Genomic DNA, 57,671 nt, shown 5'->3' on the forward strand with positions numbered 1-57,671 from the left:
TTAGCTTCACAAGCTTCTTTTCCAAGTGCAAGTATAGCTACTTTAGCTCCACATTTAGCTAAAGCTTCAACCATAGCCCCACAAAGTATTCCTGTTCCACCTGTTACTACAGCTACTTTATTATTTAAATCAATATTAAATGGTAATTTCATTTATTGTACCTCCACCTTCCTTATATACTTGTATACTAGCATATTATTTTTCCTAATTCAATACTTTTTCCTAAATTTTTACAATAAATTACAAATGAAAAGCACCTGTAAATTACAGATGTATATTTTATATACTTTTATTTGAAAAATACCTTTAGTTTTTCATTTATTAATATAGAATGAAATTTGAGAATAGAGCTATTTTATTCTTATGCTTAACTGAATTAAAGAAGTTTTTAATTAATTGTAAACATGCCCAAATGCTTAGAGACAATAATTTTTATAATTTTATATATTAAAAATAAAACCGTATCACTTACTTGTGATACGGTTCATCTCTATTTATTCTAATTATCTAAAACAAAAAACTACTTCCAAAAATGAATAAGGTAAAGGTGTGAAAATATTAAAATTGTTATTAAATAACTCTAATGCTATATTGATTAGTATACTAAGAACTTTTCATTAATTACCTTAAGACATTTACTTAATTTCTATTTATTACTTATTTTAATGATTCTTCTTATACTATGTTCGATTAGATATTTTCTTTATAAAAAGCTTCTAATTTTTCAACAGCTTTTCTAACTAGCTCTTCTTTGTCGTATAAATCATAGTGACTTACACCTTCAATAATGAATAAGTCCTTTTTCTTTGAAGCTGCTTTATTATAAAGTTCATGACCATCTCTATATGAGCCAAATGCTCCTTGTACATCACCAACAATTATTTGTAAAGGTTGAGTTAGTAAACTTTCTGCTAAATTAAAAGCATCAAAAGCTATCACTGATGCTACACTAGTAAAGTTTAACTTATTTGGAGAGTTAGGACTTTGACCTCTTGAAGTTGTGTAATAATCAACAGCTTCTATAATATCTATATCATTAATACCTGCTTGTTCTCTTTCCTCTTGATTTTTAGGAATCCAATTTGTAATCATTGTTTCAGTCCCACGAGCTTCAGCAGTACGTTGCTTAGAAATTGCTTCTAATGTTTTTATAGGATCACTACTTTCACGATATACACGGCCAATATTAGCACCCACTACTGTACCAACAGCTTTGATTCTTTTCTCTGTCATAGCAGCATTTACTGCATAACCGCCTCCTGCACAAACTCCTAATACACCAATACGATTTTCATCTACAAAATCAAGTGTTGTTAGATAATCTATTGCTGAGCGGATATCTTCAACTCTTGCAGCTGGTTCTTCGATATATCTAGGTTCTCCTTCACTTTCTCCTTGATATGATGCATCAAATACAATAGTTACATATCCTAGTTCAGCAAGTTTTTGGGCGTAGATACCTGCAGTTTGTTCTTTACAGCTACTTCCTGGATGAACACAAACAATTGCAGGATTTTGTTTCTTTTCTTCAGCATTTTCAGGTATATTTAAAATACCTGCTACTTGTAAACCACGTGCATTAAATTTTACATTTTTCTTATTTATTTTCATATTTATTACCACCTTTTATTAATTTATAAAATATACACTTGTGAGTTTTAATACTCTCGTGTATATTTATACTATATTATAAATAGAATCACTTCAATTACCAGATTTATATTTTTGTGTATTAATACACATTTTTTAAATTGTGTATACTAAATAAAAGGAGTCTTTTATATGAATAGTAAAATAGATAGAAGGATTATAAAATCACAAAAACTAATTCAGTCTACATTTTTAACAATGTTGATTAAAGATGGATTTGATGAAATCACGGTTAAAAAAATTACTGAACAAGCTGATATAAGTAGAAAGACATTTTATTTACATTATTTAGATAAATATGACTTACTAGATACAATCGTCAATCAGCAATTAAAGGAATTAGAAGAAATTTGTGCACAAAAAAAAGAAAAAGGATTTATAGAAGGAACGGTTATTTGGTTTAATTATTTTGAGCAAAATAAAGATTTCTTTTCGGCTTTGTTTTCGAGTAAAAGCACTGTTTCATTTAGAAAGCAGCTTCTAGATTTCATGATGAACCAACTAAGTAAAAAAATAAATAAGATAACTCATAAAAAAGATACAGAAATACTTGTAAGATTTTTAAGTATGGCTGTACTAGGAATTATAGAATCATTTATATTAGATGAATTAAATTTTAGTACAGATGAAATAGCAAAACAAGTTGGAGAATTGCTTGCTCAAAATATCTCCCTATATTCACATTAAAATACTTCATCATGTATTTTAACAATGTATAGTATAATTGTGAGTAATAACATAAAAATAAACAATATATTCTTTTATTAAATTACTATAATATATAAAACTAAATAAGTAATTTAATCTTTATTAATAAAACTAAAAAAGAGTTAGATAAAAATATGATAAATAAATATTTTTATCTAACTCTTTTGTTTTTACCAACCCCCGAATCGGATTTTTTCCCCCAATAAAATATAAATTAGTTATATTTAATAATTTTGAATTGTTTCACTTATATTATAGTTCGTTTCTTTATTTAACTGATTCTTAAAAGCACATCTAAAAATAAATCTTACAAGTGGTTGTATGAAGAATAGTTGCGCAAAGAATGCAAATGGGAAATTAATTACTATGTTTTGCATCCATTGTGTAATAAATTCTACAGTTATACCATGAAATAAAAATGCTGCTACAAATGACATCATCGGACACATTAATACTATTGTTGAACATATCATTACTGTAGTAATTATATATGGCTTTTCTTCTCTTGGATTTACAATACTAAAAGCTATTTTTTCTGAAAGTGGACCTGCTATAAGTATTTCTAATATGATTGCAAATACAAATTCAACTGGAATTATCTTAAGTGATTTTATAAATACTTGATTAGACATACCTCCTATTTCAATTGCAAGGTTGTAAAACACAAATAAAGGTACTGTTATCATTACAGTAAAAAAAGCGAAAAATATTTTTTGTAATTTTGTCGTTGGCATATAATATGCTCCTTCCTTTTAATAAAATATTTTTTAATACTTAAACAATAAAAAGACACATATAAGCATTTATATCGTAATCTAAATTACGTAGAAAGCTTCATATGTGTCAGTTATTTCAGTATTTTATTTTTTGTAATAAAAAAGACACATATGAGAATTTTGTACCGTAATCAGATTTACGTGCAATGCACTACATGTGTCGTTTCTTTTAGTTTAATATTTAATTACTTTTTTAGTTTATTATATTTTTTATAAAAAGTCAATTTAAACATTTCTATGAGTTTTATTCAGATTTTCTCAATATTTCTGATACTACTATATTCTTACTTGTACTTATTTGTAAAAAGTTTTACTTAAGAAGTATTTACCATGTAAAAATTTTATTTAATTTGGAATATTAATAATGTAGAAAATTTTATTTACTTAGGAGGAAATGTATTATGCAATTAACACCAGCAGAATTACATAATTTACACGAACTAATTTTAAGTTGTGTAAATAGTATAACAAATATGGCACTATATAAAAACCAAATTACAGATCCAGAACTAAAAGCTATGGTTGAAGCTCAATTCCCAGTTCATATACAGGATTATAACCTTAAGGTAAGATTTGTTAAAGAAGCTAGTGCACCTAATGAAAAATTAAATGTACCTCAGTTAAAAATAAACTTGCAGGACTTTACTACATCTCCTGTACAACCAATACCAGTTACACCTAGAACAGATATCCAGCAATTAAATGATAGAGAAATAGCTACAGGGTATCTTTTAACTTTAAAAAGAGCTGGTAGAGAATATGCTTGGAGTTCAATGGAAGCAACTAATCCAGTATTAAGAGAGTTCTTAAAAGATGCCTTTACAATGGCTTGTAATCATGCTTATGAAGTATCTGGGTGGTTAATTAAAAAAGGATTCTATCCTTTATGCTCTGCACCACAGACAGAAATAGATAAAGTCGGATCTCTTTATAATGAAGTACAGCAATTAAATTCATAATATATAAAAAACACTCATATTTATTAAATATGAGTGTTTTTTATATATTATTTATAAGTTAAGATCCAACTATAGCTCCACCATTAGGATGTAAAATCTGACCAGACATATAACTAGAATCATCACTAGCTAAAAATACAAAACTAGTAGCGACTTCAAATGGTTGGCCTGCTCTATTCATAGGAACTTTACTAGTATCACTGCCAAAAGTTTCTACTTGTTCAGCTGAAAAAGAAGATGGTATTAAAGGAGTCCAAATAGGTCCTGGTGCTACTCCATTTACTCTTATGCCTTTACTTATTAATGACTGAGAAAGAGATCTAGTAAATGTTAGTACTGCCCCTTTAGTTGCACTATAATCTATAAGGAGTGGCTCTCCTTTATAAGCTGTAATAGAAGTTGTATTAATTATAGATGCACCTTTTTTTAAATATGGAAGTGCAGCTTTTGTCATATAGAAAAAAGCATATACATTAGTTTTAAATGTATCATCTAGTTGTTTAGCTGTAATGTCTAGTATACTATTTTGAATAAACTGTACTCCATGATTATTGACTAATATATCAATTTTCCCAAAGCACTCTAGAGTCTTTTCAACAACAACATTAGACATTTCTTCATCTCTTAAATCCCCAGGTATTAATATACATTTTCTACCTAATCCTTCTATATAAGCTTTAGTTTCATTTGCATCCTTATGTTCACAAAGATATGAAATAGCAATATCTGCTCCTTCTTTAGCAAATGCATAAGCTACTGCTCTTCCGATTCCACTATCTCCACCAGTAATAATTGCTACTTTCCCTTGTAATTTACAACTTCCTCTGTAATATGGATTATCTGATATAGGTCTTGGTTCCATAAGATATTCTAATCCAGGCTGACACTCTTGATGCTGTGGTGGAAATAATACTTTTACTTTTTCGCATTTTTCCTTTTTCCCAATACTTTTATAAACTGGATACATATAGCACCACCTCTATTTATTAATTTATAAATAAAATTTAATTCAATATAAATTATATTAATAATTATGCTTACTTATGATAAAATATCCTATAAATAAATGTACTAATTCAATAAAAATAAATAAGCTATATTTTTAACACTGTATTAAAATATAGCTTATTTATTAAAAACACCATTTTTACAAAATATTATTTAAGTCCAAGTTTTTGTCTTTTGCTTATTATATGAGCTTCTATAGCCTTTGCAGCTTCAACTGGATCATCTCCTAAAGCTACTTTACCACCTGTTAGGTTCTCAACATCTTCTGTAAGAAGTTTTACTAGATTAGGAGCACCAGTAACAAATGGAGTAGGAGATAAATGTGTATATGCTCCATATGCTACTGCAAATATACCATCTATAGTAGCCTTTTGTTCCATCCACTCTGGAGCAGTAACTGCTATTGGAAGGTCTGGAATATCAACATCAAGGTGATCTGCTAAAGCAGTAACAAGCATTGATATTCTACCTGTATCAGTGCAAGTACCAAAACTTAGTACAGGAGGTATCTTAAGCATATTACATATTTCCTTTAATCCTTCCCCTGCATATTTTTCTACAGAATCTAAATTGCATAATCCTGCTACTTCAAGAGCATGATTACCACAACCTCCAGCAACTACTAATATATCTCTTTTTATTAATTCTTTTGTTATATTAACTGTATTCCAGTCTTGAGGACCATTTCTCAATGTAGAACAGTTTGCAAGCGCAACAACACCTTTTATTTTACCTTCTGTAATTACATCAACTAATGGATCAAGTTTGTTCCCAAGGGCACCTAAAACAGCTTCTGTTGAAAATCCTGCGATAGCTTTTGTAACATGTTTAGGTACCATAGGTTCAATTTTACCATGTCTTTTCTTAAAGTTTTCTATTGCTATTTTAATTAAATTATCTGACATCTCATTAGCCTTTTCTGGATAATATGGCATTTTATGTTCTGTACCAGGCACACCTATTATTGTACTTATGCTAACTAATGCTACTTGATATTTTTCAGCATATTGATCTATAGCTGGTGGTGAACAGTTTTCGTCCATAGCAATAGCATCTACAGTACCTGTTGCAAGTAGTGGTTCTATAGCCAACCAGTTGCCCATAAGGCCAACAAATACATCGTCTACTTCATATCTTTGTAGCAACTCTTGTCCGGTTTCAATAGAGCCAACTACTCTAATACCTTTAGCACCAGCAGCTATAGCTTCATCTTTATATTCACCTTTTCTAAGTTTTTCTATTGTAAGTGCTCCTACCCAAGGTTGATGTCCATTAAATACTATATTTACATAGTCAGGATCCATTATACCTAAGTCAACATTAACTTCATGAGGCATAGGTGTTCCAAATAATATATCTTGTACCATTTCAAGTCCTATTTGTGCTGTATATATAGTAGATAATCCTAATCTAAGACCTTTTGTAGCAAGTGATACATAATCTCCATCCACATTTGTTAAACAGCTTGCAATTGAGTTTTCAACTTCATGTTGAACACCAGAAGGATAAATATGAAGTTCTTTCCATACTGGTTTTCTTTTTTGTGGAGCAAAAGCTTCTGTCATTATACTAGGTTGATCAGGACCTACTTTCATTTCTTTATCAAGAAAATCAGCTAACTCAATAGCAAGTTTATTAATATCTTGATTAGCATCTATTCCTACTTTTTCACACATCCATTTTAACTTAGCTTCATCTTTTATTTTAAATGGAGATTTACCTTCCCCAGTAGCTCTAAGTGTTCTAAAAGCTTCAAATGCATGATGACCATATGTAGCTGCACCCATTATATTTCTCATAAGGAAGTTTCTCATAGCCATGGCATCTGCCCCGATACCACAAACGCCTTTATCAACTCCTGTTTTTTCATTAATTCTACAAGGACCATGTGTACATAATTGACAACTTAAACCTTGAAGACAAAACTTACATCTAATTTTTTCTTGCGGCTCCCATCTTGAAAACACACTTGAAAGGCCGTCAGTTTGTATTCTCTTTAACATTTCCTCAACTGAATCGTGATAACTTACACGACCTTCTAATCTTTCTCTAATTGTTTCACTCATATTTTTGTATTAATCTCCTTTCTATATGTATATATTATTTAGTATTATTTACATATTATTTACATATTATTTACATACTTGTATTTTGTTATTGAATATAAACCCTACCACTTTTTTACAAATATGCATACAGTGATTATAATTGCTATGGCAAATACTTTTAAAAAGTAGGGGGTAAATGCAACTTAATGATTGTATAGGAGTAAAAAAAGAAATCACTATATTAAAACATAGTGATTTCAAGTATTTTTATAAAATATCATATTCCTTGAGGGTAATAAAATAAGTTATATGGATCATATTTTTCTTTTACAATTTTTAACCAAGGCACATTATTTCCAAAGTAACTATATAAGTAATTAGAGATATTAATGTCACAATAGTTGAGATATCCAAATCCTGCATATGGAAGTAAAGATTTTCTTAAATTGTCTACCCATCTAATTGTATCATTAGCATGCATACTATAATTAAGAGTCCACTGAGCATCAATTTGTACTAATATCTTAGCACCTCTATGAGGATATGCGCTAGGTAAATCTTTATTTTCTGCAATCTTTCCTCCCAATAGAAGAAATCCAATGTTTATAGGTGGCTGTATGGGCGGTGAATTGTCTAAATAGTTAAACATTATTTGGCAAGGTTCTTTTCCCAATGACTTATATGCTAATAATCCTGTAATTTTAAATCCTGTTGGTGTAGGCACAAAACCTGGGCGTTTCTGTACAGATTCATTAAAAGTAATATATTTTGTTGTATAATTTATTTTATTTGGAACTTTTAATAAAAGGCTTAAAGCTTTTTCCATTTCTTTTTCTGTACTTCGTACTCCTACTCCATATAGTAAAATAGTGTCTTTAGTCATAGTAACCTTAATTGTATACCTATTATCTAAATCTTCTCCTACTTTTTGAAATGCTTGAATTACTTCATATCTACTATTTTTAGGCCACATAGCATTCATTACTGTTACTTTATCATTTGGGTGTACTTTAAGGGTAAGCGACACTACCACTCCAAAATTATTGCTTCCTGCCCCCCTTAATGCAGCAAATAAATCTTTATTTTCATGTGAATTGGCAGTTATTATCCTACCAAAAGCATCTACTATTTGTGCTTCTACTAAATTATCACATGCTAGCCCATATTCTCTTTGTAAATATCCAACTCCTCCTCCTAGTGTAACTCCCGAAACACCAATAGATGAACAACTTCCTCCAACAAATGCAAATCCATATTCTTCAAGCTTAGAATAAAGTTGTTCTTGGGTGTACCCTGATCCTATTCTTATATAACCTTTATTAGTATCTATTTCAAAATCAAGTAAATTAGAAACATCTATAACAACAGCATCATCTGCCACAGAAAAAGATTCATAGTTATGACCACCACTTCTACAGCGAATATTTATACCTTTTTTTCTTGCCCAATTTACTGCATTAACTACATCTGTTATGTTATTAGGATATACAATTACCTTTGGGTAGTAGTTAAAATATAAATTTGCATTTCTACGAACAATATTATAAATTTTATCTGCTTTAGTTATAACAAGTCCTGTTAATCCTTCAATCATATTAATTCCACCTCTTTTTGACTATATATTATAAAACCAAACGTAATGTTATAATATGTTAATAACTTTAAGACTGTTATAGTATATAATTAAAGCCATAAATATAAAAATATATTATGAGTAACTTAACATATTCTTAAATATTAAAGGGAGTCGAAATTTCCGACTCCCTTTAATATAAATTTTACTCTACAGATTTTAGTGCATCAATCATATTTACATTTTTTAATTTTATATACATCATCACCATAACTAATATGGCAAAAAACATGGTAATTAAACCAGAGATTACATAACTACTAATATCTACAGTTGGTATCATCATCATATTATCCATCTCTGCTGTACTTACTAAAAATACATATAAAATTTTACCCAAAAATGAGCCTGCAAGTATTCCTAATATTGTTAGTATTATATTTTCTCTAAATATATACATTGCAACTTCATTATCATAAAAACCTAGTACCTTTATTGTAGAGATCTCTCTTATACGTTCAGATACGTTTATATTTATTAAGTTGTATAGTACAACAAATGCTAAACTTCCTGAAGCAACTATTATTACTATCATAACTAATCCTAAATCAGCAGACTCACTTAAGCTTCTTATCTTTGAAGTAAGAGTAACATTTACTACCTTGTCATTTTTCATAAGAGTAGTAGCTATTTTGCTTTCATCCTCTATATCTGAATTAAACTTTAGTAATTGTGAATTATATCTTGGTTCACTTTTAAATATCTTTTTATAATATGATGGTGATAAATATATATAATGACCAGCATAATTTTCTACTATATTATCAACCCTAACTTTATGAGTATTATTATCCAAATCAGTTACATTCATATAATCACCAACAGATACTCCTAAAAGTTTCGCCAATTTTTCATTTATAATTACTCCATCATCTGATAGTTTATACTTAGCTTTACTTACTCTATCATTTAATAATATATATTTATTTAACTCATCTATATTTTGTGGTACATACATAGTAGCAGCTTGCTTACTTATACCTGGTTTACTAAAAGTGACTGACTCTTGATAAATATTTAAACTACTTTCATATCCTTTTAAGTTATTTAAACTTTTATCATATTGTGAATCTTCTTTTTTAGTACTTTTATCCTTAAATACTACTATAGCATCATACTTTAATAATTTACCAAATTGAATGTCCATAAATGAAGAATTAGATTTTTCAAGAGATATTCCTGCAACAAGCATAGCCATACATCCTGATATACCAAGTATTGTCATTAACATTCTTTGCTTATATCTAAAAAGATTTCTAAATGTAACCTTTTGATTGAAGTTAAGTCTACTCCATAAAGGCGTAATTCTTTCTAACAATATCTTTTTACCAAGTTTAGGTGCCTTTGTTCTCATTAAATTAGAAGGATTTTCTCTTAATTCTTCTTTTAGTACAATTAATGATGCTCCTACTGTACAAAGTATTGAAGCTACTAAAGACTGAATTATATACGATGGATAATAGTTTATTTTAACCTTTGGTAAAGTAAATGTAGATGAATATGCTTCATTAATTATGTATGGAAGAATACTACTTCCAACTACTATACCAATTACACATCCAAAAGTACTAGCTAATGCTGCATAAACTACAAATTTTCTAGATATTTCTAAATCTTTATATCCTAAGGCTTTTAGTGTTCCTATTTCTACTCTGTTTTCTTCTACCATTCTCGTCATTGTAGTTAAGCATATAAGTGCTGCAACTAAGAAGAAAAATACAGGAAATACTGAAGCTATTTTATCTAAACTGTCAATTGAACCTTTGTAAGTTGAGTAACCAGGATTATCATTTCTATAAAAGAAATAATATTTACTATCATCTAAACCATTTAATTTTTCTTTTTCTTTATCTATCTCTTTTCGTCCATCTATTAGTTTTTCTCTATTTTCCTTGATTTCTTTTTCTCCATCAAAAAGTTTTCTTTCTGAATTGTCAAGCTCTTTTTTAGCCTTATCAAGTTCTATCTGACCTTGTTTTTTACCTTTTACAAGATCTTCTTTCCCCTTTTTAAGCTCTTCTTTTCTATTATCTAATTGCTTTTGAGCTTTTTCAAGTTGAACCTTTCCTTCATTAAATTCAATAACTTTTCCTTCATAGGCACTTACCCCTTGTTGATACTGAGTTATTCTAGCTACTAAGGTTTCTAGATTAGCTTTATTTTCACTTAAACTTTTACTAGCATTTTCTATTTCTTTTGAAATATTTAGAGCTAAAGAAGTGTTTGTTGGATTTTTTTCTAAACTATTTATTAAATTGCTTAATTCATTTAATCCCAAGCTAGGATTAAATATAATACTCTTCCAATACTGAATTTTTTCATTTGAAATTTTTTCACCTTCATTAAGGTTATTTGCACTTTCTTTCATATCATTTGAAAGTGTATTATATGTTGTAATTAACATATTTAAACCATCTATTTGATCTTTATACTTTATTGTACTTTGTGTAGGATCAATTCCTTGGTTTAAAAATTCTTGTTTTGCCTTATCAAGTTCAATTTTAGCTGTATTAAGCTGTTTTTCACCCTCTAAAAATTGCTCTTTTTGCTTATCAAGTTTCCTTTGACCATTATCTAATTGTTTTTGACCTTCAATTAATTTTCTTTCACCATATTTAATTTCTTGCTGGTACTTTTTCACAAATTGTTCATATTGCTTTTTACCATCAAGAAACTTTATTTTCCCATTTTCTATTTCCCTTTGAGCATCTTCAAGCTTTCTTTCACCATCTTCTATCTCTTTATAAGCTTTATCAAATTCTTTTTGTGCCTCTAATTTTATTTCTTCAATTCTTTCTATAACTCTATTTGAGTATAAATCTTCAAGATATTTATTATTTTCTTCCATCTTTTCTTTGTACTCATCACTATATGCACCAAGTTTTTCTACATTTTTAAATCGTACATATATTTCAGTATACATATCCATTGATATATCAGAGCTATTTAATATTGCAAAGTAATCTACACTTCCTTTTCCAACATTAGTTGTTCCTCTAGACATGTTATCTATATACATAGGACTTTGTACAAATCCAACAATCTTAAAAGTTTTCTTATTAAAATACTTATTTGAGTCTTCATCCGATTCTATTGTATACTTATCACCAATTTTTAGATTTTTATTTTCCTTTAAAGCATTTTCATCTAAAGATATCTCACCACTATTTTTAGGTAATCTACCTTCTGTAACAATAAGTTTATTTATATTGTTAGCATCATTTGGATTATACTCCATAAACTTAACAACATTATTTGTATTAGTTAAGTTTACATCTATACTATGTGTTGCATAGTAATCTAGAATTTTATCATTATTTTCAAGTAACTTTAAATCATTTTCATTAAGACCTATACTAGATACTATCTTGCTATCCATTAAGTTTTGTTGGCTAAAAAATTCATTTATGGATTCTTTTAAGTCTGGTCCACTTGATTTAATTCCAGAGTAAAAGGCAACTCCTAAAAAGATTATGGCTAATATAGAAATAAATCTTGCTTTTGAAGATAATATTTCTCTTGTTATTGATTTTTTATATGCTCTATTTTTCATTTTCTATCCTCTACCACTCTATATTTTCAACTGAAACAGGATTTTCATTTACTTTAACACTTCTAACCTTTGCATCTTTAATACTTATAACTCTATCTGCAATTGGTGAAAGAGCTGAATTATGAGTTATAACAATTACTGTTGTTCCTGTATTTTTACATGTATCTTGTAATGTTTTTAAAATCTGTTTTCCTGTTTTATAGTCAAGAGCACCAGTTGGCTCATCACATAGAAGTAACTTAGGATTTTTAGCTATAGCTCTTGCTATAGATACTCTTTGCTGTTCTCCCCCTGATAATTGAGATGGAAAATTATCTTTTCTGTGACCAAGCCCAACTAACTCAAGAGTTTTATCAACATCTAAAGCATTCTTTGAAATTTGTGTAGCAAGTTCCACATTTTCTTTTGCAGTTAAATTTTGAACTAAATTATAAAACTGGAATACAAATCCTACATCATATCTTCTATAATTTGTAAGCTGTTTTTTATTAAACTTGGATATATCAACGTTATCAATAATTATCTTACCTTCATCACAAGTATCCATTCCCCCAAGTATATTTAGTACAGTTGTTTTACCAGCACCACTAGGACCTAGAATAATAACAAATTCTCCTTTTTCTATAGAAAAGTTAATACCATTATTTGCTACAATAGTATTTTCCCCAACCTTATATATTTTGTATTCATCTATTATTTTTATATATGACATCTATACCTCCCCTATCTATATGGACTATTAAATACTAAATGTTATTAAATAGACACCTTGTTTGCTTAATGCTATAATACTAAGTATAAATAATATATAAACTAGTTACAATAATCATATATTTTCATATTGTTATTAAATAGACATTTTAGTTATTTTTGTTCATTTAATAACATATAATTTAAAATTGTTTTAATAAATAAAAAGGATGGATTACATGGCAGGAGTTAAAGGAAATAGAAGAATTTTATATACAAAAAAAGTAATTAAGGAAAGTTTACTTGATCTACTTCAAGATAAAAAAATTCATCAAGTTACTGTTACTGATATATGTAAAACTGCAAATATTAATAGAGGAACTTTTTATACTCATTATAAAGATGCTTATGACCTACTTAAATCAATGGAAGATGAATTATTTAATCAAATACTAGAATATATTGAAGAGACTCCAGTTGAAGATTATAAAGATATTTTATTACTTAAAGCTCTTGAATTGATTAAGGAAAATAAAAAGTTGTGCAAAATATTATTCTGTAAACATATAGAAACTAATATTATGGATCGTATTATTTATATAGCAAATAAGGCTGAAATAGATAAGCTCATTAGTAGTTCAAAAGTTGATGATGTATTTTTAGATTACTTTATAAAATACAATGTAGGAGGAGTTTTTGCAGTTGTTCAATCATGGATAGAAAATGATTTAAATGAATCTCCTCAAGAAATAGTTAATCTTATAAATAATATTAGTGCTTTTCAGCCTTAATATTTTAGTATGAATTATTATATTGTTTTTATATAAATTTTTTAAAATATAAAAAATACTCATATCCTTTTAATATGAGTATTTTTAAATTTCAATAGTTAAGATGAAAGACACCTCAGTTACTTCTTACAATCTATTTATTTTTTATCTCACTAATAATTTCATAAAGCTTCTTACCTAATATTTCATGAGCTTTATTTGAAAGATGCATATAATCATAATCACTACAAATTGCAAAAGGTGATGGATCAAAGAAATGACATCCATTTTCCTTAGCCACCTTCTCATAAAGAGGAATTATTTTATAAGACTTTTCAGAACAGCTTTTTCCCATAGTATAATAGCACTCAGCATTTTTTATCTCTTCTCTAATTGGAAGAGGAGCTACTACTAATATATTAGGCTTACTATTTCTAAAAGCTACCTCGCAAAACTTAGCCTTTTTTATAAGTCTATCAAGCCCTAATGATATAACTTCAGCACTTGCTCCAAATCTATCCTTAGTATCATTAGTACCAAGCATAATAATAAGTAAATCAATAGGCTCATGAGTCATAAGGGTAGGAATTATAAAGTCAAGTCCACTTAATCCTTCATATAATGGGTCGTCAAATACAGTAGTTCTTCCACTTAACCCTTCTTCTATAACATAATCACTATCTCCAAGAAGGTTTTGTAAAATTCCTGTCCAACGTTCATTTCTTTCATACCTTTTCCCATTTTCAGGATTATATCCATGTGTATTAGAGTCACCGAAGCATAAAATATTCAAAATATCACCTACCAATTTTTAGTTTCTTCTATAGTTCTTTTAATATCATTGTATAAGTTTGCTAACTTTTCATCTTCACAGCTTACAGGTAAAAATGGAAGTCTAGGTACTCCGATATCCAGTCCATCTAGCTTAATTAGGGCTTTTATACAACCATATAATGAACCAAAACTACACATTCTATACACATATTGAACCATTGTTGCTTGAAGTTTTTTAGCTTTTTCAAATTCATTTTTTCTTATTAAATCTTCAAGCTTTAAATATAATTCTGGCATACCTGCATAAGTACCACCAATTCCAGCATCTGCACCCATCATTCTTCCTGCTAGATATTGTTCATCAGGACCATTAAATACTAAGAAATCTTCTCCTCCAATAGCTTTGAATCTTGCTATATCATGAGCTGGCTCTGAAGAACATTTAACACCCATTACTCTTTCATTTTCACACATTTTTTTAAGTAATCCATCTGATAAGTTAAATCCTGTTAGTTGTGGTATGTTGTATATAAAAAATGGTAAGTTGCTTGCTTTAGTTATCTCATTCCAATGGGTATATACACTTTCCTCACCTAATCTATAATATACACATGGAACTGCTGATGTTGCATGAGCTCCACATTTTTCAGCATGACCTGCAAGTTCACATGAATGTTTTGTACTAGCACACCCTACATGAACAATTATAGTCATTTTATCTTTTACTTCTTCACAAACTGCTTCAACTACTGCCTTTCTTTCTTCATTGTCAAGTAAGAAACCTTCTCCAGTACTTCCACATACATATAGATTTTTTATTCCTTTGTTATATAAATAATTAACTAATTCTCTAGTTTTTTCTAAATCAACATCTCCATTTTCTTTAAATGGTGTATTAAGTGCTACTGTAATATTTTTAAATCTCTCCATATTGTAATTCATCTTTATTCTCCCCTTTTAATAAGTAGTAAAGTGCACCAATTATACCTGCATCATTTTTTAATTTAGCAGGTTCTACTTTTAAATCTTTTGCAAAATTTTTCATAGCTCTTTCTTTAACTAATTTTCTTAGCTTATCTATAAATAGTTCTTTTTGCTCACTTACTGCCCCGCCAATTAAAACTATATCAGGATTAAAAATATGCACCAAAGATACAACTCCACAAGCTACATCTTCTATCCATCTATCTACTATTTCTTTCATTTTTTCATTATGATTTATTTGTTCAAATATTTCTTTTCCATTTATATCATTAATATCTAATTCTTCTTTTACTCTCTTTATTAAAGCACTCATAGATGCATACTGTTCATAGCAACCAGTGTTTCCACAAGTGCATTTTTTTCCTTTATTATTTATAGAGAAGTGACCTAGTTCTCCACCTATTCCTAACCTTCCATTTAAAATTTCACCATTTACTACTATTCCACCTCCAACACCAGTTCCAATAGTAATCATAACTATATTTTTAGAATTTTTACCATTTCCTAAGAATAATTCTCCTAGTGCTGCTGCATTTGCATCATTTATTACAGTGGCTTTTACTTTATACTTTTCTTCTATTTTTTCTTTAAATTTTGAACCTTCGTAGTTTTTTATATTTCCACCTGTTCCTATTACTTCACCTTTATTTACATCTATTTGACCTGTAGCAGATACTGCTACTCCTTTAAAGCTTTCTATCTTATTATCAGCTAAAAATTTATCAGTTTCTTTTAAAACTGTATCTATTATTGGTGTTTTATAATTATCAAAATTAACTGGATACTTATCACTAATTAAGATTTTCCCATTTTCATTTACAATTGCTATTTTTAAAGCTGTTCCTCCTATATCAAGTGCTAAATAGTTCATTTTAAATTTCTCCTTTAGCTGCATTTATAAATCTTTGTGCAATTTCTAAAGGTCTAGTTATAGCCCCACCTACGACAACAGCATAAGCACCAGCGTCTAACATTTCTTTTGCTTGATATGGATAGTGTATCTTTCCTTCTGCTATTACTGGTATGTCTATTTCTTTAGTTAATTTTTTTACTAATTCTAAGTTGTTTATATTTTCTTTTATACTTTGAGGAGTATATCCATTCATAGTAGTTCCAACCATATCTACTCCACATTTATATGCATTAATTCCTTCTTCATATGTTGATATATCAGCCATTAGTATTACATCAGGATACTTTTCTTTTATACTTTTTATAAAATCATTTATAGATTCATCATTTAATCTCTTACTAAATGTACAATCTAATGCAATTACATCACTTTTAGCATCTACTAATTCATCTACTTCTTTCATAGTAGGTGTTATGTATACTTCACTACCTTCATATTCTATTTTTATAAGCCCTATTACAGGAAGTCCTGTTTCTTTTTTTATTGCTATGACATCTCTTACACTATTTGTTCTTATAGCTGGACTTCCAGCCATTTTTGCTGCTCTTGCCATTAAATACATTATAGATTTTTCTTCTACATATAGTGGTTCATTAGGAAGTGCTTGGCAAGATATAACTACACTTCCTTTTATACTTTTAAATATTTCTTCTTTATTCATTTAGCACACCTTCTTCCATTTCCATTGATGCTACATGACAAGCTACAAAATGTTCTTTTCCATCAATAATATAAGATTTCATTTCTGGCTCTTCTAATTTACAAACATCCATACAATGTTTACATCTTGGATGGAAGAAACATCCGCTTGGTGGATTCATAGGACTTGGAACATCCCCTTCAAGGACTATCCTATCTTTTTTATGATTGATATCTGCTACTGGTATTGCTGACAATAATGCCTTTGTGTATGGATGTAGTGTATTTTTATATAAAGATTTTGCATCTGCAAGTTCTACTATTTTTCCTAAATACATTACTGCTATTCTATCACTTATGTATTCTACAACACTTAAGTCATGTGTTATAAATATGTATGTTAAATTGTGTTTTTCTTTAAGGTCTTTAAGTAAATTTAATACTTGTGCTTGAATTGATACATCTAGTGCTGATACAGCTTCATCACATATTACTAATTCAGGATTTATTGATAAAGCTCTTGCTATACCTATTCTTTGACGTTGCCCCCCAGAGAATTCATGTGGATATCTATCCATATATTCTCTTCTCATATTTACGGCTTCAAGTAAATCACCTATTATTTTTCTTCTTTCTTCTTTTGATTTAATCCCAAACTTTTTAAGTGGGTCTGATAAAGATTGATATATTGTAAATGAAGGATTTAATGAAGAATGTGGATCTTGAAATACTATTTGTATTTTCTTACGAGCTAAATCCATTTCATTTTTATTAAGCTTAATTAAATCTCTTGGTCCATCTTCAAAATTATATATTATTTCTCCATCTGTGGCTTTGTATAACTGAAGAATTGTTTTTCCTAAAGTAGTTTTCCCGCATCCAGATTCTCCAACTAATCCTAATGTTTCTCCTTTATATATTTCTAAATTTATATCATTTACTGCTTTTACATAAGTTTTTGCTTTAGAAAATGTTCCATTCTTTACAGGGAAATAATTTTTAACACCTTTTAATGTAAGTAATACTTCTTTAGACATTTAAAGCCACCTCCTTGCATTTTATACATCTAACCATATGAGTACTTCCATTTACAAATTCCTCTTCTGGCATTTTTTCATCACATTCTTTAGAATAATAATCACATCTAGGAGCAAACTGACATCCTGGTGGTCTATCAAATGGATCTGGTGTAGCTCCCTTTATAGGATTAATATCTTGGTCAGCACCTTTTCCTAGTACTGGAATAGATTTAAGTAATGCTTTAGTGTATGGATGACTTGGATTTTCTAAAACTTCCTTTGCGCTACCACTTTCAATTATATTTCCCATATACATAACAGCCACATCATCTGCTAATTCACATACAACTCCCATATCATGGGTAATTAGCATTATAGCTGTATTATATTCTCTTTTTAATTTCTCCATTAATTCAAATATTTGTGCTTGTATTGTAACATCAAGAGCTGTTGTTGGTTCATCTGCTATTAGTACTTTTGGATTACAACTCATAGCCATAGCTATCATTGCCCTTTGTCTCATACCACCTGAAAATTCATGTGGATATTGGTCTATTCTTTTTTCTGCAAGAGGTATTCCCATATCTTTAAGTAGCTTTAAAGCTCTTTCTTTTGCCTCTTTTTTAGATATATTTTCATGACTTCTAATCATCTCAACTATTTGCCACCCAATTGTATAAACAGGATTTAGTGCTGTCATTGGATCCTGAAAAATCATTGCTATATCTTTTCCTCTAAGTCTTCTCATTTCTTTTGAATTTTTTTCTAACTTATGTATTTCAATATCTTTTCCATCTTCACTATGATAAATTATTTCTCCCTCTTCTATTCTTGAAAACTTAGGAAGAAGTTGCATTATTGATGATGCTGTAACACTTTTACCACATCCACTTTCTCCAACTATACAAAGTGTTTTACCTCTTTTTATTTCCATTGATACACCATTTAAGGCTTTATTGCATCTATTATTTGCATAAAAATATGTTTTAAGATTTTTGACTGTGATAATATTTTCCATGATCTTTCCCCCTATTCAACACTTGTTGGATCTGTAGAATCTCTTAAGCCATCTCCTACAAAGTTTATACTCATAACAAATAGTGATATAACTATTCCGACAGGTAACCACATCCACCAATTATTTTGAAGTGTAAATAAATCTTGTGATGCATTTAATATGTTACCCCATGTTGGTATTTCAAGAGGTACACCAAGTCCTAAGAAACTAAGTGCTGCTTCTTCTAGTATAAACATTGCAGTACTTAAAGTTATATTTACTGATATTGGCCCTATGATATTTGGTAGCATATGCTTATAGCATATAACAAAATCATTAAGTCCAAATACTTTTAATGATTGTACATACTCTTCTTCTCTGATAGATAATATTTGTGATCTTGCCATTCTAAATACGCTTCCCCAACCACAAATAATAAATATTATTATTATATTAAAAGCACTTTGGCCTATTATTGAAACTAACATTAACACTAATATTAATTGTGGGAATGACATAAATATTTCAGATATTCTAACTAATATTTTGTCTATTAGTCCACCCTTATATCCACTATAGCATCCTAGCAATACTCCTATTACTGCACAACCTAATGCACTACCAAATCCTATTAATATAGATAATCTTCCACCATATAATATTCTTGAAAATATATCTCTACCTATTTTATCTGTTCCTAGTATATGTTCACTAGATGGTGGCTTAAGTATATTTGACATATCAACAGCTAACGGGTCATGTGGTGTTAATAATGGTGCAAATATACAAGCAAGTAATATAAGTAAAAATACTGCAATCCCTATCGTTGTAAGTTTATTTGAAATTAACTTACTTACTACTCTACTTTTTTGTTTTTTAAAAGTTTTATTTTCTTCTCTTTCTTTAATTTTATCAAATTTATTATTTAATCTTTTTTTAGGTGATAAAGTAATCATAATATCCTCCCTATTTCTCAAGTTTTACTCTAGGGTCTAAAACAGCAGTAAGTATATCAACTAATGTACTTGCTATTAAAACCATAGTTACAAACATAAGTGCTACAACCATGACTAAGTTATAATTTGCTGCTCTTATTGCAGTGTTAAATACATTTCCAACTCCTGGCCACTGAAATATTGACTCTATAACTACAGAACCTGCTATTAGTGTAGGCAATCTAAAACCTATTAAAACTATAACTGGTGTTAGTGAAACTCTAAATCCATGAATTAAGTTAACTCTCCATTCTGGAATTCCTTTACTTCTAGCTGTTTTTATATATTCTTTATTCATAGTATTTAACATACTAGTTCTTGCATAACGCATAACTCCTGCAGTAAGCGATAAACCTAGTACTGTAGCAGGCAATATTAAATACTCTATTCTATCTATAAAGCTTTCAAGGCCTGGTGCTGTTCTACCTCCTACTGGGAGCCATTCTAGATTTAATGCAAATATTAATATAGTTACCATACCAAAGAAAAATTGTGGTATAGATACTCCTATCATACCTGCAACTGTCATAACATTATCTCCTATAGAACCACGCTTTATAGCGCCTATTACTCCTAATATACTACCTAAAACTGTAGAAATTAAAAGTGCTGCAACTGATAATTCTAAAGTTGCTGGTAATGTATCTTTTATAATATCTATAACTGCTACACCACTACTTGAGCTATATCCAAAATTACCTTGTAGTAATTGTATTAACCATTTAAAATATCTAATTACAAAACCATCATTTAAACCATAAGCTTCTCTAAGTGCATTTAATTGTTCTGGCGATAATCTTGCTAAAGATTCTGGATCCATTAAATGAGATACGGGATCTCCTGGAGTTAAATCTAGTAAAAAATAAATAATAAATGTTATTATTAATAACATTGGAATCATTCCAAGCACTTTTTTTAATATGTATTTTAGCATTTACTACCTCCTTATAATAAAAGGGATGTATAATTAAAATTATACACCCCCTCTGTTTATTACTCAGCTAATGTCCATTTGTGAATATCCCACTTATAATTAAATTGTGGGTTACCAAATGTTTCAGGCATACCTTTTATCTTATCGCTTGTCATAACAAATATTGGTTGGTAATATAAAGGCATTACGAATAATTCTTCATTTTCATATTTTTGTAATTCAAAGAATGCTTTTCTCTTTTCTTCTGGATCTATTGTTTTTGTATTTTCTATTAATTTATCTAATTCAGGTGTTCCTGGTGTATGTGAGTTTAGTTCAGCACCTGTTTGATATCTATCATAGTACTCATGCATTGAAAGTGCAGCAGTTGCAGCATAACATAAATCAAAATCAACTGCTGAAGGTCCATTTACAGGATCTTCTGGTAATGCCCATAATAATGAAGCTAAATCACCTTCAACTAATCTAAATTCCATTTTTATTCCAACTTGAGATAAGTAGTTTTGTATTATTGCCATTAAATCAACTGTTTGTTGATCTGTATAATAATAAACTACATCTAAAACTGTGTTTGGATCCCAGTTAGCTTCTTTTAATAATTCTTTAGCTTTTTCTGGATTATACTCATAATTATTTAATCCATCAACTTTATCAGGTCCATTTGGAGTTAAACTATTTGCAGGTAGTGCTGCACCCTCAAATATACCATCAAGTATTTTATCCATATCTAAAGCATACATTATAGCTTGACGAACTCTCTTATCTGCTAATGGTGCAGCTGATCCATCTTTTTTCTTAAACTTATTTGCAAAGAATAATCTTGTATATCTAACATCTACAGTATCCATATTGATACCTTTAGTACCTTCAAGTGCTTTAACATCTGCTATATTTTTAGTGTATGAGTAGTCAAGAAGTCCAGCTTTAGCATTTGTTACTAAGTTTGGATCACTGTCTCCAGGACTTGGATTTAAGTGCATATTAAATGCTGGTTTACCATCCCAATACTTATCAAATCCAGCTAAAGTTGTGTAATTACCCATTTTTACTTCATCTACTTTAAATGGCCCAGAACCTATTGGATTTCTAAAGAATTCTGATTGTTGGAACTTAACAGGATCAACATTTTCAAGATGCTTTTTAGGAAGTGGTGCAAATTGTGTAAATGTAAGTAGAGCATCTGGTGCTAATTTTTCAAATTTTATTTCTATATTATTTCCATCTATTACAATACCAGATATTTCATCTGCCTTTCCATCTATGTAATCAGTTGCTCCTTCTATAGATTTAAAAGTATTTCCAAATACATTGTTTAAAACTGTCGTCTTTAAACTGTATTCTATACTCCATTTTATATCTTCTGCTGTTATAGGCTCTCCATCATGCCAGAATATATTATCTCTTAATACAAACTTAAGGTTTTTTCCATCTTCTGACATTTCATAAGATTTAGCTAATTGACCTTCCCCTGGTATTGGGTCTAATTTTTCATCTGCAAATATTAACCTATCATATAAAACTTTGTTGTAAACGAAAGTACCTGGATTTAACCACGGCGCTTCGAAAAATTCTTCAGGTCCTCCATTTGCATAAAGAGTGTTTGCTGCTGCTTCTTGCTTTGTTGAATTTTCCCCCTGTGATTTTTCTTCTTTTCCGCCTGTACTAGCACATCCAACTAGGTTTAGCGTTAGCATTGAAGTTACAAGCAAGCTTAATAGCTTTTTTTTCTTCATAATATCATCCCCTCTTTTTTAATTATAAGAAAATATAAATTTCCTATCTTATGAATAACTTAAAATGTTTCGCTTAGATTCATCTAAATTAAAGCGAATTTTTTATTTTATCAAGGTATTTTCTACCTAGTAAAACCAAATTAGATTAAAATATTTTCTTCATCATACTTAAATAATGCATTTAAAGTATTTACCTTTTTTTGATAATAACTCTCTATTTTTATAAAATAGGTATATAGTATATCTATCATTACTAAAATAGGAAATTGAGGTGATATGCAATCTCCAGCTTCTAGTGCATTTATAGTTGGAATTAATATAACTTCATCGCAAAAACTCGATAAATGGAAAGAATTATTTGAAGTGATCATAATAATTTTAGCTCCATTAGCCTTTGCTATCCCTATTCCTTGAAGAATTTCTTTTGTTGTACCACTTAACGATATAGCTATAATAACGCTTTCCTCATTAGCAAGTGAAGATAACATTTTTATTCTATGTGAATCATATACAGCTTCAATATTTAACCCTAACCTCATAAACCTTAGATGAACTTCTTCAGCTGCAATCCCAGAACTTCCCATTCCGAAAACGCAAACCCTCTTAGATGTTGTTAATAGGTGAGCAACTTCTTTCATTTGATTTTGATTTATCATCATATGACAACTATCTAATAAATCTTGATATGTATTAATAACTAAATTAGAAATTTCTTCTCTATTGTATTTACTAATATTTTTCTCATATTCAAATATGAATTCTCTAAAACCTTTATATCCACATTTTTTCGCAAACCTAGATAAAGAAGCTTCTGACACAAATAGCTTTTCTGATACTGCTTTAGATGAAAGCTTTTGTATTTCTCTATTATTTATAAAAAAATTGGCTATAGTTCTTTCTACATTAGTAAATTTATCATATCTTGACTTTAGATTTTTCAAAACAGTATTATCAGAATATTCCATACCATCCGTCTCCTTTTCATTAGGTAGTCAAGCTATTATATTCTTAAATCATTTTATTTATTTAATTCTATACTATAAGTGTATATAGATATTAATTCAATCGCAACATTTTTGAAAGATTTTGAAAGAAATTTTAAATATTTTTCAGATTTTCTATAAAATAAAGATTTATTAGATGTATTTTTTCTAAATTTTAGAAATTACTTTCATTCATTTGGCTTGTCCATAAAGATTTTTGTGTTATTTAGTAAAGAAAAAGTGCATTTAGTAAAATTAGTAAATTTTGCTAAACGCACTTTTTTGTTTAAAAATTTAAATTTATATCTTTTTTTAATTTTCCTTTTTCTCATAATTTAATATAGCTTTATAACGGTCAATATACTTTTCTTTTTCACCTTTTGAAACTTTAAAATAATCATTTTCTCCAGGTATTATAGTTAAACAATTATCCTTAAAATCGGCATTATCAAATTTTAATGTAGTTGGAACATCACTTCCTATAGCATTTGAATAGCAAATCACTTTTTCTTTATCCATAATTATAAACTGATACATATCATCACTTTCAGCAATATTTAAAAACTTATATCCTGCCTTTTTGTATATTTCATCTCTAGGAGTACCTGGTTTAAATATATACATTTTATCCCATTTAAAAGGTATCTCATCCTTAAGACTTATAACTTTACCTTCTTTACCTTTATCTAGTAGAAAACTAGTTTCACCATAAAACATTCCATGATTGTTACATAGCATATCTAAGTTCTTTTTAACATTTTCAAACTGAACTATATTACTAGACTTATTTATTACATCCCATCCATTTTTATCTTTTTTTAATTTTATATCAATTTTTGAAATACACTCACCGTGTTTTCCTGGTTCTGTTACTATAACAGTTTGTCCATCTTTGTTTTTATAGTCATGTTGTTTTATTTGAACATGGTTATGTCCAGCAACTATCGCATCTATTCCAGATACATTTTGAGCTAAGTCTTGTATTCTATTTCCTGGGTGTTTTGGTTTTTTAGGTCTTTCTCCACTATGTACTACTGCTACTATAACATCTGCATGGTCTTTTTCCTTCATAACTTTTACCCATTTATTAGCATCTTCTACTAAATCATTCATATAAAGTTCTCCATTGTATCCCTTTTGATCTTTTAACTCTAAAGATTTAGCTTTTACTAGCTTTTCTCCATCCCATTCTTTAGATTCTCCTACTTCTTTTAGAGTAAGTCCTAATATTCCAAGTTTTATATTACCTTCTGGTGTTTTAATTTCTTTTATAACGTATGGTTTTGTGTAGCTTTCTCCATTTTTCTTATATGTATTTGCTGATAGTACACTTATTCCTTGCTTTTCAAAGTCTGATATCATATTATCTAGACTAGTCTTGTTATTTGATACAAACTCATGATTTCCAAGAGTTACTGTGTCAAACCCAGCTTCTTTCATTTCTTTCGCTAAAGGAATTTCTATATAATCTGCATTGTTATTTTTATAGTTTTTACTCATTTGGTCATAATATTTTAACATATCTCCAGATGTTCCAAATCCAGAATCTAGAAAATCCCCTGCGTCTACTACTACAGTATCTGGATTTTCCTTCTTTTGTTTTTCTATATAAGAAACCATTTCATTAGGTATTATTCCATGTAAGTCAGTTGTTGCAAGTATATTTAAATCTACTGACTTAGTAGAACTGCATCCTATTATTAATAAAGATGAAATGCTTATTACTGACCATAATATTTTTCTCTTTGAAAATAATTTACTCATCCTCATCCCCCTATATACTTTCTTGTCTTATATTTTCAACTATATTTTCTTTGTTTATTTTTTTCATAGGAATATAAGCCGATACAAAAGTAATGACAAATACACCTACAATAGATATTAAAACTGCCTTTATAGGAAGTACCATACCTATTTCTATAACATCTCCAAGAACTTCATTCATATATACATCTATTAAAAGTCCTATAGGAATTCCGTATAATAAGGCTAATACTCCATATAATAAGCTTTCAAGATATATCATTCTGTTAAATCCACTAGGTGTTACACCTATTGATTTGATTATTGCAAATTCTTTTTTTCTTAAATTTATATTTGTACTCATTGTGTTTATTATATTAGTAGCACTTATTAGAGATATTACTACTGTAAATCCATATACAAATATTTTCATAACATTGATAGCCTCTTCCATCTCTAATACATCTTCTACATCATCTGATACATCATAACCATATTTTTTTGCTATATTTTTTACATCATCTCTAGTTTTTTTTGTTTTATTTGTGTCTATGTATATATCTCCATCACTTATTTTATATCCTAGCTTTTCTCCTACTTCGTTATAAGTTATAAAATCTATACCCATATAAGTAGACCATCTATATCCTGGAAGAAAATCTTCAGTAGTAGCTAGTACTTTTAACTTAATAGGCTCTCTTACTTCCTTATCATTTTTGTCTATATATCTCTTACAAATATTTATTGTATCTCCTACTTTATAATTTGTTAATGAAATCTCACTTTGTTTTCTGCTAGAGCTATTGTCACTTTTATTTCGAAGTATTATTCCATTTTCTTTTATAGCACTTTCTTTGTCAAAACTACCAGTTTTTAATTCTAATTCTTCTATTGCTTTATCTCCTACAAAATTAATTCCATTATTGTTAAATATATATACAATTTCACCATTTTTATTTTCCTTTGAAAAACGTCTTTCTATTAAATCCTTATATTCTTTATTTATGTTATTTTCATTAATGTATGTTTCTGCACCATAAGGATTAATTGCACTAATTTTATTTACTCCATCTATATTATTTAAATCTTTAACTATATCATTTTTCTCTCTTATTCCGCTATACCATACTCTCATATCATAGTTTATTTCTCCTATATTTACCCGATTAGCTTTTTCAAATAAATCAATAAATCCACTAAATGATATAAATATAACTACACTAGTTACTAAAGAGAATAAGGTTATTCTGAATTTCTTTTTATTTCTTCTAAGATTTTTGTATGCAAGAACTCCTTCAGTTTTAAATATTAACTTAACTAGTTTAGAATTTTTTACTTTTCCTATTTTTAAATCATCACTATTTCTTATAGATTCAAGTGGAGAAGTTTTTGCACAATTGATTGCTGGAAGTATTGCCGATACTAATATAGCCAATAAAACTATTAATGCACTTCCTACTATCATATAAGGATTATATATTACTCTTAGATTTATATCTGAAATAAATTGGCTATTAAATACTGTTTGTATTGATTTAAAGATTAAATCCATTCCAAAAGTTCCAACTATTAACCCTATAGGTATTCCTATTAAACTTATTACAATAGCCTCTATAAATACTAGCTTCATAACTTGAGTTTTAGTTGCCCCTATAGAATTTAACACTCCAAATTGTTTTTTTCTTTCATTTACAGATATACTAAAAGAATTATATACTGTTACTACTGTGCATACTATTACTAATAATGTTACTATAAGTAATATTTTATTAAATGTTTTATTTATATTTTCGTAAAGACTTGCCCCTTGTAGTCTTAATAGATACTCATTAAAGTATAGGTTTTCATAGTGAGTTTTATTATCATTATTATAAATCATTGACTCGTCATTATCAGTTGATTTATCAACTTCTAATCCTAGTGTTTTTGCTATATTTGTGGCTATAGTATAGGCTTCTTTAGGATTATTAAATAATATATATGCATCTAATGTATCTTTTTCAAATGGTTTATTTGGCTCTAAATAAGTTATTCCATTTGAAATTTCACTTAGTTCAGCGTATGGTTTTTTCATAATTCCAACAACCTTATATTCTTTTTCTTTTGTATCAACTAATCTTTCATTTTCTTTTAGTATTGGAATTTCTATTCCTTTTCCATTTTCATCTATTCTTTTTCCAACATTTAAAGTTATAGTATCTCCTAATTTTTTGTTTATTAAAGGTATGACCCTTTCACTTAATACTATCTCATTTTCATTAGTAGGTAGTTTTCCTTCTTTTAATTTTACTTGATTCATTTCAAAACCATTTTTGTTATAGGCTTTAAGGTTAATCAAGTTTAATTTGTCTTTATTTAATTTTGAATATCCTAAATCTTCACTAATTGAAGTTTTTGCTATTCCTGCACTTTTAGTTATAGTGTCTAAATCTTCCTTTTTTACATTGTAAAAAGCTGAATGAAAATATCCTTCTTGTTCTATAGTCTGCCTAAACTGATAATCCATATAACTTTCATATATGCTTCCTATTCCACATATTAATGCTGTTGATAGTATTACTCCTATTATTGTTACTATTGTTCTTTTTTTATTTTTTTTTAAATACCTTAAAGTTAGAGTTGTATATAAATTCATTTATATCACCTCGTCTGCTTTAATAATTCCATCTTCTATAGCTATTACTCTGTCTGCTTGTAGTGCTATGTTATTATCATGAGTTATCATTATTAATGTTTGATTGTATTTTTTTACTGATAGTTTTAATAATTCTATTACTTCCTTTGAGTTTTTACTGTCTAAGTTTCCAGTAGGTTCATCTGCAAGTATAATAGATGGTCTATTTATAAGTGCTCTACCTATAGAAGTTCTTTGTTGCTGTCCTCCACTTAGCTCATTTGGAAGGTTGTTTTCTTTTTCTTTTAATCCTAATGTTTTTAATAAATCATTTAAGTATTCTTTATCTATTTTTCTGTTATCAAGTTCTGCTGGTAGTAGTATATTTTCCTTTACACTAAGTACAGGTATTAAGTTATAGAACTGATATATAAGTCCTATGTTTCTTCTTCTAAATATGGCTAAATCTTTTTCATTTAATGAGCATATATCTACTCCATTTATATATACTTTTCCACTACTAGGCTTATCTACTCCTCCCATTAAATGAAGTAGTGTACTTTTACCACTTCCACTTGGTCCTACGATTGCTACAAATTCACCTTTGTTTATAGATAAATTTACATTTTTTACTGCATCTACCTTTGTATCACCCTTACCATAACTTTTGGTTATGTTTTCTACTTTTACCACTTCCATATTAGCCTCCATTTTTTTAGACTTGTCTAATCTTTATATTTATAGTCTATCTTCCTAGACTTACTTTAAAGTGAATTATATATTACAAATTAGTCACTATAGTTTTTGTGGAATATAATATGGAATTCGCATCCTTTGTTTTTCTCACTTTTAACTGATATATCACCATTTTGACTTTCTATTATAGACTTTGCCATAGCTAGTCCTATTCCTACGCTATCTTCTTTTGAGCTATTTCTTCCTTTGTAAAATCTTTTAAATATATGAGGTAAATCTTTTTTCTCTATTCCCTCTCCACTATCTTTTATAATTATTTCTGAATATATAAAGTTATCTTCATAACTAATTTCTAGCTTTCCATTTTGAGGTGTATGTTCTACACAATTTTTAATTATGTTGACTAAAGCCTCAACAGACCATTCCATATCCCCCTTGTAGAAGATACTATTATTCCCCTTAATACTTACATCTATATTTTTAAGTTCTAATGGTATTAAACTTGGCCCTAGAGCTCTTTTTACTAGTTCATTAATATTTACATTTTCATATTTAAAATCAATTACCTTAGCTTCTACCTTTGATAGTCTTAGCATACTTTTTATTAGCCACTCCATTCTACTTAGCTGGGTTTTTATTTTGTCCAAAAACTCTATTTTAGTTTCTTTTGGTAAATCTTCATACATTAAGTCATTAAGTATTATAAGTGAAGTCATAGGAGTTTTTAATTGGTGTGAAATATCTGATATAGTATCATTTAGAAATATCTTTTCTTTATTTAGTAATTCTACCTTTTCTTTAAGTATATTAGTCATTTTTAAAAGCTCTGTTTTTAAAAGACCAATTTGTCCTTCTTGGTTTTTATTCTTCATTTCATAATCTCTACCCTCTGAGCTATAATATACATAGTCAGTCATATCTTTTATATCATTATATATATGCTTAAAATAGTACATAACTAAAATTAAGGTAAATATAAATACAAGCACTATAAATAAAGTATTTAAACTAAAAATGTCATTTATACTTTCATTTATAATAGGCTCATTTCTAAGGCTTATATTTTCATTATAGTTATATTTATTTAATACTTCTTTACCTAAGGTTATGTTATTCTTTGACTTACCTTGTGTTATTACAGTTATTATTTCCTTTTCCAAATCAGGATGTTTTGAAAGTATAGAACCTACTATAACTTGATTATTTTCTATTATTTTATCTTTTATAATATTTACACTTTTATAGCTTATTCCTAGTGAAAAAATTATAGCTATTATAAATAGTAAAATGTAATTTCTTATGAAGTTTTTTATTTCAGCATTAGATAGAAACATTTTCTTCACTTCCATTCCACTTGTATCCAACTCCCCTTACTGTGTGTATATATCTAGGATTTGTTATATCATCTTCTATTTTTTCTCTAAGCCTTTTTATATACACTGTAAGGGTATTATCATTTATAAAATCATAAGTAACATCCCATAACTTTTCTAAAATTTGAGTTCTACTTAAAACTATATTATTATTTTGAATTAATATTAATAATAACTTATACTCAGCAGAAGTTAAGAAAATCTCTTCTTCTTTTTTATACACTCTAGCTTCTAGTGTGTGTATACTTAAATCTTTGAACTTTACTATCTTTTTACTTTCATTATTATTTTTTCTTCTTCTAAGAACTGCATTTATTCTAGAGATAAGTTCTCTAACTCTAAAGGGTTTTGTTATATAATCATCTCCTCCAATATCTAGTCCCATGACTATATTTACTTCTTCATCGCATGCTGTTAAAAATATTACAGGAGTGTCATTAGTTTCTCTAAGTTCCTTGCAAAAATCGTACCCACTTCCATCAGGTAACATTACATCTAGTAATATAATCTCGTAATCCTTAGTTTTTATTTCTTTTTTTCCACTTTCTAATTCTTTACATATATTTATATTGAAACCTTCTTGTTCTAGAGCATATTTTACTCCAAAAGCTATAGTGCTATCGTCCTCTATCATAAGAATATTTTTCATAATACCTCCAAATTTAACCATTTTTTCCTTTATAATTATTATACAACAATTAAATTATTAGAGTAGTATAAACAAAATGACATATTAGTCACTTATATATAACTTTATTTTCAAAAAAAGAACTTTAGCAAATATTATAAATTACTAAAGTTCTTTTTATGTACTACTTATAATACAATTTATTTAATTTTCTAGTTAGATGCTGAAGCTGTACTAGATGCAGCAATAATAGCCACCATAGTTGCAATTTCAATAGCTATTATTATCTCTAGAAGTATATTGCTACTTATAGAATCTATATTACTCTCTTCATTTAAATACTCAGCATATGCTGACGCAACAATAGAAGCACTTATCATATTCCTATTAGTCTTACCTAAAGCCCAATTTCCAAACCCTTTTACTTCACTTAACTTATCAGATACATCTCTTATTTGCTTAACCAATTGATTTTCATCACAATCAATTAAAGATAATACACCTATTAAGGGGTATCCATATCCATCTATTTTACACTTTTGTTTTTCAAGTAATTCTTTAATTCTTATTACTTTATCTAATTTTTCTTTACTCTTATTTTTATCTAATGCCATTATATGAGATAATGATTGAAGATTGTTTGATTTATAAAACCCCTTTGAATTAAGTTCATTATAGCTTCTTTCTATATATTCTAAGTCATTATCTATGTCTTTTGAATTTATAGCTATGAGGGCTGCCCTACAATAATCATCACTAGATGTTATCCACGGATGATGATTTTTCATGTATTCATATACATATTTAGTCTTTTCAATTGATGTATTTATATCCATTTTTTCTTGATTTTCATGTATTATAATTGCTAAAAATGGTAAGTATGAATCATTTGTAAATTTATTTTCTTTTAATTTATTATATATATTTAGTATAGACTTAAATTCATTTTCTCTATTTGTCTTATTTGATAACAAATTTGCTAGATAAAATAGGCTATTACCTCTAAAGTTTGAAAATATTCCTGTATTTGTTTTAATTATATCTATACTTTCTTCCGCTTTTATTGGGTTTATATTTTTATTTTTTATGGTAGATGATAATACACAACTATACTGCATCATGCCCATTTGCCATGCCCCTTTTATTTCCTTTGTTTTTTCATAATTTTTTATAAATAGGTTTAGCTTATTGTTTATTATATTATCTTGCATTGTTTTTATCTCCCCACAATTATTTTATATATATTGTAAGTTTATCATAAAATATACTACCTTTATAGTAAAGAGAGAAAATCTATTTGAATTCCTATGTTTTAATCTAACTTATCCTGTACCCCCTTACTAGTGGTACGATTCACCGTAACAGTAGTATCAGAGTTTTTTTAAAGGTGAAAACAAAATATAACCTCTGAGTCCACCTCTTTTTTTCTTATAATATTCATGTACATACCTACACGTAAAGGATGTTAAAAATTATTTTTTCTTAAATTCCTTGTTATCTAAAATAATAACCTCTGACCTAGCTTCCTTTGCTGCCTTCTTTGTATGATTTACAAGTTTTATAACGTCCTTGTATGATTTTTTTGCTCCCTTTACTAGTAAAGGTACTCCTATAAAATCAATTTTTAACCACCTAGAAAATAATCCGCCAAATGTCATTGGTAATGAAACGGTTGGCGACGTATTAGAAAATATAATTTTCTCATTTAATAGCTTTTGTTTATGAAGCATAGAAGCTAAATTATATAATCCTGGAATTAAAACCTTTGAACGCCCCCTACCTATAGTATAGACTTCATTTCCATCTTTATCACTTCCATGATAAAAAAGTTCTCCACGATTTCCGTATACTAACTTATTAAAGTTAGGTAAGTTCAATATTTCATCTTTAGTCGGTTCTTGAGTTTCATCCAGCAATTCTAGGTGATAAGCCATTGCTAGAATAGATGAGTGTGTTCCTCCATAACAATTATATATGTATATCATTAAAATCACCTAATTTCCTATTTTTTGATTTATTTTAATAATTGTAGTATATACATTAAATATTGGAATTAAACAAACTTTGAACAAGTTTCATCCAAGTTCTTCAATATTTCTATCTACTAAAGAGGCTCTAGCATAAACTGCTAAAGCCTTAACTTTTGCGAAAAGGATTAGGTTTGAAGCCACGGTACTATTGTTTACCGTACGCTTGATTTTGAGTTAGATGTTAAATATCCATAAATTATATACAAATTTTTATTTTTACACAATTTATCATCAACCTTCTCTTCAAAACAAAATAGGAAGGATTATTCCTCCTTATTAACTTAGTTTTCCGTAGCTACACCTTAGAAGTATATTAAGTATCTATAGATTCATTATCAAATTATAGACCTATATTTTCTTTAATTTGCCTTATTAAATTTTCCTTATTTTCTTCTAGTTGAATAACTCTATTTACATTTGCTCCAGATGGATGTGGAAATCCTTTAAGAATCTGTTTTTCACAAATAATTCCTTCCTTTGATAACTTATACAGCACCTCTTCAACTGCTCTGCCTAACGGTATTATTAATATTTCTTTAAAATTTTCAATTCTACTGAGTTCTTTAATAAAATTATCATATACATATTTCATTAAAAATGCACTTTTTGATAATTTAGGTGTATGTCCTGAATAGTTCTGTTTTTTTACAAATACAGGATAAGGTACTAATGATACAGTATGTAGTAAATAATCTTTGTCTTCAAATAAGGTAGAGCAACTATTTATACTTAACGCCTCATTAAGTTTTATATCATCTAACATACTAATTATATTCTTTCTTAAACTTCCACTAAATCTACCGGCCACCTTACATTTATATTGAATTTCTTCAATATTAGTTTCTAACTCTAGTTCTTTTCGAGCAGTGGAGATAGCTGTACTCATTTGTTGAAATCCAGGTGTTATTCCAATAATAAATATCTTAGCTTTTGAATTTAAATAATCATTATGTGGAGCATAATATATTTCTATATTTCCATTTTTTTCTATAAGCAAGTCATCTATTAATAATTCATTTTTTTCATATTTATCTTTTATAGGAAGATGTTTTATAACTTCTGCATATTCATATAATGTTTTTTTCATACTTACCTCGCTATCTTAGTTTTCATTATTTCATAATACCCTTTTTATTGTACTTCTAAAAACTGATTATACTCCTCAGACAGCTATATTTTTATTATTTCCTATATTTTATATTCTCTTCTACTTTTATCATTTTTATTTTAAAAATTAAATTAGACATCTACTTATCGTTATTTCTAAAAAAATCACTCTATACAGTTAAACAATAATTATGATATTTTGGTAGTTTTATATTACTTATAATTTTACAATACAATAAAACCGTATCACTTACTTGTGATACGGTTTATTATTATTTAACATAATTTTACTAATCATAGTTAACTTATATTAAATTATATCTTTGTAATAATTCTTCAATTACAGTTCCTGAAACTTCTTTCTTAATTATATCTAATTTAATTTTATCTAATAATGGTAACTTAATATCTTTTAATTTTTTACCATCTAACATCTTAGAAGTTGAATCAAGTAACACCCTAATATCATAGCAAGAACCAAATACCTCAGGAACTCCACGGTCAACATCAAGTAGTGTATATACAGCCTCCATAGCAGTTCTTACAGAATACTCTGTTGTAAATATAGTATCACGAACAGTCTCTGCAAATTGACCAATAAATGCAAAGTTAACACATTTATCTGGTACTACTTTTGGTCTATCTCCAGCTGTTCTTGGCATAAAGAATGAAGTAATGTATGGCATCATGCAAGGAATACAATGAGCAGAATTTTTTGCCATCTCAGGAATTTCATCTACTGGAACTCCTAAATGATATAGCCATTCTTGAGTAATTTCATAACCTGTGCACTCCTTCATTGGTTTTTTTATGAAATCTCCATCTACATCAGTAAATAATCCATAAACCCATACAACAAGCTCATTATCTGGTTGAGATTTAAAATGTGGTTGTCTATTTAAAGTATAACTCATTAGCCAAGATGAATCTTTAACTGTAACAATTCCTCCTGTAACAACTTTTCCACTAAATGGATTACGTTTACATACTTTTTCTATATATGGTGGAATTTTATTATCTAAAGTAGTTATAGTAGCAGATTCCCAATTAGTTTTATTTATATTAGTACAGAATTTATCTGGTCTACCAAAAGAAGAATCTTGTGCTGCTATGTTTCTCCAAAGTCTCCAGCAACCTCCTTCAGTAGTATTTAAAACTGGTGCATGATCATCATCACCTAGACTTGAATTTTCTGTACAACTACCATTTGTAACAAATACTAAGTCATCTTCTACTAAATCAATAGTTTCTTCTTTTCCATCCTTAATACAAACAATTTGTTTTGCTATCTTTTTGTCTTCTGTTATTTCAAAGATCACATTGGTAACAGTTGTATTATACTGAAAATGAACTCCATTAGACTCTAGGTATTTAACCATTGGTAAAATTAATGATTCATATTGATTATATTTTGTAAATTTTAAAGCTGAAAAATCAGGAAGTCCACCAATATGATGAATAAATCTTTGAATATATCTTCTCATTTCAAGGGCACTATGCCACTCTTCAAAGGCAAACATAGTTCTCCAATATAGCCAAAAGTTTGATTCATAGAATTCTTTTGTAAATACATCTTCGATTTTTTTATCATATAAATCTTCTTCTTTTGCCATAAATAATTTTATTATTTCCATAGATGCCTTTTCTGTTAATGCAAATTTTCCATCTGTGTGAGCATCTTCTCCACGGTTAACTGTTGCCCTCATTAAAGAATAATTTGGGTCTTTTTTATTTAACCAATAAAATTCATCTAGTACAGAAACTCCTTCAGTTTCTATTGAAGGTATTGATCTAAATAAATCCCATAAGCATTCAAAGTGATTTTCCATTTCACGACCACCACGAATAATAAATCCCTTCTGAGGATCATTAATTCCATCACAAGCTCCACCTGCTATATCCATTTCTTCTAAGATATGAATATGTTCACCTTTCATTTGTCCATCACGAACTAAAAAACATGCAGCAGCTAAAGATGCCAAACCAGCTCCAACTAAATATGCTGATTTTCTATCCACACCTTCTGGTTTTTGTGGACGTGCAAATGCTTCGTAATTCCCATTACTATAATACATATAAATCATCCCCTATACTTTAAAGCTTATTTATTATAAAAGCTTTAGTAATTTATTTATTAATATCATATTCCCATTTAAGATTTTATTATATAGACAATATTAAGGCTTTGTAAAAATTTTAAACATAACTATAAATCTGTAAAAAAACTAGACAAATAATAATATTTGTCTAGTTTATATTTTCTATCTATTTTTGTACTAATCCCATTTGTCTGTTCTATATCTCTCTAAAGCCTCTTCTATATTTCCACAAATCAATGTATTTAATCGCTTAATAATATCTTTAGGATTTTCTTTCATTCCTTTTTTAATCCATTCAAGCACAATACCTACAAATGCATACTTATAAAAATCTGCAATAAATTCTTTATCTTTTTCTCTAACTGCCATATCTTTTGCCTTTTCTTCTACTACTCCCATAAGAAGTAATTGTACTTCATTATATAAGTAACGTTCTAGATGTTCTCTACTTACAGAGTTGAATGTATTTAATACAAAAGATTTATTATCTAGTATGTAGTTAAATATATATTCAAATCCCTGTTGCCAAGTATCGTATGTCTTTTTCCCATCTAAAGCTCTTGTTGCTTCATATGTGTAAACCCAATCTAGTAGATCGTAAATGTCCTTGAAATGATAATAAAATGTCTGCCTATTTACTCCACAATCTTCTGTTATATCTATTACTTTTATTTTTTCCAAGGATTTTTGGGCTAACATTTTTTTCAAAGATGCAGCAAATGATTTTTTAGTCATTTGAGACATATATATCCCCTCCATTATTTTAAACTTGTAAAATTCCTATTTATATATCCTTTTTATCAAATATTTCTTAAACTTTTATTATTTTTCATTAGAATATATAGTTCCACCAATTAATTCTTCTTCTTTTTCTAAATAAGCTCCAAATTTTGGATTTATTGCTTTGAAAAACAGATTTATAAAATTTAATAATATAAAGAATACTACATATGTTGCTATAAATATTTCTATATTTCCTAATAATTCAAATACATTTCCTATTATTTTATAACCTATTGCTCCAAAATATGTTGATAATTTAAAAGCTGCTAATGTTGCAATTGCTAATGGGAATGTAAATGCTGCATATGTTGGTTTAAATCCTTCTTTGAAAAGCTTTAGTATATATCCGTAAACAACTACTAGAAGTATTAATCCAGTTATTATTAACCAAGTTAGCATATATATATTTGGATTTGGATCTATAGTTAATATCCCAACTATTCCAAGTGGAGCTGGTGAACAAACTATACCAACAGTAGGTAATTTTTTATCATCTAGTATCTCACTTTTAAATACTATATAAAGAACTAATGGTAATAGTAGTGTGTAAAATATAAATCCAAACATAAGCATAAAGTTTGCTATTGGTGGAATTATTCCTCCCATTCCTTTACTTGCCACACTTCCTGTTATCATACCTGTATATATGATAAAACAAGTTGGCATTATATTATTAAAGTTCTTTTCTTTAATTCTTATTATTGTGTAATATACTACAATAGCATAATGATATACTACTGCTCCTAACCATAAAGCACTGCATACAGTTGGAAATTGTGGATAGAAAAATCCAGAAACTAACCAAGTTACCATACCCATAGTTGGATAAAATGTTCCTATAACCGGATCTCTTAATTCTTTTAACATTACTTTTGGAAATCTTATAACTCTCATTAGCATTAATGAAAGCATTATTATTGCTATAGTTATTGCAATTGGTTTTAAATAACCGATATCTTTAATTAACCAACAATTACTAAGTGTTATAAATGCCAAACATGTGCCACTTATTCCTATGTGTAAATTTTCAAGCTTATCTAAATATCTGTTCATACTAACCACCCTCTAATTTGTTATTGATGTATTTTAATATTTATTTAAATATTCTTTATAATTTTTCAAAGTATAAAGTAAAATTCTTCCATACCCCTTAATTTAATTAATTCCCTCTATAAATCACTTTAAAACAGTTCATATTTCAAATACTTTCTTTGAAGGCTTAAATATTTTCGATATTACAAGAGCTATTTTATCTTTGTAAGTTCACGATGAACTTAAGATAAATAAGCAAGATAATACTATCTTAAATTAGTTATCTAATAAATTTATGTACAAGGAGGTATGTTAATGTAAACTACAAAGAGATTAGTAATGTCTTTTAAGAATACTTTTTGAAGAGTTATTTTTATATCAGTTGATTATCCTAGAGAAGGTGTAGATGAAGCTGAAATAAAAAAGTTATGGACATGATAGTTGAGAAAAATATATTTGCTCCTAATGTGGGTGATATAGTGGAAAATGTTGAAGCTAAGATAGTTGTAATAGATACTACTGAGTTTGATTTAGTTGTGTAGTAGTTTAAGAGTTGGCTTCGGTATAGAATTTAGACAAAGGTCAAAGAACGGCCTTTAAGTGTTTCTTAAACAAATCTTTCTCTTCTAGAATCTTCGCTTTTTTTATTACTCATCCAATCATGAATTGCAAAAAGTAATACAATACACTTGCTAAAAACAAATATATTGTCATAATTTAAATCTCTACTATGTAATATTCATCTTGGATTTACTTTGAAAAAATCCAATTTTAAATAATTGAAATTATCCTTAAAAAGTGTTATGCTATCAAAAGAAATCAAAAAATGTCGTTACTATATATAATTGATTATATATTAAAGAGCTTATTTTTATAGGCTCTTTTTATATCTTATTAAAAAGCAGACCTTTAGGTCATTAGTGACATATCGCTTAATCAAAGCGAATTTTTTTTAATGATAAAGAGAGGTAATTATATGATAAAAATTGACAACTTGTCCTACTCACTTCCGCAAAAATATCTATATAATAATGTTTCATTTACATTAGAAGATGGTCAACATTGTGCTTTTATGGGCGCAAGTGGTAGCGGAAAAAGTACACTTATAGATATAATAATGGATCCAGAAAAATATATATTTGATGGTAAGTTAGAAATGAATCCAAATTTAAGAATTGGGTATGTAAGTCAGTTCTCACAACTAGACAAAATAAAAGAAACTACAGTTTTCGAATATATAGCAGAAGAGTTTATCAAGCTACAAGATGAAATATCATCTATTTGCAGTGAAATGGAAACATCTTCTGATATTGATGCTTTACTAGAAAAGTACCAAGAAGCTTTAGATGTATTTGATGCAATTGATGGTGACGATTATGAGAGTAACATTAATAAGAAACTAAATCTTGCAAATTTAACTAAGCATAAAGATAAAATGATATCTGAACTTAGTGGTGGAGAATTTAAACTTATTCAAGTTATTAAGGAAATGCTTAATAACCCAGATTTAATGATTATGGATGAGCCAGATGTGTTCTTAGATTTTGAGAATCTTAACGCTCTTAAAAATTTAATTAATTCTCATAAGAAAACAATTTTAGTTATTACACACAACAGATATTTATTAAATCATTGTTTTAATAAAATTATCCATCTTGAGAATACAGAACTACAAGAATTTGATGGTAGATATGTTGATTACAACTTATCTCTTCTTCAAACTAAAATCGAGTTACAAGAAATGGCTATTGCTGATGAAGAAGAAATTGCGAGAAATGAAGCTTTAATCGAAATATTAAGAGAGAGAGCAACCTATAATACTGAAGCTTCTAGAGGTAGAGCTCTAAAAGCTAGAGTTAAAATCCAAGAAAGATTAGAAGCCAAAAAAATTAAAGCACCATTTGTAGATATTAAACAACCGTATATCAATTTAGATACAAATAATGAAATTGAAGAAACTATTGCTTTAAAGGCTAGTGATTTTTCTATATCATTTGATGAAGTTCTTTTAGAAAATGTTAACTTTGAGATAAAATCTACTGATAAAGTAGCTATTGTTGGTACAAACGGTGTAGGAAAAACTACTTTATTAAAAGAAATATTTAAAAATAATAATAAATCTATTAAAATAAATGAAAACATTAAGCTAGCTTATTTATCTCAAATGCAAAGTGAAGTAGTAAATGAGTCTAATACAATACTTCAAGAGTTCTATGATGTTGGATTTGAGACTTATGGTGAGATTAGAAGATATGTTTCAAGATATGGTTTTGATTCAGATATACTTACACAAAAGATTGAATCTTTATCTGGTGGAGAAAAAAATATACTTCAATTAGCGAAGGTTTCTGCTAGTAAAGCAAATATGTTACTAATGGATGAACCTACAAGCCACTTAGATATTTATTCTCAAATGGCTCTAGAAAAAGCCATAGCAAATTATAAAGGTGCTATTTTAATGGTTTCTCATGATTATCATTTTATAGTTAACTGTGCGGATTATGTTTTACTTATTGAAGATAAGACAATTAGAAAAATGAGCATGCGTAAATTTAGAAAGATGATTTATGCTAATCATTTTGACAAAGACTATCTGCAAATTGAAGAAAAGAAAAAATCAGTTGAAATGGAAATAGCTTCTGCTTTAAAGGATACTGATTTTGAACGTGCAAAAACTTTATCTAAAAAGTTAGAAGATTTAATTAAATCATTTTAAATAATAATCCCTTTATAATTGACAGATTTGTCAATTTTAAGGGGTTATTTTTATCTCATAAATTAAAATCTATAGTTCACTAAATTATACAAGTCATAACTCCGTTATTTATGATACAGTTTACTACTATTTATTCTAAATAACTAGATATTAATATATGCCTAGTTATTAAATAAAATTTGTACAACACAAACCATCTTTTGAGTTATACAAATTTTATCTAATATTTATGTTATTTACATTTTTATTCCCATTATGTATTTCATTTCTTCTGTTACATCTTTCCACTCATTCTTATTAGAGTCTTTTTTATAATCTCTGTCTTCTTTTTTTAAATCAAAAGTAATATTACAATACTCGCATATATACTTATATATATCATCGTTGTTGTCATCTTTATAAACCTTTTCTAATTCTATCCTATCATTTTTCCCACAACATGGGCAAATTACTGTCTTATACTTTCTAGCGTCTACGTCTATTATCTCTTGTCTCATGTTTACTCTCCTTCATTTTATGTGATTTGAAATATTGTAAAGTTTTATTTTACTTCTTTGTTTTAAATATACCCTAAATATTTAAAATAAAACTTTGTGAAATATCGAAAATAACCTTTGTTCACATAAAATTGCATTTCACCTAGCTAGATATTTTCCAAATTACTTTTCATTTAAGACCTCATTCTTTATAAATTCTTCATTGTAATATAAGTTATATGTTGTAAATGGTGTAATTTAATTTTATAGTTATATCATATTTTTTCTATTCTCACTTCTAAACTAGTTATAAACTCATCTTCATTACTAGTCTCATATATATCAACATCATATATTTCTATAGGATCGCCTACTATCTTATAGCCATTTTCTTTTGCATAGTTATACATAGCTTTTAAATATTTTCTATTATTTTCGTATTTTCCTTTATAGGTACAACTTATGTAATCACCTTTTTTCAGGCTAAAATTAGATATTTCACTATCATCTTCTAAAAAAGCAATTACATGCTTATACTTATCTATTCTTCCTTTTACTATACTTTTACTATCAAATATAGAACCTATATTGTTGTTTCCTATTATATAAAAATTATCTTCAAGCTCTTTTCTCAGTTTTTGAATAAGATAATCTACACTTTCATTACAATCTACATTTCCCCTAACTACTAATGCTTTTCGCTCATCATAATATTTCACTTTTAATGTTTCAAAATCATTTTTGTTGATACTTTGTTCTATTACTTTTAGCCTACTTTGAATATTTCTTTTTTGATTTAGTAATATTTCTATTTTATTTTCAATTATGTTCATTTCTTCTTTTAGCATTTTTTTAGTAGACTCTATATCCCTCTTTTCAAGATATTTTTTTATTTCTTTCATAGGTATATTTAAATTTCTAAGTTCTCTTATTAAATTTAGTTTACATACATCATCTATACTATATAATCTATATCCATTTTTATCTCTAGTTGGCTTTAATATTTCAAGTTCTTCATAATATTTGATAGCATCTCTTCCTATATTGTAAGTTTTTACTAATTCTCCAATTTTATAATAGCGCTTCATGACTTTCCTCCTATAAAAAAATTCACTTCTCTCATCTCGCCAATGATGTGACACTTACTCTCACTTTTGTAATATAAATTGTCTAAAATATTTATTTATATCACTAAAATACAAATAATGAATATACTTATATGTATGTATTTATATTAAATAAATTTAACAAATCAAATCTTCTGAATATATTGATATAACTTAATTATATCCAACATTAATAATCTTAGATTTAACAATCTTTTTTATTAAAAAGTATTTGACCTGTGTATTATACCATAGTTTATAGTTATTCTTGAAGGGAGTTGATATTATGTCTACAATAGCATTAAAAAGCAATAACAAAGGCTTAAATAAAAAATTTGTTAAATATGTAATTCCTTCTGTTGCTTCCATGTGGGTTTCCGCTTTATACGTAATGGTGGATGCTATGTTTGTTAGTAAAGGAGTTGGACCAGATGCACTTGCAGCTGTTAATATAGCTATGCCTTATACAAACTTTATATTTGCTCTATCAGTTTTATTTTCAATAGGCTCATCAGCCGTTATATCTATGGAACTTGGCAACAAGGATATTAAAAATGCTAGTAATTATTTTTCTATTACAATAGTAGGGCTAGTTATAATATCTTTTATTATAACTATAATTAGTTTATTATTTTTAGATGAAATAGCCTTATTTTTAGGTGCTACACCTGGGATTTTACCTATGGTTAAAAATTATTTAAGTATTATAATTTTATTTATCGTGTTTTACATAATAAGTTATGCACTAGAAGTATTAATCAAAACAGATGGTTATCCCCATTTATCTACTATAGGAGTTATAATATCTGCTATAACAAATATAGTTCTTGACTATGTTTTTGTTTTAAAATTTAACTGGGGTGTTGAGGGTGCTGCACTTGCTACTGGCCTTGCACGTGCTTTTTCTTTTATATTTTTTATGTTCCATTTTTTTAGTAAAAATTCTAAGTTAAAAATTTGTAAATTTAAATTTGAGTTTAGTTACTTTAAAAGAATAATGACAATAGGTTTTTCAGATTGTACTACAGAGTTGAGTATAGGTATTGTTATACTTTTATTTAATCAGTGTATACTTAAATTCTTAGGAGAAGATGCTTTAGTAAGTTATAGTGTTATTTCTTATATAAACACTTTAGTGTTATCTACTATGCTTGGTATATCCCAAGGGATTCAGCCATTATGTAGTTATTATTATGGAACTAACGACAAATATGCTATAAAATATTTACTTCACCTTTCACTTAAGGTTGTTTTAGTATGTTCAATTTTAATATTTATAGGGTGTATGTTATTTGATGATTTTATAGTCCTTATGTTTATAGATAAATCTGATATGAATTTATTTAATTTTACAAAAAACACTTTTAAGATTTTTTCAGTATCTTTCTTATTACTAGGCTTCAATGTGGTTATCTCAGGATTTTTAGCATCATTAGAAAGAACTGCTGATGCTTGTATAATATCTTTAAATAGAGGTCTTTTTGCTGTGTCTTTATCTTTAATAATTATGATTTTAATATTCGGTGGTAATGGAATATGGATTTCAACAATAGCTTCTGAAGGAATAGTATTATTATTATCAATTATGCTTTTAAAGAGATTTAATAAAAATTTAGACCAACTTACTTATAACCCTACAGCTCACGAGATAAAAACTATATAATCCTATAATGTTTATATTTAACTTAAATACAATATCCTTAAACAAAAAACTATGAAATACATAATTTATAGTAATATATGTATTTCATAGTTTTTTTAATTAGTTTACTTTATAAAAGATTGTCAACAAGTTTTTTACATTCATCTTCTATATCTTCTATATACTCATGTATATATATACCATTTCCACAAGCATATACATTATCCATAGAAGTCATAAATTTATCATTAACCTCTGGTCCTGTTGTTGATGGATTTAATTTTATATTACTTCTCATGGCAACTAGACCATCAGATAACATAGGTCTTGCAAATATTAATGTATCACATTTTACTATTTCTTCTTTGTCGTCTTTGACTAGTTTAACACTCTCTATTCTTCCTTCTCCATAAATTGAATCTATTTCATAGTTATTATATACTTTATCAGTTAAACCATAAGTATCTACATCACTATCTTTAGATATTATACCAACTACATTTATATTTCTATTTTTTAACTCATCTTTTATCATATATAATGTTTTATTATCATATATAAGTATATTTTTTCCTGGTACAATATTCCCCATATTAAGTATTTTATTTGCCATACCTACAGTAAGTATTCCTGAACATCTATCTCCTACCATATCTAATGCTTTTCTTGAACCTTCTTTAGCACCATTTGCAAGTATTATATTTTTTCCCTTTATCTTTTCTATACCATTTGCTGGATTTGTGCAAAGTATTTTATTTTCATCTTCTATCTTTATTACCATTGTATCTAGTTTTATATCTATTTCACATTTCTCAAGTTCTTTTAGTAAAAACTTTTCGTAAGTTTTTCCTGTTATATATCTTTGTTTACTTATATTATAATAACTTAAATTTAAACTTCCTCCCAATACATTATCTTTTTCTATTAATAATATATTTTTTATTCCCTTTTTATAAGCTTCTATGGCGCATATTATACCGCTAGCTCCTCCTCCAATTATAATTAAGTCATATTCTCTCATAGTCTTAATCCTCCTTAAATCCAACAGCTATTGAAGATTTAGAATTTTTATTTACTTCGCTTATATCTATTCCTAATTCTTTGCTTAATATCATACTTATAGGTATCATGCATCCTGTTCCTTGGCACCCACCCATCATGGCACGAGTTCTTCTTTTTATTCCATCAAGAGTTGTTGCACCTAATGGTCTTTTTATAGCATCTATTATTTCCCCTTCTGTAACAAACTCACATTTACATATCATCTTTCCATATGATGGATTTATAGCTATTAATTTATTTTTCTCTTCTATACTTAACTCTGACATTCTAATCATTTTTTTTCTAATTTCTTTAAAGTTTTCTTTTTCCTTTAAATTAATAATATCTGATATAATGTCAACTACGTACTCACCAATAGCTGGTGCCGCTGTTAATCCTGGTGAATCTATACCTATTACATTTATAAAATTTTTACAATCTTTAACTTCTTCAATTATAAAATCTCCACCATTTATTTTAGGTCTTAATCCACTAAAAGTATTTAATATTCTATCTACCGGTATATCCTTTATAGTTTTTTTGCTTTTATATAATATTTCATCTATACCTTCTCTTGAAGTTTCTAAATTATCATTATATTTAGCATTTGGACCTACTAATAGATTTCCATCTACTGTAGGAGTTACTAATACACCTTTACTTAATTTACTTGGAACTTGAAATAGAGTCTTTTCACATAAGTTACCTGAAACTTTATCAAATAAACAGTATTCTCCTTTTACAGGTTCTATTTCATATTTAATCTCACTAACTAGATTGTTTAAATGTGCACCACATAATCCTGATGCATTTACAACTATTTTACTTTCTATTACTTCTTCATCTTCTAAATGTATTTTATATATATTATTTTCTAATTTTATATCTACAACAGCTTTTCCTAGTATAAAATCAACTCCATTTTCTACTGCATTTTCAGCAAAAGCTAAAGCCATTTCATATGGGCTTACTATACCTGATGTCTTTACATGTAAAGCCCCTAATACATCTTTATTTATATTTTTTTCTATACTTAAAACTTTTTCTTTGTCTAAAATTTCTAATCCCTTAACTCCTATTTCTTCTCCATTAGACTTTAATTTTTTTATACTTTCTAATTCTTCTTCATTAAAAGCCAATACTAAAGCTCCATTTCTTTTAAAAGGAAATTGTAATTTATTAGCTAAATCATCCATCATTTCATTTCCTCTTAGATTTAGCTTAGCTTTTAAAGTACCTTTTTTCTCATTGTATCCACCATGTATAATACCACTATTAGCTTTTGATATTCCTTCAGCTACATCTTTATTCCTATCTATTATAGCTACATCTAAGTCGTATTTTGATAATTCCCTAGCTATAGCACAACCTACTACTCCTGCCCCTATTACAGCAATGTCTTTCATATTAGTTCCTCCTTTGTAAAGAGCATTTTAATTTTTTCAATTGTTTAATTTATAACTATATTATATTATTACTATTTTCATAAGTAAAATTGATAATAATAATGATAACCATCAATATTTTTTATGTATAAAAGTAAAATGAAAAGTGTAATCATATAATAATTTCTTATTAAATAATTACACTTTTTATTTTAGTCATTTATCTCTAATTGTCCATACTCTTTATCGCTTTTACTTATCATCTCATGACTAAATTCTTTTACTTCTTTAGTTTTAGCATTCACAGTTATTTCATATTTTTCATTACCTTTTACAAGTACTCCTTTATATTCATCACCATCATGATCTTTATCTAAATGAATACTTTTTATAGTAGCATCAGGAACTTTTTTTAACATTATATCCTTAGCTTCTTTTTCACTTATTAGTTTTTCGCTACTGTTATTTGTTTTATTGTTTGTATTATTATTTTGAATAATTTCTTGCTCATATTCAACTATATCACCAGTTTTTGCATCTACATCTACTTCATAGACTACATTATCTTTAGATACTTTTGAATTATATTTTGGTGTATCATCATTTTCATAGGCTATCTCTACTATATTTCCATTTGGTACTTTTTGTAGTATTATTTCTTGCGCTTGTTCTTGTGATAAAACGGCATCACTATTTCTCATTAGCCAATAACTTAATCCAGCTCCACATATTACAATTACCCCTAGCCCTATGGCTACTGATTTATTAAATTTCATGATATTACTGTTATAAAAATTATAACAGTTTCACCTCCTCTATGTCTTATCAGTATAATTCCTTATTATTAGATATATAACCATTTTTTACATATTCAAACATATTTTTATTTCTATAGACTATAATCTTGATTTTATAGCTTTTCAATATACAAATAGTGCTATATCCTCTTTATATAATTTTAGATATAGCACTAAAGTATTTATTAGATAGAATATTTTTTCAAATCTTCAATAAATTTTATAACATTTTCTTTTTGTGTTGCCCAAGATGTAACGAGCCTTATACATGAACTATTTTCATCTATTTCACTCCATAGACTAAATGAATAATCTTCTTCTAGCTTTTCTATAATTTCATTTTTAAATATTGGGAATAATTGATTAGATGGTGAATCTACCAAAAATTTATATCCTAATTCACTAATTTCTTTTTTTAATATATCTGCCATGTCATTTTCATGCTTACCTATTTCAAAGAATAAATCATCTTTAAATAACTCTAAAAACTGTATGCCAAGTAATCTGCCCTTAGCCATCATTGCACCTTTTTGCTTTATATTAAATCTAAATTCTTCTTTTAATGAATCCTTACATATAACTAAAGCCTCTCCAAATAATGCTCCATTTTTAGTTCCACCTATGTAAAATGCATCAGTTAAATATGAAATCTCACTTAAAGTTAAGTCATTTTCTTTAGCACATAATGCAGAACCTAGTCTCGCACCATCCATATACAATAATAAATTATTTTTTCTACAAACATAGCTTAATTCTTCTAGCTCGCTTTTAGTATATATTGTTCCTATCTCTGTTGAATTAGATATATATACAAGCTTAGGTTTTACCATATGCTCATCAGTATGTTCTTTAAGCACTGATAATATATCTTCTTTTTTTAACTTGCCATCTATAGATTCAACAGAAATAACCTTATGCCCAGTTGATTCAATTGCTCCTGTTTCATGTACTAATATATGACCAGTATTAGCCGATATTACTGCCTCATAAGGTCTTAAAAATGCAGATATAGCTGTTAGATTAGTTTGAGTTCCACCACATATAAAATGTATATCTACATTTTCATTTTTTAACTTTTCTTTAATTAATTCACTCGCTTTTTCACAGTAAGTGTCTTTTCCATAACCTTCACTTTGTTCTAAGTTAGTTTTTACTATTGCCTCAAGTATTTTAGGATGTGCCCCTTCACTATAATCATTTTTTAAACTATACATATTTCCCCCTATTTGTGTGGATAATTATACTTTACTTAATTCTACCATTTATTAAATATTTTTCATATACAGTAAATATGTTTAATAAAAATTTGTTTCTCTTAAAATATGTGTCAGCAAATCATCTCAAAATACTTTTTTACATTTTATGATATATTTACATATCTTATATGTATGAGTTATCAACAGTTTTATTCTTAGTATTAAATCCTTGTACATAAAAAGTACTCTCTATATCTATTAAAAATTATAGAAATCACTTTTTATTATTTAAGCTATATTTAATTTTTCAATAATTTCACTTTCAAGCATATCTATATCCTTTTTATCTAAGTAAATTCTATATAAACTTATTATTAATGATTTTTCTAAGTCATTTTTAGAAGTTTCAAAAATATTTTTATAAACCTCAAATAAGTCTTCTTCATTTAAATTTGGATTTAACTTTTCTAACAATTTTTTTATTAAAATAGACTTATCTTTAGAACTTCCACTTATTAATATAGTAAAGTTTATATTTGTAAAAATATCATTTTGCTTACTTAAAAATTCTTCAATACAACTTAAATTCATCTGTTTATTTATATAATTAATTCTCATCCAAAAATAATTATTTTTTATTGTTATTGTTTCTATATCCTTCTTACTTATAGTTCCTTGAACTATTGAATCTAGTGTCTCATTATCAAAATCTACATATTTTTTTATAATGTTTTTCATATCATTTTTAATTCTATATGGAAACACCATATTCATAGCTAACCAAGCAACTATAGCTGCAATTAAAACAAATATTACTCTATCCTCTAATAATTTAAATATAACAGCACTTGGTTGAAGCATTTTTACAGCTAATATAGCAGTCATAGTTGTAAATATACATCTTATATTATATTTTTTTATAGATAAGGCAAAATATAATGCTATTAAAAACACGGCTCCGATTAGTATTATATTTTTGTCTATCACCCTGTATATTAATTCAAATATTATAGCACCTACAACTGTTCCTACAACTCTATCAATAGCCTTTTTACTTCCTTGTTCTGCATATGGAAGCAATATTAAAGCTAATGAAAGTACTATCCACTTACCTTCGTATATATTAAAATAACCTACTATAAACACAAATATAGAAATTACTAAAGATGCCTTTAAGGCTATATTAAATCTTAGAGATGACATGTTAAAATTATTTTTAAATATATCTATATTTGATTTTAACTTTTTTTGTAAATTTAATCTCTTTCTTATCTTCTCACCTCTAGATTTATCTTCTATATATCTACAAGTTTCATCTATAGCTAACCTTAAGTTATAGTAATTATATCTAGCTAAATTACCTTCTATATTTTCTAATTCTAATTCATTATAGTATTTTCTAAATGTAATTTTTATATCTTTTATATCTTTTTTACCTAAAATATATAAATTTACGTCTTCAAGAATACATTTTAATTTTAGTAATCTATCTTCATATATTTCATTTTCCTTTATATAACTTAGGGTAGTATTTATTTTTTTTAATAGTATTACTATTACTTCTAATATATATATATCATCTAATTCTTTACTAGATTTTTCTATAACCTCATATATATTGATTTGTATAGTTTTAAGTAAGATACTTACTTTTTTGTTTTCATCTTTTATATTTTTATTATCTAATAATAAATCTATCTCTTTTTTTATTAAGTCTATAGCACCTGTAATTTGCTTATCAGTAACTTTATAAAAATTATATTTAGTTATTATATAATATAAAGCCATTATCACAAATGATGAAAATATAAGAGCTAATATTCTTTTAGGCATCTGTGAAAATGTTACTGGATAATAAAGTAAAAGTATATATAACATCATAAATCCAGCAGTTTTTGGCGTTTTAAGTTCATAGCTAAATCTATAATATATCCAAAAGCTTAAAATCAAGCTAACTATATATGCTAAAAAAATATCTAAACTTGCAATATAAGCTGCAACTCCTATAACTATTTGTATCAAAGATAATATGATTATTCTTCTTGGAACATTTATTGTGTGATTCTCCCCAAACATGCTAGCTGCTATAGAAACTGTCGCAATTCCTATTAAAACATTTTCTTTTCCAAATATCATAAATGAAAATATAGCTATTGCAGATATAAGAAATATTTTCATATTTTTTATTTGTTTTTTAATGTCAATTTTCACTTTCATCACCTTCTTATAGAATTTACGTACTTCTTTAAGTATAAATCAAAAATTTTATTTATAATATATTTTTAGTTTTTTTTCTAATTTTTAGATTATTAATTAAATTCCAACTCTATTTTATGCAAAAAAATCTAAGCAACTTTATAATTAATATAAATCATTTGTATATAAAAAAAGTACTTACTATAAATTTTATAGAAAGTACTTTCTTCTTTAATACTGATGACTTAACTCTCCTTTAGTATTATAATCATCATATAATTTCTTTTTTCTTTTCATAAATATAAACACACCAATCATTAGTATTCCCTTAATTATACTACTTATAGTTATACTCCACCAAACTCCAGTAAGTCCAAGTAAGCTTGGATTTGATATTAAGTAAGCTGTTGGTACTCTAAGTCCTGTAAATATAATACTTATTATAGATGGTATTGAAGTTTTACCAAGTCCTTTAAAAGCTCCTGATGTTATTATTTCTATACACATAAACAATTGAGAATATCCAAGTATTTTAAGATAAATAGTTCCTTCTTTAATAGCCATTTCTTCTTGTATAAATATAGTAAATACCTGCTTTCCTAAAAAGACTAATATTAAAGTATTTATAAATCCAAGTATTATAGCTAATATTAAAGTTAACTTAAATCCTTTATTAACTCTATCAAACTTTTTAGCTCCATAATTTTGCCCAATAAAGCTAGATAAAGATGAGGATAAACCTTCTGCTGTCATCCAGGATATAGACTCTATTTGAGACCCTACCTTTTGAACAGCTACTGCTACTGGTCCAAATGACGCCACAACCACTCCTAGTAACATAGAAAATCCTGTAAACAATCCACTTTGTAGAGCTACTGGAAGCCCTACTTTGTATAGTATTTTATAATATGTTATTTCTATATTTCTAAATAGTTTTATTTTAAAATATCCATAATCATCCTTTTTTATTCTATATATAAATAAAGATGTAACTACTATTTGTGCTACGACTGTTGCAATAGCAGCTCCTGCTACTCCAAGTTTAGGAAAACCAAACAAACCAAGTATAAGTATTGGGTCTAGTATAATATTAGTTATAAGACCTACCGCATTTATTTTAAATGGAGTTTTACTATTACCCATTCCATTAAATATAGCTGTAAATACTGGATTTATAAAATAAAATATCATTCCTAAAGATACTATATATAAGTATGTTCTAGACATATCTATAACTTTTATATCGCCTAATCTAAAAAATCCTATTAATCCTTTATTAAACACTATTAAAAATGATGTATATAATGTTGATAGTATAATATTTATTTCTATAGCTGATTTTATATAAGATCTCGTTTTATCAAGATTTCCTTCACCAATACTTTGTGCAACTTTAACTTCCCCACCAATTTTGGATATCATTACAAATGCCATAGCTAACCAAGGAAAAAATCCTGCTGTTCCAACTGCTGCAACTGCACTACTACCAGCCTTGCCGACCCAGATCATATCTATCATGTTATAAGCCATTTGTATAAATGACGTCCCCATTATAGGAAGTGCTAACTTTATTAATTTATCTAATATCTTACCATTAGTTAAATCTATTCTCTTTTCCAAATATTTCACCTCTTTTGTAAACAAAATAAACTAGATTAATATCACTTAATAGTATGTATTTTTAAATATAACTTAAATAAAAAGCATATTTATAAAAGTATATCAGAAATTTTTTTATTTTCAATATAATTAAATTATTTATACATATTTTTAATATATTTTCTATTATAGTAAATAAAGCCTTAAAGTGGTTAAATATTATTAAATCCAACTTTAAGGCTTTTTGCTATTTACTTATTTATACTATATGTTTCATTTCCTCGTAATGTTTTATGTATATTTTTTTCTAATATGACCTTTCCTCTTGATAAGATTTTAATATTATCAACACTCCAATCATCACCATTAGTAACAAAATTATTTTTTCTTATCCAGAAGTTATTTATCTTACTTAAATCAATATTTTTTCCATCTTTAAGCTTTATTATATAATTATCTATTTGACCTTTTTCAAAATCATTTCCTGCATTATCTAACTTCCATTCATATTTTTTATTATCAGAAGTTTCAAATCCAAAATATACGAAATCATCAGTTCCTGCATATTTTTCATTTGAAGTTTTTAAAATAACATTAAATTCGTTTAAGTTCTTAGTATCTGAAGAATCTATTATAGTATTAGATACTTCATTTAAAAATCTATATATAAGCTTAGCTGAACTGATCTGAGAGTTTTTCATAGATTCTACTGCCGAATATTCCCAATCTTTTGTTGAATTTTTCATTGTTGAATAACCATAATATAAATTCTTAGCTTTTTTTGCATATTCATAAGAATTTTCACTCATCCAAGCATCAAAATCTTTATTTTCTAATGCATATTTATAAGCACCATTTTCTGTATTATAATTCATTGAATCTATTGCATAATTTTCTTTTCGTTCTTCAACATAACTTTCAAACTTTACATGTCCTATACTATCAACAGCTGTAATATTGGCTGCATGATAAGGAGTATTCAGATCTCCAAGATAATGTAATCCTTGTCCTAATAAAAAAGTAGCTTCTTTATAATTACCTTTTTCCCACTCATTTTTTGCATCAGTTGTAAATTTTCTAACTTGTGATTCTGCATTATCATATATAGGTGATGCCACATACCACTTATTATCAAGTGTAAAATTATTTTTAGTATCTGGATCCCAAAAATGATCTTGATATAAATCATAAGCATTTGGATCATAATCTGGATATGTCGATCCAAGTTGTAAGTCTCTTAAGTTAGATTTTAGAATATCAAGATTTGACTTTAATAATTGAGGTTCTGATTTGCTTAAATCTTTTTCAATCATTTTAACTGCTTGAGTTGCAATTAAAGCGTGCGTTCCTGTCCCATCTTTTTTACCATCCCAAGCATAAGATGTTGAACCCATAGCTACAAATAACATTGAAATTACAAATGCTTTTGCGCTATTTTTCTTTATATTTCTTATCATAGCCTTGTTTTACCTCCAAATATCAAAATACTTTATAATTAAAAATATATAAAAACGCTTTCTCTTTCAATATTTTTGCATATTTTGTAACTTTTTGTAATTTTTTATAATTTTTTGTATTTCTTCAAGGTAAAATCATTATTTTAAATAATAATTAAAGTGAGGTATAATAACCTCACTTTAATTACATTCTTCACTTTTTTTATTGTACATAAACATATAAAACGATGCGCTAAATATTACAAAATATCCAAATACGCTAAACTTATCGGGAAATACACTAAATAATACTACACTTATTATTGCAGAGAATATTATATTAGAATAATCAAATATAGATATCTCTTTAGCTGGCGCATATTTATAAGCCCAAGTTACACCAAATTGGCCTACAGTCGCAAATACCCCTGCAAGAAGTAAATACATAAGTTGTATCATACTCATTGGCTCATAAGTCATAATCATTATCGGAAATATTACAACTAATGAGAATAAAGAAAAATAAAATACTACAGTCGCTCCATTTTCTTTTTTACCTAATACCCTAAGACAAGTGTATGCTGATGCCGCACATAAAGCACCTGCTACACCCACAATTGATGGTAACATTTCTAAATCAAATGTTGGTTTTATTATAAATAAAGCTCCTACAAATGCCACTAATACAGCAGCTATTTGATTAGTTTTTATCTTTTCTTTTAAAAATAACGCAGAAAATATTATAACAAAGAATGGACTTAACTTATTTAACATATTGGCATCTGATAACACCATTCTATCTATTGCATAATAATTAAATATTATACCAAGTGTTCCAAATGCTGATCTTAAGTTTAATAATCTTCTATTTTCCCTACTTCCAAAATAACTTTGTTTTGCTTTTGTAACCATTATAAATGCTACTACACAAGAAACTAAATTTCTAAAAAATGTCTTTTGAAAAGTTGGTAAGTCTCCTGCTAATTTTATAAAAGCCGACATCATAGCAAATCCAAATGCCGAAACTATTATACATATTATACCTTTACTTCTGTTACTTAACTCTGCCTGCACGATATACCTCCTATGTAATTTTTTTATTTATCTTTTGTATGCAATTATTTATTATATATTAAAAAAAACTATCTAGCTAGTTTTTTATATAATCTCATAATCATAGTCCAACGTTACATTACTTGTGTTTATATTATATAAATTATATTCTTCTCCAAAAAAAGTCAGTAATATTTTTTTACCTTCAAATGGTTCTAAACCTCCATTTATGTCTATTCTCTTAAAAATCTTTTTAGCAAATACTCTGCCAGTAGCATCTTTTAACTCAATCTTAAAGCTATTAATATCATTAATAGTATTTTCTGTTAAGTTTAGTAAATATCCATTAAGGTATAAAGTATTTTTTTCTTCAAATATATTATTTACTATTAAATTCATACTATCTTTCTTTACCTTAAAGTTTCTTGCAGAATAAATACTATTTCTATTTAAATAATTACCTTTTAAATTTTTAAAGTCATAATTATTTACATCTTTTTCAGTAATAAATTTATTATATCTTTGTCTTTTCCTATAATTATAATCGGTAAGTAATAATCCTTTATATATGTTTTTTATATTTGAATCTATTAAGTTACTATACGTTTGTATAATACCTAATGTATCTGCATTAGATATTCCGACTACTCTTTGTTGTATTAAGAGTTCATAATAATTATTGTAAATTTGCTTTGTGGGAAAAATTCCATTTGGTGCATCTACATATGCGTCAACTGCATTTTTAAGCTTACTATTAGGTAAATATAAATACTCCAGATATTCTTTTTCTTTTGATGAAATATCTATTGTATATTTTTTCTTTCCACAATTTACGCTTACCTTATAATCATCTTTAAAAGTTGCGCTACAATTATTATTTTTATAAAATATATCTTGGTTAAATATCTCTATTAATTTACCATCTTCATATTTATATATAACTCCAATTTCAAATCCTCCAGACCCCCCGAATCTGCCTCTAACCATTATTTCTGATTTATTGTCTCCTGTAAAATCTCCTAAAAATAGTTGCATATTATAACCAGAATATTTGATATTAACAGTAATAGGATCACTATTTTCTGATTTTAAAGTAAGGTCTATATTATCGACATAGGGGATTCCTTCAAAAGGATATACTCCTACTAATATTACTTCATCTTTTGAGTTTACTTTACTTATATTCCCATAACTGCTATCTATTAAAACTTTCTTTGTAAGGCTTTCCATGGCTACTCCCCCCCTAAACTATTTTACTCTAGTTATAATATCTTATGAGACTTTATATATTAATGTTATATTTAAAATACACATTATAAACTTACACAAATTAATATACTAGTCAAATTACTTGGCATATATTATAAAGTTATTTTATTAATAAAATTTTTATATTTTGTATATATAAAGTTTTCCTTCTTAGCCTCGTGGTCTTTATCATCTAATATTCTCATATGATAAGCATATATTGCATATTCACCTAGTTTATCTACTAATTTATTGTTTACATATGCCCCAACAAAAGCTCCTATTCCTGGCACTAACTGAAATAACTTTGCTAAATCAATGTAATCTCTATACTCTTGTTGAAAGCTTCTCCAATCAAATGCATTAATATCATCAGATAACTTATGTTTAAAATCATCAAAGCATTCCATATTTTCAAATACATAGTTTACATGCTCTTTACTTGAAAAAGCAAGCTGAAATATGTTTAATATATATAATCTTTCTTTATAATCATTTGTATCAAATCCATATATGCTAGCAATTTCATAAATAAGCTTTATTTTTATACTAAGAAGTAATGGAAAGTCACAAAGCCCTATAAATATGCCTCCTGCCCCTGTTCCAGCACCTTCTATCATAGCAGTTCTCTTATAAATTTTTATCTTTTCAAGAGCTAGATTATCTCTTTCTTCTAAAGATATATCTAGTATAGTTTTTTTAGTAGTATACTTAGACCCAAATAAAACCATTTTAGTCATATTTTTTATAGCTACAGTTAATATTTCGTGGTACTTTTGAGGTAAAACGGAATTTATTTTATTTTGAGTTTCTTTTGATGCTTTATCTATTATAGATGGTTTTTTTCGTATTTTCTTTTTCCATTTTTTTAATTCTTTTAGTTTAATCTCATTATAATTTTGCATTTTTTCACCTATTTAAAATTTATATTATTTATTTACATAATATATTTATTATACATATAGATTTTTAATATTACTATGTACTTATTTTTCCAAACTAAACAAGCTAGTTATCTAACTAGCTTGCTTAATTTCTTATTAAATTATATTAATCCAATTGTTGTATATCTTAATGCTGTGTTCCATCCAATCTACACTTATTCCTTTGTTCATATCATCTTCAATAAAATAATTTTTAGGTATATCTATATATATTTTTTTATTTCTATCCCTTAAATATTCTCTTTTCAAGCATTCTTTATCATACTCATGATGTCCAAATATATAATAGTCATTGTACTTCCCTTTTATAATATGCTCTATACCTTCATCTGTTGTCGATAGTATTTTTATAGATTTACAATTTTTTAAATCCTTCCTATTTAATATAGTGTGCCTAGAATGAGCACATATAAAACCATTATTTATATTTTTGAGTATTTCATCATCACAAAGTATATTATGTTTATATACTCCAAATATCTTCTTATCGAGTATCTCTTTGTTTATTCCATATATATGATTTAAACAAGCCTGCGCTCCCCAGCATATACTTAACATACTTTTTAAATTTTTAATAGAATAATCAAATATATAATTTAATTCATCTATATATTTAACCTGTTTGAAATCTATTTTTTCAATAGGAGCTCCTGTAACTATAAGTCCATCTAAATCATCTTTTACTTCATCAAAGGTATAATAATTTTTCATCAAATATAGTCTATTACAATTTTTGTATACATGCGTTTTAAGCCTTATAAACTTTATATTTATATCCTCATTCATTTTTGAAAATAACTCTAATAAATGAGCTTCTGTCTCTACTTTATTAGGCATAAGATTTAATATACCTATAGTTTTATAATGAGGACTGATCTTACCTAAACTAGATTTTCTATATAGCTTTTTATTATAAATTTTGCTTTCTATTATACAATTATCTACAAATTTGGCTCCATTTATTT

47 protein-coding genes (1 of these 47 running past the window's edge) are annotated in these 57,671 nt (G+C 27.3%); 6 read left to right on the top strand and 41 right to left on the bottom strand.

Features of this window, described 5'->3' with window-relative positions; genetic code table 11:
• Positions 1 to 690: 690 nt before the first annotated feature.
• Positions 691 to 1,611, bottom strand: a complete 921-nt coding sequence (locus I4U66_RS06130; RefSeq protein ID WP_195928602.1) for an alpha/beta hydrolase — start codon at positions 1,609 to 1,611, stop codon at positions 691 to 693.
• A gap of 171 nt (positions 1,612 to 1,782) precedes the next feature.
• Here I4U66_RS06130 and I4U66_RS06135 point away from each other — a divergent pair, with 171 nt between their 5' ends.
• Positions 1,783 to 2,337 (top strand): TetR/AcrR family transcriptional regulator C-terminal domain-containing protein, encoded by a 555-nt coding sequence (locus I4U66_RS06135; protein ID WP_092925553.1) that lies wholly within the window; start codon positions 1,783 to 1,785, stop codon positions 2,335 to 2,337.
• A gap of 245 nt (positions 2,338 to 2,582) precedes the next feature.
• On the opposite strand, the gene I4U66_RS06140 is transcribed toward I4U66_RS06135, so the two are convergent.
• Positions 2,583 to 3,092, bottom strand: a complete 510-nt coding sequence (locus tag I4U66_RS06140) for a DUF2798 domain-containing protein (protein ID WP_195238120.1) — start codon at positions 3,090 to 3,092, stop codon at positions 2,583 to 2,585.
• A 443-nt stretch (positions 3,093 to 3,535) separates the two neighbouring features.
• Here I4U66_RS06140 and I4U66_RS06145 point away from each other — a divergent pair, with 443 nt between their 5' ends.
• Positions 3,536 to 4,093 carry a spore coat protein gene (locus tag I4U66_RS06145; protein WP_092925549.1) on the top strand — a complete coding sequence of 186 codons (558 nt, stop codon included), beginning with the start codon at positions 3,536 to 3,538 and terminating at the stop codon, positions 4,091 to 4,093.
• 58 nt (positions 4,094 to 4,151) lie between these two features.
• Here I4U66_RS06145 and I4U66_RS06150 read toward each other — a convergent pair whose 3' ends face one another.
• The 5 genes from I4U66_RS06150 to I4U66_RS06170 form a co-directional block, all read right to left on the bottom strand.
• The gene (locus I4U66_RS06150) at positions 4,152 to 5,060 is read right to left on the bottom strand and encodes an SDR family oxidoreductase (protein ID WP_092925547.1); all 909 of its coding nucleotides are present in this window, start codon (positions 5,058 to 5,060) and stop codon (positions 4,152 to 4,154) included.
• 190 nt (positions 5,061 to 5,250) lie between these two features.
• On the bottom strand, positions 5,251 to 7,167 hold the full coding sequence (gene cooS, locus I4U66_RS06155; protein WP_195581531.1) for an anaerobic carbon-monoxide dehydrogenase catalytic subunit: 1,917 nt from the start codon (positions 7,165 to 7,167) through the stop codon (positions 5,251 to 5,253).
• 259 nt (positions 7,168 to 7,426) lie between these two features.
• Positions 7,427 to 8,743 (bottom strand): FAD-dependent oxidoreductase, encoded by a 1,317-nt coding sequence (locus I4U66_RS06160; protein WP_195928603.1) that lies wholly within the window; start codon positions 8,741 to 8,743, stop codon positions 7,427 to 7,429.
• Positions 8,744 to 8,927: 184 nt separating this feature from the next.
• Positions 8,928 to 12,335 carry an FtsX-like permease family protein gene (locus I4U66_RS06165; RefSeq protein ID WP_195928604.1) on the bottom strand — a complete coding sequence of 1,136 codons (3,408 nt, stop codon included), beginning with the start codon at positions 12,333 to 12,335 and terminating at the stop codon, positions 8,928 to 8,930.
• Between the two features lie 10 nt (positions 12,336 to 12,345).
• Entirely contained in the window at positions 12,346 to 13,047 is a 702-nt protein-coding gene (locus I4U66_RS06170; protein ID WP_092925539.1) for an ABC transporter ATP-binding protein, read from the bottom strand.
• A gap of 217 nt (positions 13,048 to 13,264) precedes the next feature.
• Here I4U66_RS06170 and I4U66_RS06175 point away from each other — a divergent pair, with 217 nt between their 5' ends.
• Entirely contained in the window at positions 13,265 to 13,816 is a 552-nt protein-coding gene (locus I4U66_RS06175) for a TetR/AcrR family transcriptional regulator (protein WP_092925537.1), read from the top strand.
• Between the two features lie 133 nt (positions 13,817 to 13,949).
• Here the strand turns inward: I4U66_RS06175 and I4U66_RS06180 are convergent, their stop codons facing one another.
• From I4U66_RS06180 to I4U66_RS06280, 21 genes are all read right to left on the bottom strand, one after another.
• Entirely contained in the window at positions 13,950 to 14,588 is a 639-nt protein-coding gene (locus tag I4U66_RS06180; protein WP_207733571.1) for an SGNH/GDSL hydrolase family protein, read from the bottom strand.
• Between the two features lie 8 nt (positions 14,589 to 14,596).
• The gene (locus I4U66_RS06185; protein WP_195928605.1) at positions 14,597 to 15,511 is read right to left on the bottom strand and encodes a dihydrodipicolinate synthase family protein; all 915 of its coding nucleotides are present in this window, start codon (positions 15,509 to 15,511) and stop codon (positions 14,597 to 14,599) included.
• Positions 15,486 to 16,424: an ROK family protein gene (locus I4U66_RS06190; protein WP_092925533.1), complete on the bottom strand. Its 939-nt coding sequence runs from the start codon at positions 16,422 to 16,424 to the stop codon at positions 15,486 to 15,488. Before I4U66_RS06190 ends, I4U66_RS06185 begins: the two co-directional genes overlap by 26 nt.
• Position 16,425: 1 nt before the next feature.
• Positions 16,426 to 17,127 carry an N-acetylmannosamine-6-phosphate 2-epimerase gene (locus I4U66_RS06195; protein WP_092925531.1) on the bottom strand — a complete coding sequence of 234 codons (702 nt, stop codon included), beginning with the start codon at positions 17,125 to 17,127 and terminating at the stop codon, positions 16,426 to 16,428.
• The gene (locus I4U66_RS06200) at positions 17,120 to 18,142 is read right to left on the bottom strand and encodes an ABC transporter ATP-binding protein (protein WP_092925529.1); all 1,023 of its coding nucleotides are present in this window, start codon (positions 18,140 to 18,142) and stop codon (positions 17,120 to 17,122) included. The genes I4U66_RS06195 and I4U66_RS06200 overlap by 8 nt, the downstream gene beginning before the upstream one ends.
• Positions 18,135 to 19,142 carry an ABC transporter ATP-binding protein gene (locus I4U66_RS06205; protein ID WP_092925527.1) on the bottom strand — a complete coding sequence of 336 codons (1,008 nt, stop codon included), beginning with the start codon at positions 19,140 to 19,142 and terminating at the stop codon, positions 18,135 to 18,137. The genes I4U66_RS06200 and I4U66_RS06205 overlap by 8 nt, the downstream gene beginning before the upstream one ends.
• Positions 19,143 to 19,153: 11 nt before the next feature.
• Entirely contained in the window at positions 19,154 to 20,077 is a 924-nt protein-coding gene (locus I4U66_RS06210; RefSeq protein ID WP_092925525.1) for an ABC transporter permease, read from the bottom strand.
• A 10-nt stretch (positions 20,078 to 20,087) separates the two neighbouring features.
• Positions 20,088 to 21,050, bottom strand: coding sequence for an ABC transporter permease (locus tag I4U66_RS06215; RefSeq protein ID WP_092925523.1), 963 nt, complete (start codon positions 21,048 to 21,050; stop codon positions 20,088 to 20,090).
• 59 nt (positions 21,051 to 21,109) lie between these two features.
• Positions 21,110 to 22,783 (bottom strand): ABC transporter substrate-binding protein, encoded by a 1,674-nt coding sequence (locus tag I4U66_RS06220; RefSeq protein WP_092925521.1) that lies wholly within the window; start codon positions 22,781 to 22,783, stop codon positions 21,110 to 21,112.
• Positions 22,784 to 22,923: 140 nt separating this feature from the next.
• Positions 22,924 to 23,748 (bottom strand): MurR/RpiR family transcriptional regulator, encoded by an 825-nt coding sequence (locus I4U66_RS06225; protein WP_092925519.1) that lies wholly within the window; start codon positions 23,746 to 23,748, stop codon positions 22,924 to 22,926.
• Between the two features lie 330 nt (positions 23,749 to 24,078).
• Positions 24,079 to 25,530 (bottom strand): metallophosphoesterase, encoded by a 1,452-nt coding sequence (locus I4U66_RS06230; RefSeq protein WP_195928606.1) that lies wholly within the window; start codon positions 25,528 to 25,530, stop codon positions 24,079 to 24,081.
• Positions 25,531 to 25,540: 10 nt separating this feature from the next.
• Positions 25,541 to 28,144, bottom strand: a complete 2,604-nt coding sequence (locus I4U66_RS06235; RefSeq protein WP_092925517.1) for an ABC transporter permease — start codon at positions 28,142 to 28,144, stop codon at positions 25,541 to 25,543.
• Positions 28,145 to 28,822 carry an ABC transporter ATP-binding protein gene (locus I4U66_RS06240; RefSeq protein WP_092925515.1) on the bottom strand — a complete coding sequence of 226 codons (678 nt, stop codon included), beginning with the start codon at positions 28,820 to 28,822 and terminating at the stop codon, positions 28,145 to 28,147.
• A gap of 89 nt (positions 28,823 to 28,911) precedes the next feature.
• A complete protein-coding gene (locus tag I4U66_RS06245) occupies positions 28,912 to 30,183 on the bottom strand; it encodes a sensor histidine kinase (protein WP_243278792.1) in 1,272 nt (423 codons plus the stop codon).
• Entirely contained in the window at positions 30,140 to 30,841 is a 702-nt protein-coding gene (locus I4U66_RS06250) for a response regulator transcription factor (RefSeq protein ID WP_092925511.1), read from the bottom strand. The genes I4U66_RS06245 and I4U66_RS06250 overlap by 44 nt, the downstream gene beginning before the upstream one ends.
• A 191-nt stretch (positions 30,842 to 31,032) precedes the next feature.
• Positions 31,033 to 32,031 carry a DUF4003 family protein gene (locus I4U66_RS06255; protein WP_092925509.1) on the bottom strand — a complete coding sequence of 333 codons (999 nt, stop codon included), beginning with the start codon at positions 32,029 to 32,031 and terminating at the stop codon, positions 31,033 to 31,035.
• 261 nt (positions 32,032 to 32,292) lie between these two features.
• Positions 32,293 to 32,805, bottom strand: coding sequence for a DUF3189 family protein (locus I4U66_RS06260; RefSeq protein ID WP_092925507.1), 513 nt, complete (start codon positions 32,803 to 32,805; stop codon positions 32,293 to 32,295).
• A 385-nt stretch (positions 32,806 to 33,190) separates the two neighbouring features.
• Positions 33,191 to 33,937 (bottom strand): hypothetical protein, encoded by a 747-nt coding sequence (locus I4U66_RS06265; protein ID WP_195238134.1) that lies wholly within the window; start codon positions 33,935 to 33,937, stop codon positions 33,191 to 33,193.
• A 325-nt stretch (positions 33,938 to 34,262) separates the two neighbouring features.
• The gene (locus tag I4U66_RS06270; RefSeq protein ID WP_092925503.1) at positions 34,263 to 36,032 is read right to left on the bottom strand and encodes an oleate hydratase; all 1,770 of its coding nucleotides are present in this window, start codon (positions 36,030 to 36,032) and stop codon (positions 34,263 to 34,265) included.
• Positions 36,033 to 36,233: 201 nt separating this feature from the next.
• Positions 36,234 to 36,800, bottom strand: a complete 567-nt coding sequence (locus I4U66_RS06275) for a TetR/AcrR family transcriptional regulator (RefSeq protein ID WP_092925501.1) — start codon at positions 36,798 to 36,800, stop codon at positions 36,234 to 36,236.
• A 78-nt stretch (positions 36,801 to 36,878) separates the two neighbouring features.
• Positions 36,879 to 37,892, bottom strand: coding sequence for a TDT family transporter (locus I4U66_RS06280; RefSeq protein WP_092925499.1), 1,014 nt, complete (start codon positions 37,890 to 37,892; stop codon positions 36,879 to 36,881).
• 413 nt (positions 37,893 to 38,305) lie between these two features.
• Here I4U66_RS06280 and I4U66_RS06285 point away from each other — a divergent pair, with 413 nt between their 5' ends.
• Positions 38,306 to 38,413: a hypothetical protein gene (locus I4U66_RS06285; protein WP_195928607.1), complete on the top strand. Its 108-nt coding sequence runs from the start codon at positions 38,306 to 38,308 to the stop codon at positions 38,411 to 38,413.
• Between the two features lie 434 nt (positions 38,414 to 38,847).
• Positions 38,848 to 40,587 carry an ABC-F family ATP-binding cassette domain-containing protein gene (locus I4U66_RS06290; protein WP_092925495.1) on the top strand — a complete coding sequence of 580 codons (1,740 nt, stop codon included), beginning with the start codon at positions 38,848 to 38,850 and terminating at the stop codon, positions 40,585 to 40,587.
• Positions 40,588 to 40,823: 236 nt separating this feature from the next.
• On the opposite strand, the gene I4U66_RS06295 is transcribed toward I4U66_RS06290, so the two are convergent.
• Together I4U66_RS06295 and I4U66_RS06300 are read right to left on the bottom strand one after the other, a co-directional pair.
• A complete protein-coding gene (locus I4U66_RS06295; RefSeq protein ID WP_092925493.1) occupies positions 40,824 to 41,084 on the bottom strand; it encodes a hypothetical protein in 261 nt (86 codons plus the stop codon).
• Positions 41,085 to 41,338: 254 nt separating this feature from the next.
• The gene (locus I4U66_RS06300; RefSeq protein ID WP_092925491.1) at positions 41,339 to 42,151 is read right to left on the bottom strand and encodes a MerR family transcriptional regulator; all 813 of its coding nucleotides are present in this window, start codon (positions 42,149 to 42,151) and stop codon (positions 41,339 to 41,341) included.
• 304 nt (positions 42,152 to 42,455) lie between these two features.
• On the opposite strand from I4U66_RS06300, the gene I4U66_RS06305 reads away from it, so the two are divergent.
• A complete protein-coding gene (locus tag I4U66_RS06305; protein WP_092925489.1) occupies positions 42,456 to 43,832 on the top strand; it encodes an MATE family efflux transporter in 1,377 nt (458 codons plus the stop codon).
• Between the two features lie 109 nt (positions 43,833 to 43,941).
• Here the strand turns inward: I4U66_RS06305 and I4U66_RS06310 are convergent, their stop codons facing one another.
• From I4U66_RS06310 to I4U66_RS06360, 11 genes are all read right to left on the bottom strand, one after another.
• Positions 43,942 to 44,832 carry an FAD-dependent oxidoreductase gene (locus tag I4U66_RS06310; protein ID WP_092925487.1) on the bottom strand — a complete coding sequence of 297 codons (891 nt, stop codon included), beginning with the start codon at positions 44,830 to 44,832 and terminating at the stop codon, positions 43,942 to 43,944.
• Between the two features lie 4 nt (positions 44,833 to 44,836).
• Entirely contained in the window at positions 44,837 to 46,258 is a 1,422-nt protein-coding gene (locus tag I4U66_RS06315) for an NAD(P)/FAD-dependent oxidoreductase (protein ID WP_092925485.1), read from the bottom strand.
• Positions 46,259 to 46,449: 191 nt separating this feature from the next.
• Entirely contained in the window at positions 46,450 to 47,013 is a 564-nt protein-coding gene (locus tag I4U66_RS06320) for a PepSY domain-containing protein (protein WP_092925483.1), read from the bottom strand.
• 206 nt (positions 47,014 to 47,219) lie between these two features.
• A complete protein-coding gene (locus I4U66_RS06325; protein WP_195928608.1) occupies positions 47,220 to 48,248 on the bottom strand; it encodes a threonine aldolase family protein in 1,029 nt (342 codons plus the stop codon).
• Between the two features lie 270 nt (positions 48,249 to 48,518).
• Positions 48,519 to 50,441 carry an FUSC family protein gene (locus I4U66_RS14930; RefSeq protein WP_195928609.1) on the bottom strand — a complete coding sequence of 641 codons (1,923 nt, stop codon included), beginning with the start codon at positions 50,439 to 50,441 and terminating at the stop codon, positions 48,519 to 48,521.
• A 216-nt stretch (positions 50,442 to 50,657) separates the two neighbouring features.
• Positions 50,658 to 52,046 carry an MATE family efflux transporter gene (locus I4U66_RS06335; protein WP_092925477.1) on the bottom strand — a complete coding sequence of 463 codons (1,389 nt, stop codon included), beginning with the start codon at positions 52,044 to 52,046 and terminating at the stop codon, positions 50,658 to 50,660.
• Between the two features lie 230 nt (positions 52,047 to 52,276).
• On the bottom strand, positions 52,277 to 53,482 hold the full coding sequence (locus I4U66_RS06340) for a zinc dependent phospholipase C family protein (RefSeq protein ID WP_092925475.1): 1,206 nt from the start codon (positions 53,480 to 53,482) through the stop codon (positions 52,277 to 52,279).
• Between the two features lie 180 nt (positions 53,483 to 53,662).
• Positions 53,663 to 54,535 carry a DMT family transporter gene (locus I4U66_RS06345; RefSeq protein WP_330383730.1) on the bottom strand — a complete coding sequence of 291 codons (873 nt, stop codon included), beginning with the start codon at positions 54,533 to 54,535 and terminating at the stop codon, positions 53,663 to 53,665.
• An 84-nt stretch (positions 54,536 to 54,619) separates the two neighbouring features.
• A complete protein-coding gene (locus I4U66_RS06350) occupies positions 54,620 to 55,744 on the bottom strand; it encodes a hypothetical protein (protein WP_195928610.1) in 1,125 nt (374 codons plus the stop codon).
• A gap of 131 nt (positions 55,745 to 55,875) precedes the next feature.
• A complete protein-coding gene (locus I4U66_RS06355; RefSeq protein ID WP_195928611.1) occupies positions 55,876 to 56,667 on the bottom strand; it encodes an EcsC family protein in 792 nt (263 codons plus the stop codon).
• A 135-nt stretch (positions 56,668 to 56,802) separates the two neighbouring features.
• A protein-coding gene (locus I4U66_RS06360; RefSeq protein ID WP_195238154.1) for a homoserine O-acetyltransferase/O-succinyltransferase family protein crosses the window boundary here: on the bottom strand, positions 56,803 to 57,671 show its 3' portion. 22 nt of this gene lie beyond the right edge of the window; 869 of the gene's 891 nt are visible here — the last part of the coding sequence; the start codon falls outside the window, past its right edge — the gene reads right to left on this strand; it ends in the stop codon at positions 56,803 to 56,805.

The sequence above is a fragment of the Romboutsia sp. D33t1_170424_H2 genome, assembly GCF_015669105.1.
GTDB lineage: Bacteria > Bacillota > Clostridia > Peptostreptococcales > Peptostreptococcaceae > Romboutsia_C > Romboutsia_C hominis.

Excerpts from the sequence above, each read along its gene's own strand:
- I4U66_RS06130 (WP_195928602.1), bottom strand. The coding sequence starts at position 1,611 with ATGAAAATAAATAAGAAAAATGTAAAATTTAATGCACGTGGTTTACAA.
- I4U66_RS06135 (WP_092925553.1), top strand. The coding sequence starts at position 1,783 with ATGAATAGTAAAATAGATAGAAGGATTATAAAATCACAAAAACTAATT.
- I4U66_RS06140 (WP_195238120.1), bottom strand. The coding sequence starts at position 3,092 with ATGCCAACGACAAAATTACAAAAAATATTTTTCGCTTTTTTTACTGTA.
- I4U66_RS06145 (WP_092925549.1), top strand. The coding sequence starts at position 3,536 with ATGCAATTAACACCAGCAGAATTACATAATTTACACGAACTAATTTTA.
- I4U66_RS06150 (WP_092925547.1), bottom strand. The coding sequence starts at position 5,060 with ATGTATCCAGTTTATAAAAGTATTGGGAAAAAGGAAAAATGCGAAAAA.
- cooS (WP_195581531.1), bottom strand. The coding sequence starts at position 7,167 with ATGAGTGAAACAATTAGAGAAAGATTAGAAGGTCGTGTAAGTTATCAC.
- I4U66_RS06160 (WP_195928603.1), bottom strand. The coding sequence starts at position 8,743 with ATGATTGAAGGATTAACAGGACTTGTTATAACTAAAGCAGATAAAATT.
- I4U66_RS06165 (WP_195928604.1), bottom strand. The coding sequence starts at position 12,335 with ATGAAAAATAGAGCATATAAAAAATCAATAACAAGAGAAATATTATCT.
- I4U66_RS06170 (WP_092925539.1), bottom strand. The coding sequence starts at position 13,047 with ATGTCATATATAAAAATAATAGATGAATACAAAATATATAAGGTTGGG.
- I4U66_RS06175 (WP_092925537.1), top strand. The coding sequence starts at position 13,265 with ATGGCAGGAGTTAAAGGAAATAGAAGAATTTTATATACAAAAAAAGTA.
- I4U66_RS06185 (WP_195928605.1), bottom strand. The coding sequence starts at position 15,511 with ATGAATTACAATATGGAGAGATTTAAAAATATTACAGTAGCACTTAAT.
- I4U66_RS06190 (WP_092925533.1), bottom strand. The coding sequence starts at position 16,424 with ATGAACTATTTAGCACTTGATATAGGAGGAACAGCTTTAAAAATAGCA.
- I4U66_RS06195 (WP_092925531.1), bottom strand. The coding sequence starts at position 17,127 with ATGAATAAAGAAGAAATATTTAAAAGTATAAAAGGAAGTGTAGTTATA.
- I4U66_RS06200 (WP_092925529.1), bottom strand. The coding sequence starts at position 18,142 with ATGTCTAAAGAAGTATTACTTACATTAAAAGGTGTTAAAAATTATTTC.
- I4U66_RS06205 (WP_092925527.1), bottom strand. The coding sequence starts at position 19,142 with ATGGAAAATATTATCACAGTCAAAAATCTTAAAACATATTTTTATGCA.
- I4U66_RS06210 (WP_092925525.1), bottom strand. The coding sequence starts at position 20,077 with ATGATTACTTTATCACCTAAAAAAAGATTAAATAATAAATTTGATAAA.
- I4U66_RS06215 (WP_092925523.1), bottom strand. The coding sequence starts at position 21,050 with ATGCTAAAATACATATTAAAAAAAGTGCTTGGAATGATTCCAATGTTA.
- I4U66_RS06220 (WP_092925521.1), bottom strand. The coding sequence starts at position 22,783 with ATGAAGAAAAAAAAGCTATTAAGCTTGCTTGTAACTTCAATGCTAACG.
- I4U66_RS06225 (WP_092925519.1), bottom strand. The coding sequence starts at position 23,748 with ATGGAATATTCTGATAATACTGTTTTGAAAAATCTAAAGTCAAGATAT.
- I4U66_RS06230 (WP_195928606.1), bottom strand. The coding sequence starts at position 25,530 with ATGAGTAAATTATTTTCAAAGAGAAAAATATTATGGTCAGTAATAAGC.
- I4U66_RS06235 (WP_092925517.1), bottom strand. The coding sequence starts at position 28,144 with ATGAATTTATATACAACTCTAACTTTAAGGTATTTAAAAAAAAATAAA.
- I4U66_RS06240 (WP_092925515.1), bottom strand. The coding sequence starts at position 28,822 with ATGGAAGTGGTAAAAGTAGAAAACATAACCAAAAGTTATGGTAAGGGT.
- I4U66_RS06250 (WP_092925511.1), bottom strand. The coding sequence starts at position 30,841 with ATGAAAAATATTCTTATGATAGAGGACGATAGCACTATAGCTTTTGGA.
- I4U66_RS06255 (WP_092925509.1), bottom strand. The coding sequence starts at position 32,031 with ATGCAAGATAATATAATAAACAATAAGCTAAACCTATTTATAAAAAAT.
- I4U66_RS06260 (WP_092925507.1), bottom strand. The coding sequence starts at position 32,805 with ATGATATACATATATAATTGTTATGGAGGAACACACTCATCTATTCTA.
- I4U66_RS06265 (WP_195238134.1), bottom strand. The coding sequence starts at position 33,937 with ATGAAAAAAACATTATATGAATATGCAGAAGTTATAAAACATCTTCCT.
- I4U66_RS06270 (WP_092925503.1), bottom strand. The coding sequence starts at position 36,032 with ATGTATTATAGTAATGGGAATTACGAAGCATTTGCACGTCCACAAAAA.
- I4U66_RS06275 (WP_092925501.1), bottom strand. The coding sequence starts at position 36,800 with ATGTCTCAAATGACTAAAAAATCATTTGCTGCATCTTTGAAAAAAATG.
- I4U66_RS06280 (WP_092925499.1), bottom strand. The coding sequence starts at position 37,892 with ATGAACAGATATTTAGATAAGCTTGAAAATTTACACATAGGAATAAGT.
- I4U66_RS06285 (WP_195928607.1), top strand. The coding sequence starts at position 38,306 with ATGATAGTTGAGAAAAATATATTTGCTCCTAATGTGGGTGATATAGTG.
- I4U66_RS06290 (WP_092925495.1), top strand. The coding sequence starts at position 38,848 with ATGATAAAAATTGACAACTTGTCCTACTCACTTCCGCAAAAATATCTA.
- I4U66_RS06295 (WP_092925493.1), bottom strand. The coding sequence starts at position 41,084 with ATGAGACAAGAGATAATAGACGTAGACGCTAGAAAGTATAAGACAGTA.
- I4U66_RS06300 (WP_092925491.1), bottom strand. The coding sequence starts at position 42,151 with ATGAAGCGCTATTATAAAATTGGAGAATTAGTAAAAACTTACAATATA.
- I4U66_RS06305 (WP_092925489.1), top strand. The coding sequence starts at position 42,456 with ATGTCTACAATAGCATTAAAAAGCAATAACAAAGGCTTAAATAAAAAA.
- I4U66_RS06310 (WP_092925487.1), bottom strand. The coding sequence starts at position 44,832 with ATGAGAGAATATGACTTAATTATAATTGGAGGAGGAGCTAGCGGTATA.
- I4U66_RS06315 (WP_092925485.1), bottom strand. The coding sequence starts at position 46,258 with ATGAAAGACATTGCTGTAATAGGGGCAGGAGTAGTAGGTTGTGCTATA.
- I4U66_RS06320 (WP_092925483.1), bottom strand. The coding sequence starts at position 47,013 with ATGAAATTTAATAAATCAGTAGCCATAGGGCTAGGGGTAATTGTAATA.
- I4U66_RS06325 (WP_195928608.1), bottom strand. The coding sequence starts at position 48,248 with ATGTATAGTTTAAAAAATGATTATAGTGAAGGGGCACATCCTAAAATA.
- I4U66_RS06340 (WP_092925475.1), bottom strand. The coding sequence starts at position 53,482 with ATGATAAGAAATATAAAGAAAAATAGCGCAAAAGCATTTGTAATTTCA.
- I4U66_RS06350 (WP_195928610.1), bottom strand. The coding sequence starts at position 55,744 with ATGGAAAGCCTTACAAAGAAAGTTTTAATAGATAGCAGTTATGGGAAT.
- I4U66_RS06355 (WP_195928611.1), bottom strand. The coding sequence starts at position 56,667 with ATGCAAAATTATAATGAGATTAAACTAAAAGAATTAAAAAAATGGAAA.